Source organism: Streptomyces sp. NPDC030809, assembly GCF_055572195.1.
This window is the reverse complement of the sequence record NZ_JBVIDV010000009.1, coordinates 57,672-115,342: the sequence shown is the minus strand read 5'-3', so window position 1 is coordinate 115,342 and position 57,671 is coordinate 57,672. Positions and strand designations below refer to the sequence as shown.

At 73.3% G+C, this 57,671-nt stretch carries 42 protein-coding genes and 1 riboswitch (2 of these 43 cut by a window edge); of the genes, 10 read left to right on the top strand and 32 right to left on the bottom strand.

Translation table 11 applies throughout. The features are described 5' to 3' along the window. A protein-coding gene (locus ACZ407_RS14650; protein WP_468128414.1) for a DUF5998 family protein crosses the window boundary here: on the bottom strand, positions 1 to 124 show its start. 473 nt of this gene lie to the left of the window's left edge; only the first 124 of its 597 coding nucleotides appear in the window; it begins with the start codon at positions 122 to 124; the stop codon falls past the left edge of the window. An 85-nt stretch (positions 125 to 209) separates the two neighbouring features. Next, a complete protein-coding gene (locus tag ACZ407_RS14645) occupies positions 210 to 2,912 on the bottom strand; it encodes a bifunctional acetate--CoA ligase family protein/GNAT family N-acetyltransferase (protein WP_468128413.1) in 2,703 nt (900 codons plus the stop codon). 172 nt (positions 2,913 to 3,084) lie between these two features. On the opposite strand from ACZ407_RS14645, the gene ACZ407_RS14640 reads away from it, so the two are divergent. Then, positions 3,085 to 3,366 carry an HPr family phosphocarrier protein gene (locus ACZ407_RS14640; RefSeq protein WP_226731866.1) on the top strand — a complete coding sequence of 94 codons (282 nt, stop codon included), beginning with the start codon at positions 3,085 to 3,087 and terminating at the stop codon, positions 3,364 to 3,366. A 232-nt stretch (positions 3,367 to 3,598) separates the two neighbouring features. Here ACZ407_RS14640 and ACZ407_RS14635 read toward each other — a convergent pair whose 3' ends face one another. The 4 genes from ACZ407_RS14635 to ACZ407_RS14620 all read right to left on the bottom strand — a co-directional run bounded on the left by ACZ407_RS14635 (position 3,599) and on the right by ACZ407_RS14620 (position 8,508). After that, entirely contained in the window at positions 3,599 to 4,282 is a 684-nt protein-coding gene (locus ACZ407_RS14635) for a GntR family transcriptional regulator (RefSeq protein ID WP_468128412.1), read from the bottom strand. A 267-nt stretch (positions 4,283 to 4,549) separates the two neighbouring features. After that, positions 4,550 to 5,344 carry a M23 family metallopeptidase gene (locus ACZ407_RS14630; protein ID WP_468128411.1) on the bottom strand — a complete coding sequence of 265 codons (795 nt, stop codon included), beginning with the start codon at positions 5,342 to 5,344 and terminating at the stop codon, positions 4,550 to 4,552. Between the two features lie 12 nt (positions 5,345 to 5,356). Further along, a riboswitch (cyclic di-AMP (ydaO/yuaA leader) is annotated at positions 5,357 to 5,516 on the bottom strand. A gap of 218 nt (positions 5,517 to 5,734) precedes the next feature. Next, positions 5,735 to 7,102, bottom strand: a complete 1,368-nt coding sequence (locus ACZ407_RS14625; RefSeq protein WP_468128531.1) for a M16 family metallopeptidase — start codon at positions 7,100 to 7,102, stop codon at positions 5,735 to 5,737. 20 nt (positions 7,103 to 7,122) lie between these two features. After that, entirely contained in the window at positions 7,123 to 8,508 is a 1,386-nt protein-coding gene (locus ACZ407_RS14620; protein WP_468128410.1) for a M16 family metallopeptidase, read from the bottom strand. 177 nt (positions 8,509 to 8,685) lie between these two features. Between ACZ407_RS14620 and ACZ407_RS14615 the strand changes: the two genes are divergently transcribed. Continuing rightward, on the top strand, positions 8,686 to 11,139 hold the full coding sequence (locus tag ACZ407_RS14615) for a DNA gyrase/topoisomerase IV subunit A (protein ID WP_468128409.1): 2,454 nt from the start codon (positions 8,686 to 8,688) through the stop codon (positions 11,137 to 11,139). 120 nt (positions 11,140 to 11,259) lie between these two features. Further along, entirely contained in the window at positions 11,260 to 13,497 is a 2,238-nt protein-coding gene (locus ACZ407_RS14610; protein ID WP_468128408.1) for a restriction endonuclease, read from the top strand. On the opposite strand, the gene ACZ407_RS14605 is transcribed toward ACZ407_RS14610, so the two are convergent. Further along, the gene (locus ACZ407_RS14605) at positions 13,476 to 14,648 is read right to left on the bottom strand and encodes a CobW family GTP-binding protein (protein ID WP_468128407.1); all 1,173 of its coding nucleotides are present in this window, start codon (positions 14,646 to 14,648) and stop codon (positions 13,476 to 13,478) included. The two genes, ACZ407_RS14610 and ACZ407_RS14605, sit on opposite strands and share 22 nt — an antisense overlap. Before the next feature lie 75 nt (positions 14,649 to 14,723). On the opposite strand from ACZ407_RS14605, the gene ACZ407_RS14600 reads away from it, so the two are divergent. Then, positions 14,724 to 16,343 (top strand): ATP-binding protein, encoded by a 1,620-nt coding sequence (locus ACZ407_RS14600; RefSeq protein ID WP_468128406.1) that lies wholly within the window; start codon positions 14,724 to 14,726, stop codon positions 16,341 to 16,343. A gap of 8 nt (positions 16,344 to 16,351) precedes the next feature. After that, on the top strand, positions 16,352 to 17,035 hold the full coding sequence (locus tag ACZ407_RS14595; RefSeq protein WP_468128530.1) for a response regulator: 684 nt from the start codon (positions 16,352 to 16,354) through the stop codon (positions 17,033 to 17,035). 32 nt (positions 17,036 to 17,067) lie between these two features. Here ACZ407_RS14595 and ACZ407_RS14590 read toward each other — a convergent pair whose 3' ends face one another. The 3 genes from ACZ407_RS14590 to ACZ407_RS14580 form a co-directional block, all read right to left on the bottom strand. After that, positions 17,068 to 18,702: a solute symporter family protein gene (locus ACZ407_RS14590; RefSeq protein ID WP_468128405.1), complete on the bottom strand. Its 1,635-nt coding sequence runs from the start codon at positions 18,700 to 18,702 to the stop codon at positions 17,068 to 17,070. Next, entirely contained in the window at positions 18,699 to 19,178 is a 480-nt protein-coding gene (locus ACZ407_RS14585; RefSeq protein ID WP_468128404.1) for a DUF485 domain-containing protein, read from the bottom strand. The genes ACZ407_RS14590 and ACZ407_RS14585 overlap by 4 nt, the downstream gene beginning before the upstream one ends. Positions 19,179 to 19,329: 151 nt before the next feature. Then, positions 19,330 to 21,450 carry a DNA gyrase/topoisomerase IV subunit B gene (locus ACZ407_RS14580; RefSeq protein WP_468128403.1) on the bottom strand — a complete coding sequence of 707 codons (2,121 nt, stop codon included), beginning with the start codon at positions 21,448 to 21,450 and terminating at the stop codon, positions 19,330 to 19,332. 444 nt (positions 21,451 to 21,894) lie between these two features. Between ACZ407_RS14580 and ACZ407_RS14575 the strand changes: the two genes are divergently transcribed. Continuing rightward, the gene (locus ACZ407_RS14575; protein ID WP_399206294.1) at positions 21,895 to 22,125 is read left to right on the top strand and encodes a DUF7455 domain-containing protein; all 231 of its coding nucleotides are present in this window, start codon (positions 21,895 to 21,897) and stop codon (positions 22,123 to 22,125) included. Positions 22,126 to 22,237: 112 nt separating this feature from the next. Here the strand turns inward: ACZ407_RS14575 and ACZ407_RS14570 are convergent, their stop codons facing one another. The 7 genes from ACZ407_RS14570 to ACZ407_RS14540 all read right to left on the bottom strand — a co-directional run bounded on the left by ACZ407_RS14570 (position 22,238) and on the right by ACZ407_RS14540 (position 32,419). Continuing rightward, the gene (locus ACZ407_RS14570; protein WP_468128402.1) at positions 22,238 to 23,062 is read right to left on the bottom strand and encodes a S1 family peptidase; all 825 of its coding nucleotides are present in this window, start codon (positions 23,060 to 23,062) and stop codon (positions 22,238 to 22,240) included. 154 nt (positions 23,063 to 23,216) lie between these two features. After that, entirely contained in the window at positions 23,217 to 24,785 is a 1,569-nt protein-coding gene (locus ACZ407_RS14565) for an RNA polymerase sigma factor (protein ID WP_468128401.1), read from the bottom strand. A gap of 380 nt (positions 24,786 to 25,165) precedes the next feature. Then, the gene (locus ACZ407_RS14560) at positions 25,166 to 26,107 is read right to left on the bottom strand and encodes a FadR/GntR family transcriptional regulator (protein WP_468128400.1); all 942 of its coding nucleotides are present in this window, start codon (positions 26,105 to 26,107) and stop codon (positions 25,166 to 25,168) included. A 116-nt stretch (positions 26,108 to 26,223) separates the two neighbouring features. After that, positions 26,224 to 28,011 (bottom strand): ATP-binding cassette domain-containing protein, encoded by a 1,788-nt coding sequence (locus tag ACZ407_RS14555; protein WP_468128399.1) that lies wholly within the window; start codon positions 28,009 to 28,011, stop codon positions 26,224 to 26,226. 134 nt (positions 28,012 to 28,145) lie between these two features. Continuing rightward, positions 28,146 to 28,907: an NUDIX hydrolase gene (locus tag ACZ407_RS14550; protein WP_468128398.1), complete on the bottom strand. Its 762-nt coding sequence runs from the start codon at positions 28,905 to 28,907 to the stop codon at positions 28,146 to 28,148. 72 nt (positions 28,908 to 28,979) lie between these two features. Beyond that, positions 28,980 to 31,013 (bottom strand): glycogen debranching N-terminal domain-containing protein, encoded by a 2,034-nt coding sequence (locus tag ACZ407_RS14545; protein WP_468128397.1) that lies wholly within the window; start codon positions 31,011 to 31,013, stop codon positions 28,980 to 28,982. A 125-nt stretch (positions 31,014 to 31,138) separates the two neighbouring features. Further along, positions 31,139 to 32,419, bottom strand: a complete 1,281-nt coding sequence (locus tag ACZ407_RS14540; protein WP_468128396.1) for a DUF4192 domain-containing protein — start codon at positions 32,417 to 32,419, stop codon at positions 31,139 to 31,141. Between the two features lie 110 nt (positions 32,420 to 32,529). Between ACZ407_RS14540 and ACZ407_RS14535 the strand changes: the two genes are divergently transcribed. Together ACZ407_RS14535 and ACZ407_RS14530 are read left to right on the top strand one after the other, a co-directional pair. Then, positions 32,530 to 34,689, top strand: a complete 2,160-nt coding sequence (locus ACZ407_RS14535) for a RecQ family ATP-dependent DNA helicase (RefSeq protein ID WP_468128395.1) — start codon at positions 32,530 to 32,532, stop codon at positions 34,687 to 34,689. A gap of 214 nt (positions 34,690 to 34,903) precedes the next feature. Next, positions 34,904 to 35,533, top strand: a complete 630-nt coding sequence (locus ACZ407_RS14530; RefSeq protein WP_468128394.1) for a hypothetical protein — start codon at positions 34,904 to 34,906, stop codon at positions 35,531 to 35,533. A 54-nt stretch (positions 35,534 to 35,587) separates the two neighbouring features. On the opposite strand, the gene ACZ407_RS14525 is transcribed toward ACZ407_RS14530, so the two are convergent. From ACZ407_RS14525 to nrdR, 9 genes are all read right to left on the bottom strand, one after another. Continuing rightward, complete coding sequence (locus ACZ407_RS14525; protein WP_468128393.1) at positions 35,588 to 36,229, bottom strand: hypothetical protein; 642 nt, start codon at positions 36,227 to 36,229, stop codon at positions 35,588 to 35,590. Between the two features lie 58 nt (positions 36,230 to 36,287). Beyond that, a complete protein-coding gene (locus ACZ407_RS14520) occupies positions 36,288 to 36,989 on the bottom strand; it encodes a ribonuclease HII (protein WP_468128392.1) in 702 nt (233 codons plus the stop codon). Between the two features lie 303 nt (positions 36,990 to 37,292). Beyond that, positions 37,293 to 38,198 (bottom strand): ADP-ribosylglycohydrolase family protein, encoded by a 906-nt coding sequence (locus ACZ407_RS14515; protein WP_468128391.1) that lies wholly within the window; start codon positions 38,196 to 38,198, stop codon positions 37,293 to 37,295. 11 nt (positions 38,199 to 38,209) lie between these two features. Then, positions 38,210 to 38,869 (bottom strand): histidine phosphatase family protein, encoded by a 660-nt coding sequence (locus ACZ407_RS14510; protein WP_468128390.1) that lies wholly within the window; start codon positions 38,867 to 38,869, stop codon positions 38,210 to 38,212. Positions 38,870 to 38,955: 86 nt separating this feature from the next. Further along, a complete protein-coding gene (locus ACZ407_RS14505) occupies positions 38,956 to 39,561 on the bottom strand; it encodes a YdbC family protein (protein WP_468128389.1) in 606 nt (201 codons plus the stop codon). A gap of 33 nt (positions 39,562 to 39,594) precedes the next feature. Next, complete coding sequence (locus tag ACZ407_RS14500) at positions 39,595 to 40,416, bottom strand: arylamine N-acetyltransferase family protein (RefSeq protein WP_468128388.1); 822 nt, start codon at positions 40,414 to 40,416, stop codon at positions 39,595 to 39,597. 138 nt (positions 40,417 to 40,554) lie between these two features. Beyond that, complete coding sequence (locus tag ACZ407_RS14495) at positions 40,555 to 41,298, bottom strand: DUF2071 domain-containing protein (protein WP_468128387.1); 744 nt, start codon at positions 41,296 to 41,298, stop codon at positions 40,555 to 40,557. Positions 41,299 to 41,454: 156 nt separating this feature from the next. Further along, positions 41,455 to 44,331: a vitamin B12-dependent ribonucleotide reductase gene (locus ACZ407_RS14490; RefSeq protein WP_468128386.1), complete on the bottom strand. Its 2,877-nt coding sequence runs from the start codon at positions 44,329 to 44,331 to the stop codon at positions 41,455 to 41,457. Between the two features lie 178 nt (positions 44,332 to 44,509). Further along, positions 44,510 to 45,022, bottom strand: coding sequence for a transcriptional regulator NrdR (gene nrdR / locus ACZ407_RS14485; protein WP_468128385.1), 513 nt, complete (start codon positions 45,020 to 45,022; stop codon positions 44,510 to 44,512). A 532-nt stretch (positions 45,023 to 45,554) separates the two neighbouring features. Here nrdR and lexA point away from each other — a divergent pair. Then, entirely contained in the window at positions 45,555 to 46,346 is a 792-nt protein-coding gene (lexA, locus tag ACZ407_RS14480; protein WP_468128384.1) for a transcriptional repressor LexA, read from the top strand. Between the two features lie 137 nt (positions 46,347 to 46,483). Here the strand turns inward: lexA and ACZ407_RS14475 are convergent, their stop codons facing one another. Genes ACZ407_RS14475 through ACZ407_RS14455 form a run of 5 tightly spaced genes read right to left on the bottom strand, consistent with a single transcriptional unit; the run spans position 46,484 to position 54,761 of the window. Continuing rightward, positions 46,484 to 48,454 (bottom strand): ATP-dependent DNA helicase, encoded by a 1,971-nt coding sequence (locus ACZ407_RS14475; RefSeq protein ID WP_468128383.1) that lies wholly within the window; start codon positions 48,452 to 48,454, stop codon positions 46,484 to 46,486. Between the two features lie 37 nt (positions 48,455 to 48,491). Next, positions 48,492 to 50,336 carry an IucA/IucC family protein gene (locus tag ACZ407_RS14470; protein WP_468128382.1) on the bottom strand — a complete coding sequence of 615 codons (1,845 nt, stop codon included), beginning with the start codon at positions 50,334 to 50,336 and terminating at the stop codon, positions 48,492 to 48,494. Positions 50,337 to 50,395: 59 nt separating this feature from the next. Further along, positions 50,396 to 51,139, bottom strand: coding sequence for a GNAT family N-acetyltransferase (locus tag ACZ407_RS14465; RefSeq protein ID WP_468128381.1), 744 nt, complete (start codon positions 51,137 to 51,139; stop codon positions 50,396 to 50,398). Between the two features lie 17 nt (positions 51,140 to 51,156). Beyond that, positions 51,157 to 53,040, bottom strand: coding sequence for an IucA/IucC family protein (locus tag ACZ407_RS14460; RefSeq protein ID WP_468128380.1), 1,884 nt, complete (start codon positions 53,038 to 53,040; stop codon positions 51,157 to 51,159). A 26-nt stretch (positions 53,041 to 53,066) separates the two neighbouring features. Continuing rightward, complete coding sequence (locus ACZ407_RS14455; protein ID WP_468128529.1) at positions 53,067 to 54,761, bottom strand: diaminobutyrate--2-oxoglutarate transaminase family protein; 1,695 nt, start codon at positions 54,759 to 54,761, stop codon at positions 53,067 to 53,069. 251 nt (positions 54,762 to 55,012) lie between these two features. Here ACZ407_RS14455 and ACZ407_RS14450 point away from each other — a divergent pair, with 251 nt between their 5' ends. Beyond that, positions 55,013 to 56,239, top strand: coding sequence for a trypsin-like serine peptidase (locus tag ACZ407_RS14450; protein WP_468128379.1), 1,227 nt, complete (start codon positions 55,013 to 55,015; stop codon positions 56,237 to 56,239). 90 nt (positions 56,240 to 56,329) lie between these two features. Here the strand turns inward: ACZ407_RS14450 and hflX are convergent, their stop codons facing one another. Continuing rightward, positions 56,330 to 57,671, bottom strand: the 3' portion of a protein-coding gene (hflX, locus tag ACZ407_RS14445) for a GTPase HflX (protein WP_468128378.1). The gene runs 146 nt beyond the window's last position; the window shows 1,342 of its 1,488 coding nt (coding positions 147–1,488); its start codon lies off the right edge, out of view; it ends in the stop codon at positions 56,330 to 56,332.

Below are 57,671 nucleotides of genomic sequence, written 5' to 3'. Positions count from 1 at the left end.
GGTACGACGAGATCGGCTCACCGCCCACGGCGGCCTCCACCGCCTCGGCCACGAGGGCCGGGTAGTAGCCGCTGCGCTCGATCGCTGCGCGCAGCCCCTGGGTGGTCGTACCGGATTTCGCCATGGGGTCCATCCTAAGGCCCGTACGGGGCGCCTCGACCTGCCCGGCGGCAGGGCCCGCGGGCAGGCGGCCGCAAGGGCCGCGGCGCTCAGTAGCTGGGCAGGGTCCGGGGCCCGAGGTCGGTGCGGGCCGGGGGGCGGGAGAGGCGGACCGTGGCGCCGAGGACGGAGAGGCCTTCGGCGGCGACGACCACCGGTTCCATCGAGACCCCGGCCACCTCGGGGTGCTCGTCGACGAGGCGCGAGACCCGCAGGAGCAGCTCCTCCAGTGCGGCCGTGTCCACGGGGTCGGCCCCGCGCCAGCCGAAGAGCAGGGGGGCGGCGCGCAGCGAGCGGACCAGCTCGGCGGCGTCCCGGTCGGTGGCGGGGACGAGCCGGTGGGCGGTGTCGCCGAGCAGTTCGGAGGCCACGCCTGCGAGCCCGAAGGAGAGCACCGCGCCGACGGCGGGGTCCACCACCGACCGGACCACGGTGTCCACGCCGCGCGGGGCCATGGCCTGGACGGCGGGCAGCAGCTCGGCGGGCGTGCCGAGGGCCTCGGTGAGCTCCTCGTAGGCCCGGCGCAGCTCCTCCTCGCTGCCGAGGTCGAGCCGTACGCCGCCCAGGTCGGGGCGGTGGCGCAGGTGCGGGGCGGTGGTCTTGAGGGCGACGGGGTAGCCGAGGCGGCGGGCCGCGGCGGCGGCCTCGTCGGGGGTGGGGGCGGGCAGGGTGGGGCGGACCGCGATCCCGTAGCAGCCGAGCAGGGCGTGCGCGTCGGCCGCGTCGAGGGTGCGGACGGCGTCCCCTTCGACCCCGTCGAGGAGGGCGGCGATCCGGTCGGCGGCCGCGGCGGTGTCGATGTCCTCGTACTCGGGGACGAGCCCGCCGCCCTCGGCGTTGCGGCGCCGCCACTGCCCGTACCGGACGGCCTCGGCGAGGGCCCGGACGGCGCGCTCGGCGGCGGGGTAGGCGGGGATCCGGGTGGCGGCGGTGAGGGCGGCGGGGAGTTCGTCGAGCTCCACGTGGACCACGGCGATCGGCTTGCCGGGCACCTCGGCGGCGGCCCCGCGCAGGGCCTGGGCGAGGTCCTCGGTGAGGGTGGTCTCGCCCACGGAGGGGATGGCGGTGACGATCACCGCGTCGTTGCCGGGGTCGGCGAGGGCCGCGGCGAGCGCGGCGCGGAAGTCGGCGGGGCCGGCGGCGGTGGTGAGGTCCTGCGGGGGGTGCGGGCGCAGCCCCTCGGTGAGGCAGGCGTCGTACGAGAGGACGCCCAGGGATTCGGAGTTGCCGAGGATGGCGATGTTCGGGCCGGCGGGCAGCGGCTGTTCGGCGAGGAGCAGTCCGGCGTCGACGAGCTCGGTGACGGTGCCGACGCGGATCACGCCCGCCTGCCGGAGGAGTTCGGAGACGGTGGCGTCGGGGAGGCGGGTCTCGGGCACGGCGTGTCCGGCGGGGCCGACCCCGCCGTGGCGGCCGCCCTTGGCGACGACGACGGGCTTGACGGCGGCGGTGCGGCGGGCGAGCCGGGTGAACTTCCGCGGGTTGCCGAGGGTTTCGAGGTAGAGGAGGGCCACGTCGGTGGCCGGGTCCTCGTACCAGTACTGGAGGACGTCGTTGCCGGAGACGTCGGCCCGGTTGCCGGCGGAGATGAAGGAGGACAGGCCGGCGCCGCGCCGGACGAGGGCGGAGAGCAGGGCGATGCCGATGGCCCCGGACTGGGTGAACAGGCCGGTCCGGCCGGGTTCCGGGTTGCCGGGGGCGAGGGAGGCGTTGAGGCCGGAGGCGGTGTTGATCACGCCGAAGGCGTTGGGGCCGATGATCCGCATGCCGTGGGAGCGGGCCTGGCGGACCAGCTCGCGCTGGCGCTCCAGCCCTTCGGGGCCGCTCTCCCCGTAGCCGGCGGAGAGCACGACCAGGCCCTGGACCCCGTGTTCCCCGCAGTCGGCGACGGCCTCGGGGACCCGCTCGGCCGGTACGGCGATGACGGCGAGGTCCACGCCGCCGGGGATCTCGCCGACGGAGCGGTGGGCGGGGGCCCCGGCGAGTTCGGTGGTGCCGGGGTCGAGGGCCTTGTTCACGGCGTGGACGGGTCCGGTGAAACCGCCGGCGAGGAGGTTCGCGAGGGCGGAGCGGCCGACCCCGTCCGGGCTGCGGCTGACGCCGACGACGGCGACGGAGCGGGGGTTGAGGAGCCGCTGCACCGAGCGGGCCTCGGCGCGCTGCTCGCGGGCCCGCTGGACGGCGAGGGACTCGGCGGTGGGCTCCAGGTCGAGGGTCAGGTGGACGGATCCGTCCTCGAAGCTGCGCTTCTGCTGGTAGCCGGCATCCGTGAACACCTTGATCATCTTGGTGTTGGCGGGCAGCACCTCGGCGGCGAACCGGCGGATGCCGCGCTCCCGGGCCACCGCGCCGATGTGTTCGAGGAGGGCGGAGGCGACCCCGCGGCCCTGGTGCGCGTCCTGGACGAGGAAGGCGACCTCGGCCTCGTCGGCGGGGAACGGGGCGGGGCGGCCGTCGGGGCCGATCCGGTCGTAGCGGACGGTCGCGATGAACTCGTCGCCGACGGTGGCGGCGAGGCCGACCCGGTCCACCTGGTCGTGGTGGGTGAAGCGGCGCACGTCCCGGTCGGAGAGCCGGGGGTAGGGGGCGAAGAAGCGGTAGTACTTCGACTCGTCCGAGACCTGCTCGTAGAAGCTGACCAGGCGCCCCGCGTCCGCGGCGGTGATGGGCCTGATCCGGGCGGTGCCGCCGTCGCGCAGCACCACGTCCGCTTCCCAGTGGGCGGGGTACGAGGGGTCCGACACCGTGGTCATGGGGGCAAGCGTACGGGTCCCCCTCGCGCGGCGTGTTAGGCAAGGCGGGACAAAGCGGTGCAAGCTGGGGAAGGCCGAACGGCAGGCTTTCACGGGCCGAAGGTCGGTCCGAGCATCCGGAGCGCCGTGAGAGACTGGTCTAGACAACCGTAAGAACCTGAAGGGCATCACCATGGCAGAGCGCCGCGTCAACGTCGGCTGGGCCGAGGGCCTGCACGCTCGTCCCGCCTCGATCTTCGTCCGTGCGGCGACGGCCTCCGGGGTCCCGGTGACCATCGCGAAGTCCGGCGGCGACCCGGTCAACGCCGGTTCCATGCTCGCGGTCCTGGGTCTGGGCGCCCAGGGCGGCGAGGAGATCGTCCTCGCCTCCGAGGCCGAGGGCGCGGACGCCGCACTCGACCGCCTGGCCAAGCTGGTCGAGGAGGGTCTCGAGGAGCTCCCCGAGACCGTCTGACCCGTCTCGGATCCCCTGCACGGCGCGGCGGGGCCGCAGTCTCCCGGAACACGGGACTGCGGCCCCGCCGTTTTCGCACCCGCGGGCCGCTGCGGAATTCCCCGGGGGATGCCGAATGAATTCGGGCAGCGGAAAGCCCGGCCCGGAAGGCCGTCAGAAAGCGGGCCCGAAGGCCGGGAGCCCGGAATTCACATCCGGCGCACGCATATCCGTTCTTTTTAGCGGGCGCCTGTTAAAGGCGGGAACCGGCCGTGTTGACGCGAGGTTGCGAACCCCTCACACGTCCGCCGTCCGGGCGGCGCAGCCGGTGGACGGCCACGGCCCGGTCCACGTGCCCGGCGGCGAGCGCCCGGGCCCGGGCGGCGTCCCCCCGCGCCACCGCGTCCACGATCGCCCCGTGCTCGGCCCAGGACTCGACGGGGTGCACCGGGGCGTCCACGGTGAACATCCACGCGGTCTTGTGCCGCAGCTGGGTGAGCATCGCGATCAGGCCGGGGCTGCCGGAGGCCTGGGCGAGCGTCTCGTGGAACCAGCCGCCCAGCGACCGCAGGTCCTCGCCCTGCCCCCGCCGGGCCCGGTCCTGGCCGAGCCGCACCAGCCCCCGCAGGACCTTCAGATGGGCCTCGGTGCGCCGCTGGGCGGCCCGGGCGGCCCCGAGGGGCTCCAGCAGCATCCGGACCTCCAGGAGGTCGGCCGCCTCCTGCTCGGTGGGCTCGGCCACGCAGGCGCCCGCATGCCGGCGCGTGGTCACGAACCCCTCGGACTCCAGGGTCCGCAGCGCCTCCCGCACGGGGACCCGGGAGACCCCGTACCGGCGGGCCAGCACCTCCTCGGTCAGCCGGCTCCCCGGCTCGAAGACACCGGAGACGATGTCCTCGCGGACGGCCGTGCACACCGCGTGCGCTGGAATACGCAAAACCGGACCTCCGCTCATCCCCCGCGAAAAACGCGGTCGGCGACCTCACCTCTGCGACTCTATTGCAGCACAGCGGAATTCCCGAGGGCGGCCGGAATTCGAATCCGGCCCTTTGGCGATCCTTTGCCCGCCGCCCGCCGCTCGCCTCCCACCCACCGGGCCGCAGCCGTCGGCCGCCCGCAGCGGTCCGGGTACGCCGAAGGCCCCGGCTCGGTGGGAGCCGGGGCCTTCGGAGGGCCTGCGGGCGCGTCGCGCCGCGGCCGGAGGTCAGATGGTGACGCCGTGCGAGCGCAGGTACGCGATCGGGTCGATGTCCGAGCCGTAGTCGGCGCCGGTGCGGGCCTCGAAGTGCAGGTGCGGGCCGCTGGAGTTGCCCGTGGAGCCCGACAGGCCGATCTGCTGGCCCGGGGTGACCTGCTGGCCGACGACCACGGACAGCGAGGACATGTGGCCGTACTGGGTGTAGGAGCCGTCGTTGTGCTTGATGACGACGTTGTTGCCGTACGCCCCGCCCCAGCCGGCCTCGACCACGGTGCCCATGCCGACCGCGTGCACCGAGGTGCCGGAGGCCGCGTGGAAGTCGATGCCGGTGTGGCTGCCGGAGGACCACATGCCGCCGCCGGCCTTGTACTGGGTGCTGACGTAGGAGCCGTCGAGGGGGGCGACGAACTGCAGCAGGCGCTTGCGCTCGGCCTCGCGGGCGGCGCGCTCCTTGGCCTCGCGCTCGGCCTTCGCCTTCGCCTCGGCCTTGGCGCGGGCCTCGGCGGCGCGCTGCTTGGCCTCGGCCTCGGCCTGGGCCTTCGCGGCGGCGATCTCGGCGGCCTGCGCCTGGGCGGTGGCCTGGGCCTCGATCTGGCCGGCCATGTCCTCGGCGACCACGACGGTGTTGAGGCCGGTGTCCTCGAACTTCTCGGGGGCCGTGTCGGCGGCGAACGCCGGGCCTGCGAGCGAGCCCACGACTCCGGTGGCGGCGAGGGCGGTGACCCCGGCGATGCCGGCGGCCTTGCGGTTCATGCGGCTGGAACCACGGTGCTTGCCGGTGGGACGGCTGCCAAACGCCATGAAGGGGCTGATCCTTTCCTTCCCTCTCGCCTACCGGGTTAGCTGACGGGTTCGGAGCAGGAAGGTCTCCTACGGGCCCCCTCTGGCGAGGCGGTCCGATTCACCCCAGGGACTGATGTGGGTCCCCGGCTCCCCAGGCTCGCGCCTGACGGGGACTCGGCGATTGCTGTCCGGTGCCGCGGGTGCGGCGCTTACAGCTGACGGACAGCAAGCCCGACGCTAGGCGGATCATCATCCGATCACCAAACAGACGCGCGTTTTTGTGGCGTACGCCACGACCCATACGGGCAGCCAACCCACCTAAACGGACAAGCGGGACACAAAGGGGCCCTGACGGATTTTCCGCCAGGGCCCCTCGGCTTCAGGCCGCCTCCGGGCGGCCCGGCGGGCTCAGTTGGAGACCACCGTGACCTCGCCGATGCCCAGCGCCCGCACCGGCGCCTCGATCTGCGCGGCGTCGCCGACGAGCACGGTCACGAGCCGGTCCACCGGGAAGGCGTTGACGACCGCCGAAGTGGCCTCCACCGTCCCGGTTTCGGCCAGGCGCGCGTACAACTGCGCCTGGAAGTCGTCCGGGAGCTCCTGCTCCACCTGGTCGGCGAGGGTGCCCGCGACCGCCGCGGCGGTCTCGAACTTCAGCGGGGCCACGCCCACCAGGTTCTGCACGGCCACGTCGCGTTCGGCGTCGGTCAGGCCGCCCTCGGCCAGGGTCCGCAGCACCTTCCAGAGGTCCTCCAGCGCGGGCCCGGTGTTCGGGGTGTCCACCGAGCCGCTGATGGCGAGCATGGCCGCCCCCGTGCCCCCGGCGGTGGAGCGCAGCACCTGGCCGAAGGCCCGGACCCCGTACGTGTAGCCCTTCTCCTCGCGCAGGACCTTGTCGAGCCGCGAGGTGAGGGTGCCGCCGAGGCAGTACGTGCCGAGCACCTGGGCCGGCCACACGCGGTCGTGCCGGTCGGCGCCGATCCGGCCGATGAGCAGCTGGGTCTGGACGGCCCCCGGGCGGTCGACGATGACCACGCGGCCGGTGTCGTCGGCGGTGATCGCCGGGACCGGGCGCGGCTCCGCGGTGCCGCCCGTCCACGTGCCGAGGGTGTCCGCGAGGACCGCGTCCAGGTCGGTGCCGCTCAGGTCTCCGACGACCACCGCGGTGGCCGTGGCGGGGCGCACGTGGGCCTCGTAGAAGGCGCGGACGGCGGCGGCGTCGATCCGGGCCACCGTCTCCTCGGTGCCCTGGCGCGGCCGGGACATCCGAAGGGAGGCCGGGAACAGCTCCTTGGAGAGCTGCTTGGCCGCCATCCGCGAGGGGTTGGCCAGCTCGTGCGGGATCTCGTCGAGGCGGTTGCGCACCAGCCGGTCCACCTCGCTGTCGGCGAAGGCGGGGGCGCGCAGGGCCTCGGCGAGCAGGCCGACGGCCTTGTGCAGCCGGGAGACCGGGACCTCCAGCGAGACCCGGACGCCCGCGTGGTCGGCGTGCGCGTCGAGGGTGGCCCCGCAGCGCTCCAGCTCGGCCGCGAACTCCTCGGCGGAGTGCTTGTCGGTGCCCTCGGACAGGGCGCGGGCCATGATGGTGGCCACGCCGTCCAGGCCCTCCGGCTCCGCGTCCAGCGGGGCTGCCAGGATGACCTCCACGGCCACCACCTGCTGGCCGGGGCGGTGGCAGCGCAGCAGCGTCAGGCCATTGGCCAGGGCGCCGCGCTCCGGGGCCGGGAAGGCCCAGGGCTTCGCCTCGCCCGCCTGCGGGCGGGGGTGGAAGGTCATGGTGGCTGCGGTCGCGTCGCTCACTGGGCCGCCTTCTCGGTCTCGTCGTGCTGTTCGGTGGCCGCGTCTGCGTCCTGCTCGTCCTCGTCTTCGCCGGAGTCCGCGGACCCGCCGGTCGGCTCGTACACGAGCACTGCGCGGTTGTCGGGGCGCAGCCGGGCGGCGGCCACGGCCTGCACCTCCTCTGCGGTGATGTCGAGGACCCGCTCGACCGCGGTCAGCGCGAGCTGCGGGTCGCCGAAGAGGACGGCGTACCGGCAGAGTTCGTCGGCGCGGCCGGCGACGGTGCCCAGCCGGTCCAGCCACTCGCGCTCCAGCTGGGCCTGGGCCCGCTCCATCTCCTCGGCCGTGGGCCCCTCGGCGGCGAAGCGCGCGAGCTCCTCGTCGACCGCGGCCTCGATGCGCGGCACCTCGACCCCGCCGGAGGTCTTGACGTCCAGCCAGCCCAGCGAGGGGGCGCCGGCCAGCCGCAGCAGGCCGAAGCCGGCGGCCACGGCCGTCTGGTCGCGGCGCACCAGGCGGTTGTGCAGCCGGGAGGACTCGCCGCCGCCGAGCACGGTCAGGGCGAGGTCCGCGGCGTCGCACTCGCGGGTGCCGTCGTGGGGCAGCCGGTAGGCGGCCATCAGGGCGCGGGCGGGCACGTCCTCGGCGATCTCCTCGCGCAGCTGGCCGCCCATGATCTCGGGCAGCGAGCCGTCCCGCGGCGGCTGCTTGCCGTCGTGGGAGGGGATGGAGCCGAAGTACTTCTCGATCCAGGCGAGGGTCTGCTCGGGGTCGATGTCGCCGACGACCGACAGCACCGCGTTGTTGGGCGCGTAGTACGTGCGGAAGAAGTTCCGCGCGTCCTCCAGCGAGGCGGCGTCCAGATCGGCCATCGAGCCGATCGGGGTGTGGTGGTACGGGTGGCCCTCGGGGTAGGCGAGGGCGGTCAGGCGCTCGAAGGCGGTGCCGTACGGCACGTTGTCGTAACGCTGGCGGCGCTCGTTCTTGACGACGTCGCGCTGGTTCTCCATCGACTCCTCGTCGAGGGCGGTCAGCAGCGACCCCATGCGGTCGGCCTCCAGCCAGAGGGCGAGCTCCAGCTGGTGGGCGGGCATGGTCTCGAAGTAGTTGGTCCGCTCGAAGCTCGTCGTGCCGTTCAGGGACCCGCCCGCACCCTGGACCAGCTCGAAGTGCCCGTTGCCGGGTACGCTCGCCGAGCCCTGGAACATCAGGTGCTCGAAGAGGTGAGCCAGTCCGGTGCGCCCCTTGACCTCGTGGCGCGAACCGACGTCGTACCAGAGGCAGACCGCGGCGACCGGGGTCAGGTGGTCCTCGGAGAGCACCACGCGCAGGCCGTTGGCCAGGCGGTGCTCGGTAGCCGACAGGCCGCCGGTGGCGTCCTGAGCTGTGGCCGTGTGACCCATGGGCATGTGATCCCTTCGATCGCGATACAGGGTTTTCTGTCAGCCCTGCCACTGTATGCAAGCGTGCCGACACCCGGAGAAGTTCCCGGACCCCCCGGGTCGGGGTCGGCGTTGTCAGAGCGGCGGTCCACAATGGACCGCGTCAGACCCAGACCTTGGTAAGGAGCCGCAGCAGCGATGGCCCGCCGCAGCACGAAGACCCCGCCGCCGGAGGATTTCGAGGAGAAGATCCTCGACATCGACGTCGTCGACGAAATGCAGGGCTCCTTCCTCGAGTACGCGTACTCGGTGATCTACTCCCGCGCCCTGCCCGACGCCAGGGACGGCCTGAAGCCGGTGCACCGCCGCATCGTCTACCAGATGAACGAGATGGGCCTGCGCCCCGACCGGGGGTACGTGAAGTGCGCCCGCGTCGTCGGCGAGGTCATGGGCAAGCTGCACCCGCACGGCGACGCGTCGATCTACGACGCCCTGGTGCGCATGGCGCAGCCGTTCTCCATGCGGGTGCCGCTGGTGGACGGGCACGGCAACTTCGGTTCGCTCGGCAACGACGACCCGCCGGCCGCGATGCGGTACACCGAGTGCCGCATGGCCGATGCGACCTCGCTGATGACCGAGTCCATCGACGAGGACACCGTCGACTTCTCCCCCAACTACGACGGTCAGGAGCGGGAGCCGGTCGCGCTGCCCGCCGCGTACCCGAACCTGCTGGTCAACGGCTCCTCGGGGATCGCGGTCGGCATGGCCACCAACATGCCCCCGCACAACCTGGGCGAGGTCATCGCCGCCGCCCGCCACCTGATCCGGTACCCGCAGGCGGACCTGGAGGCGCTGATGCGCTTCGTGCCGGGTCCCGACCTGCCGACCGGCGGCCGCATCGTCGGCCTGGCGGGCATCAAGGACGCGTACGAGAACGGCCGCGGCACCTTCAAGATCCGCGCCACGGCTTCCGTGGAGAACGTGACGGCCCGCCGCAAGGGCCTGGTGGTCACGGAACTGCCGTTCACCGTGGGCCCCGAGAAGGTCATCGCCAAGATCAAGGACCTGGTCGGCTCGAAGAAGCTCCAGGGCATCGCCGACGTCAAGGACCTCACCGACCGCTCGCACGGCCTGCGCCTGGTCATCGAGATCAAGAACGGCTTCCACCCGGAGGCGGTACTCGAGCAGCTGTACAAGTTGACGCCGATGGAGGAGTCCTTCGGCATCAACAACGTCGCCCTGGTCGACGGCCAGCCGCTCACCCTCGGCCTCAAGGAACTCCTGGAGGTCTACCTCGACCACCGCTTCGAGGTGGTCCGGCGCCGCAGCGAGTTCCGCCGCACCAAGCGCCGCGACCGGCTGCACCTGGTCGAGGGCCTGCTCGTGGCCCTGCTCGACATCGACGAGGTCATCCGCCTGATCCGCTCCAGCGAGAACTCGGCCCAGGCCAAGGAGCGCCTGATCGGGCACTTCTCGCTGAGCGAGGTGCAGACCCAGTACATCCTCGACACCCCGCTGCGCCGCCTGACCAAGTTCGACCGGCTGGAGCTGGAGTCGGAGCGCGGCCGCCTCACCGGCGAGATCGACGAGCTGACCGGGATCCTGGAGTCCGACGCCGAACTGCGCAAGCTGGTCTCGGCGGAACTGGCCGCGGTCGCCAAGAAGTTCGGCACCGAGCGCCGCACCGTCCTGCTGGAGTCGGCGGGCGCCCAGACCGCCGCGGTGCCGCTGGAGGTCGCGGACGACCCCTGCCGCGTCCTGCTGTCCTCGACCGGTCTGGTGGCCCGCACCACCACCGGCGAGCCGCTGCCCGAGGGCGACGGCAAGCGCGCCCGGCACGACCTGATCGTCTCCTCGGTGCTGGCGACCGCGCGGGCCGAGGTGGGCGCGGTGACCTCGGCGGGCCGGCTGCTGCGGCTGCCGGTCATCGACCTGCCGCAGCTGCCCGACACCCACGCGGCGCCCCACCTGGCCGGCGGCGCGCCCCTCACCGAGTTCCTGTCCGGGCTGGACCCGGACGAGAAGGTGGTCTGCCTGACCACGCTCGACGAGTCCTCGCAGGGCCTGGCGCTGGGCACCGAACAGGGCGTGGTCAAGCGCGTCGTGCCGGACTACCCGGCGAACAAGGAGGAGCTGGAGGTCATCACCCTCAAGGAGGGCGACCGGATCGTCGGCGCGGTGGAGCTGCGCACCGGCGAGGAGGACCTCGTCTTCATCACCGACGACGCCCAGCTGCTGCGCTACCCGGCCGGCCAGGTCCGGCCGCAGGGCCGTCCGGCCGGCGGCATGGCCGGCATCAAGCTGTCCGAGAACGCGAAGGTCATCCACTTCTCGGCGGTGGACCCGGCCGCCGAGGCCTACGTGTTCAGCGTGGCCGGCTCGCACGGCACCCTGGACGACTCGGTGGCCACCGCCAAGCTGACCCCGTTCGACCAGTACCCGCGCAAGGGCCGGGCCACCGGCGGCGTGCGCTGCCAGCGGTTCCTGAAGGGCGAGGACCTGCTGGTGCTCGCCTGGGCCGGCGCCGGCCCCGCCCGCGCGGCCACGGCCAACGGCTCCCCGGCGGAGCTCCCGGCGCCCGACCCCCGCCGCGACGGTTCGGGCACCGCGCTGACCGCCCCGGTGGCGGCGGTCGCCGGACCCGCCCTGTAGTTCAGGCGGATCCCGTCGGATCCGCCCCGGATCAGGCCCGGTCGTCCCGGTCGGGCCTGATCCGTCGCGCCCTCAATTACAGTCGGTGGCAGGGACCGGAGACAGGGGTGGGCGCAGCGGATGAGCCGTCGATCGAGCGGGCCGGCCGGCATCTGGGCCGAGGCCCGGCGGCAGCAGGACCAGGCCGTGCTGGCGCAGCAGCGGGAGAGCGAGCGCCGGCAGCGGGAGTACGAGCGGGAGGTGGCGCGCAGTCAGCGCGAGCACCAGGCGGCGTACCGTCGGCACCGCGAGGCCGAGGCCCGGCGGCAGACCGAGGCGATCGAGGCCGAAGCGGCCCGGCTCCAGGGGATGCTGGCCGCCGGCTGCCGTGCTCCGGCCTTCCGCACGGCCACGATGCACCGCACCCCGGACCTGCCGCCCTTCGACCCCGGCGCCCTGGGCCGTCCCGTCCCGATGCCCGAACTGCGGTACTTCCAGCCGCAGACCTGGGCGCTCACCGCCGCCCGGCGCGAGCGCGCCGAGCGCGAGGCGCACGCCCGCTACACCGAGGCCTGGCAGACCGCGCAGGCCGCCGAGGCCCGGCGGCGGCAGGAACTCGCGGAGTACCGCGCAGCCTACGACCGCTGGGCGGAGGAGCAGCTGGCCGGGGTCCGCGCCCACAACGAGGGGCTGGCCGCCCAGGCGCAGGCCCTGCGCGCCGGGGACCCGGAGGCGGTGGTGGACTACTTCTCCGCCGCCCTGTACGCCTCCGCGGCCTGGCCGCAGGAGCTCCCCCGGCAGGTGGCGGCGGCGTACGACGGCCGAACCCGCGAACTCGTCCTGGCCTGGGAGCTGCCCGGGTACGCAGTGGTCCCCCAGGCGAGGTCGGTGCGGTACGTGGCGGGTTCCGACGAGCTCCGGGAGACGGCCCGTCCGGTCACGCAGCGCCGGAGCCTGTACCGCGACGTGCTCGCCCAGAGCCTGCTGCTGGTGCTCCGCGAGGTGTACGCGGCGGACGAGTTCGGGGCGCTGGACTCGGTGGTGGTCAACGGCTTCGTGGACGACCACGATCCGGTGACGGGCCGCCGGGCCCGGCTGGTGCTGGCGACCGTCACGGCCCCCCGTGCCGCCTTCGAGGGGCTGCACCTGGAGCAGGTGAGCGCGGTGGACTGCCTGGTGGAGGGCCTGCGCGGGCAGCTGTCCGCCCGTCCCGACCAGCTGTCCGCGGTACGCCCCGGCCGGATGCCGGAGGAGGTCGGCGCCGAGGTGGTCACGCACGGCGGCGCGGTCGCGGGCCGGGAGCCGCACGATGACGAGCCGGACCTGTTCGCGATGGACCCGATCGACTTCGAGCACCTGGTCGCCGAACTGTTCCGGGCGATGGGCATGGAGGCGGTGACCACCCAGCGCTCGGGGGACGGCGGGGTGGACGTGGAGGCCGTGGACCCGGCCCCGATCCGGGGCGGGCGGATCGTGGTCCAGGTCAAGCGCTACCGGAACACGGTGCCGCCGACGGCGGTACGGGACCTGTACGGGACGGTCCAGGACGCCGGGGCGAACAAGGGCGTCCTGGTCACGACCTCGTCCTTCGGCCCGGGCTCCCACCGCTTCGCGGAGGGCAAGCCGCTGGAGCTGGTCTCCGGAGCGGACCTGGTCGGCCTGCTGCACCGGCACGGGCTGCGGGGCCGCCTGGGGACGGGTCCGGGCAGCGGGACCGCAGGACGGCCGGCCGGCGCACGGCCGGCGTCCGGCGGGGGCACCCGCTCGCGGGCCGGGTCCGGGTCCCGCTCCGGCCCCGCGCGGTCCACGGCACCGGCCCCCGGCGCGGCCGGTGCCGGTGCCGCGGCCGGTGCCGACAGCCGGACCGTGCAGCTTCCGGCCCAGCGGTCCGCCCCGGAGCACAACGTGCTGGGCATGTCCTGGTCGGGCCCGGTCGTGCTCGACGTGTGCGCCCTGGTCTGCACCGGCAACCGGGCGCTCGGCGACGAGCACTTCGTCTACTTCAACAACCCGCAGACCCCGGACGGCGCGGTCCGCGCCCGCGCGCACACCGCGCCCGACAAGGCCGCCGTGGAGGTGGCCTTCGAGGCCCTGCCCGCCCCGGCCGACCGCCTGGTGCTCGTGGCCGCGGTGGACCCGGAGGCGAACCCGGCGGCCGACCTGTCCGGGTTCACCGAGGCCCGGATCCGGCTGCTGGACCCGTCCGGCGAGGAGCTCGGGGAGCTCGAGGTCTCCGACGGCCGGCCGGGCGAGACGGCCCTGGTCCTCGGGTCCTTCCGGCGACGGGCTAACGGCGACTGGGACTTCGTGGCCGGCGGCAAGGGCTACCGCGGCGGCCTGGCCGACCTGCTCGGGGACTACGGCATCGACGTGGCCTGATCCCACACCTCGTCGGGATCGGCCACCGCACCGCCGGAGCCCGGGTCCCCGGGCGCGGACCCGGACCCGGCCCCCTCCGCTTCGTCCGCGCGCGGTCCGGCGTACCGCAGGACCCCCCACATCGCCTCCGGCGCGGTGTCCTGCGGCCTCGGCTCCCGGCAGGCCGTGAGCTCGGCGAGCAGGGCGGGCCCGTCGGTGCCGGACCCGATGAGGACGAGCCGGGTCAGCCGCTCCTCGCCCCGGCCCCAGGGTTCCGGGTCGAAGCGCAGGAACCGGCCCACGGCGTGGATCCCGTACTTCTCCCCGTGGCCGGGGACCCCGAAGTACACCTGCCCCTTGATCCGGTAGAGGCCGGCGGGCCTGCGGTCGAGGAAGTCGATGAACCGCCGCGGGCTCAGGGCCTGGGCGGACTCGAACTCGACGGTCTCGTACGCGGTGTGCAGATGGCCTTCGTGCCCGGCGCGGTCCGCACCGCCCGCCGCCCGCTCGGCCTCCTCCGCCTCGGCGACCAGGTCCTCGAAGGAGAGCTGCCCGCGGGTCTCGGTCCACGGCCGCCGGTCGAACAGCAGCCCGGGGTCGATCCGGCCGTGCTCGGCCCGCACCAGCGGTGTCCCCGGACACAATCCGCGCACCACCGCCTCGATCCGGTCCAGCTCGGCGGGGGCGGCCCGGTCGGCCTTGTTGAGGACGACGAGGTCGGCGACGGTGAGGTGCCGGTCGGTCTCGGGATGCCGGGCCCGGGTCGCGTCGAACTCGGCCGCGTCCACGACCTCCACCAGGCCGCCGTACCGGACCGCCGGGTTTTCGCCCGCCACCAGCATCCGGACCAGCTCCTGCGGCTCCGCCAGCCCGCTCGCCTCGATGACGATCACGTCGATCCGGTGCACGGGCGCCGCGAGCTTCTCCAGGTACGCGTCCAGCTCGCTGCCGTCGACCGCGCAGCACAGGCAGCCGCCGCCGAGGGAGACCATCGAGTCCCCGACCTGGCCGGCCACCTTCATCGCGTCGATCTCGATGGAGCCGAAGTCGTTGACGACCACCCCGATGCGGGTGCCCCGGCTGCTGCGCAGGAGGTGGTTGAGCACGGTGGTCTTCCCGGAACCGAGGAATCCGGCGAGGACGATGACGGGGATGGGCTGCCTGCTGCTCACCCGCCCGATGGTAGCCAGCCGCCGGCCCGACTCCGGGTTCCGGAAACCGCCCGGACCGATTTACCGTTCGTACTCATGAGCGCGACACCGGGACGGGACGGCAGGCCGGGACACCTCAGGCGGATGCTGCCCCGCCGGGTGTTCTCGCAGGTCCTGCTGATGCAGCTGGCCATCGCGGCGGGCGTGGCCGTGCTGGCCACCGGCCTGTTCCTGGCCCCGCTCGGCAGCCAGCTCGACGACCAGGCCATGCGGCGGGCCCTCGCCATCGCGCAGAGCACCGCGGCCGACCCCCGGCTGGCGGCGGACGTGCTGGCGACCCGCCCGGCGCCGGACGGCCCGGTGCAGGCCGCCGCGGAACGGGTCCGCCTGGCCACGGGGGCCGAGTACGTGGTCGTCCTCGACCGCCAGGGCATCCGCCGCTCCCACCCGAGCCGCAACCGGATCGGCCGGCACGTCTCCACCGACCCCGGCGAGGCCCTGGCCGGCCGGGAGGTCATGGAGATCGACGACGGCACCCTCGGGCGCACGGCCCGCGGCAAGGTGCCGCTGCGCGACCCGAGCGGACGGATCGTCGGCGCCGTCTCGGTCGGCATCGCGTACGACAGCGTCCGCGACCGCCTCCTCGGCGCCATCCCCGGCCTGCTCGCCTACGCGGGCGGTGCACTGGCCGTGGGCGCGCTCGCCGCCTACCTGATCTCCCGGCGCATCCAGCGGCAGACCCGCGACCTGGCCTTCTCCGACATCTCGGCGCTGCTCGCCGAGCGCGAGGCGATGCTGCACTCGCTGCGCGAGGGCTTCGTCGCCCTCGACCCGGACGGCCGGATCCGGCTCGTGAACGACGAGGCCCAGCGGCTGCTGGGCCTGGGCCCGGACGCCGCGGGCCGCCCCCTCGACGAGGTCCTCGGCGGCGGACGCACCGCCGACGTGCTGGCCGGCCGGGTCACCGGCGAGGACCTGCTGGCCGTCCAGGGGCCCCGGGTGCTGGTCGCCAACCGGATGCCCACCGAGGACGGCGGCGCCGTCGCCACCCTGCGCGACCGCACCGAACTGGAGCAGCTCGGCCGCGAGCTGGACTCCACCCGCGGCCTGATCGACGCCCTGCGCGCCCAGGACCACGAGCACGCCAACCGGCTGCACACCCTGCTCGGCCTGCTGGAGCTCGGTCTCCACGAGGAGGCCGCCGCCTTCCTCACGGAGGTCGTGGGCGTGCACCGGGCCACGGCGGAGCAGGTCACCGAGAAGGTGCAGGACCCGCTGCTCGCGGCCCTGCTGGTGGGCAAGGCGACCGTCGCGGCCGAGCGCGGGGTGGCCCTGCGGCTCTCCCCGGACACCCTCCTCCCCGACCGCCTGGTCGATCCTCGCGGTCTCGTCACGATCCTCGGCAATCTGGTGGACAACGCCCTGGACGCGGCCGTCGCCTCCCGGGACCCGCAGGTCGAGGTGGCCCTCGGGACGGACGGGCGGGCCGTGGTGGTACGCGTCCGCGACAGCGGACCCGGAGTGCCCGCCGAGCAGCGCGAGCAGATCTTCACCGAGGGCTGGTCGACGAAACAGCCCCAGGCGCACGGCAAGCGCGGCCTCGGCCTCGCGCTGGTGCGCCGCCTGGCGGAGCGGCAGGGCGGCACCGCGCACGCCGGCGGAGCGGCCGACGGCGGGGCGGAATTCGCCGTCGTACTCCCGGAGGCCCTGCGGTGAGCGACCGGGTGATCGACGTCCTCGTGGTGGACGACGACAAGGGCGTCGCTCTGGTCAACGCGGCGTACGTGGCGAAGGTTCCCGGGTTCCGGGCCGTCGCACAGGTCCACTCGGCGGCCGAGGCGCTGGCCTACGTCGAACGGCACCCGGTGGACCTCGTCCTGCTGGACCACTACCTGCCCGACGGCAACGGGCTGGACCTCGTACGGCGGCTGCGCGGGCTCGGCCGGCACACCGACGTGATCATGGTGACGGCGGCCCGGGACCTCGCCACGGTGCAGTCCGCGATGCGCCTGGGAGCCCTCCAGTACCTCGTCAAACCCTTCGCCTTCGCCGGGCTCCGGACCAAGCTGGAGGCGTACGCGTCCCTGCGCCGCACCCTGGCCGCCGGCGGCGAGGCCGAACAGGCCGAGGTGGACCGGATCTTCGGCGCCCTGGCCACGGCCGCCACCCCGGTGGAACTGCCCAAGGGCCACTCCCCCACCACGGCCGAGCTGGTCCGGCAGGTGCTGATGGCCGCCGGGGGCACCCTGTCGGCCCAGGAGATCGCCGACCGGGCCGGGGTGAGCCGCCAGACCGCCCAGCGCTACCTGAAGCTGCTGGAGCGCAGCGGACGCGTCCGACTGAGCCTGCGGTACGGGGAGACGGGACGCCCCGAGCACCGGTACGCCTGGGTCGCAGCCGGCTCCTGAGCGGCCGCCGGCTCACGGGGGCCGCGGGGCCGCTACACCGCCCCGGCCCCCGTGAGCGAGCGCACCTCGGTCTCCGCGTGCCGGGCCTCGTCCGGCACCTCGCGTGAGGTGACGGTGCCCAGCCAGCCGGCGAGGAAGCCCAGCGGGATGGAGACGATGCCCGGGTTCTGCAACGGGAATACCTGGAAGTCGGCGCCGGGGAACAGGGCCTCGGGGCTGCCGGAGACCACGGGCGAGAGCAGCACCAGCAGCACGGCCGGGACCAGCCCGCCGTACACCGACCAGACCGCGCCCCGGGTGGTGAACCCGCGCCAGAACAGCGAGTACATCAGCACCGGAAGGTTCGCCGAGGCCGCGACCGCGAAGGCGAGGCCCACGAGGAAGGCCACGTTGAGGTCCTGGGCGAGGAGCCCGAGCCCGATCGCGGCGGCACCGATGCCCACCGCGGCCGCCCGCGCCACGGCCACCTCGCTGCGCTGCCGGGCGTGCTTGCGCCGCAGCGAGGCGTACAGGTCGTGGGCGACGGAGGCGGAGGAGGCGAGGGTGATGCCGGCGACCACCGCGAGGATCGTGGCGAAGGCGATGGCGGCGACCACCGAGAACAGCACGGTCCCGCCGGTGGTGTCACTGCCGCCGCCCAGGAACAGGGCGAGCAGCGGGACGGCGGTGTTCCCCGCCGCGTTGGAGGCGCGCACCTCTTCGGGGCCGACCAGGGCGGCGGCACCGAACCCGAGCACGATGGTCATCAGGTAGAAGCCGCCGATGAGGCCGATCGCCCAGACCACCGAGCGGCGGGCCGCCCGCGCGGTCGGCACGGTGTAGAAGCGGGACAGGATGTGCGGCAGCCCGGCCGTGCCGAGCACCAGCGCGATGCCGAGGCTGAGGAAGTCGAAGCGCGCGGTCCAGTCCCCGCCGTACTTCAGCCCCGGGCCGAGGAACCGGTCCCCGTGCCCGCTGCGCTCGGCGGCGGACAGCAGCAGCCGGTTGAAGTCCCCGTGGAAGCGCACGAGGACGAGCACGGTCAGCGCGACCGCCCCGCCCATGAGCAGCACCGCCTTGACGATCTGGATCCAGGTGGTGGCCCGCATGCCCCCGAAGGCCACGTAGACGACCATCAGCGCGCCCACCGCGACCACCGTCCAGGCGCGCGCCGCCCCGCCGCCCCCGCCGAGCAGCAGGGTCACCAGGCTGCCCGCGCCGACCATCTGGGCCACGAGGTAGAGCACCGAGACGGTCACGGAGGAGATGCCGGCGGCGATCCGCACGGGCCGCTCGCTCATCCGCGCGGCCACCACGTCGGCCAGGGTGAAGCGGCCGCAGTTGCGGACCAGTTCGGCCACGAGGAAGAGCACGACGAGCCAGGCCACGAGGAAGCCGACGGAGTAGAGCAGGCCGTCGTAGCCGAAGAGGGCGATCAGGCCGGAGATCCCCAGGAAGGAGGCTGCGGACATGTAGTCGCCCGCGATGGCGAAACCGTTCTCCATGGGCGAGAAGAGCCGGCCGCCGGCGTAGAACTCCTCGGCCGAGCCCCGCCGGTTGCGGCTCACCCACGTGGTGATCGCCAGGGTGACCGCGACGAAGCTGCTGAACAGGACCAGGGCGAGGGTCTGGTGACCGGGCGCCGCCCCGGCCGTGAGCCCGCCCGCCGCCAGGGCCGGCCCGTTCACCGGCCGCCCTCCCGGCCGCGCTCCTGCTCGAAGACCGTCCAGCGCAGGTCGAGTGCGGCCCGGTCCCGCCGCAGCCGGGCGTGCCGGGCGTAGGCCCAGGTCAGCAGGAAGGTGGAGAGGAACTGCCCGAGCCCGGCGATCAGGGCCACGTTCACCGCCCCGAGCACCGGGCGTGCCATCAGCCCGGGCGCGGCCACGGCGGTGAGCACGTACGCGAGGTACCAGGCGAGGAAGGCGAGCGTGGCGGGGACGACGAAGCGGCGGTAGCGGCTGCGCACCTCCTGGAAGGCGGCGCTGCGCTGGACCTCGAGGTAGACCCCGGCCGCGCCGGTCTCCGCCCGGTCCGCGCGGTCGGCGCCGACGGTGCGGGCCGGGCCGGCCGGCTCCCCGCCCTCCCCCCAGCCCGAGGCGAGCGCGTCGTACCAGGGGTCGTCCAGCCGGATCGTTCCGGCATCACGCCCTTCGTGCTTGTCCACCGAACACTCCTTGCCCGCTGACGCATAGGCTGCGTGCCCACAAGGATGTGCGGAGGGGCGGTTTCCGGACTGGTGTCTTGGTGCTCTTCACCCCATCAGGTGACGGGGTGAAGAGCGCCGTGCGTCCGCGGGCCCGCCGGCCCGGCCGCGGTCAGGCGTCGATGCGCGAGCGGTCCAGGGTGGCCGCGGAACCGGTGATGAACTCCTTGCGCGGGGCCACCTCGTTGCCCATCAGCAGGTCGAAGACCTGCTCCGCCGAGTCCAGGTCGCCGATGTTGATCCGGCGCAGGGTGCGGTGGCGCGGGTCCATGGTGGTCTCCGCGAGCTGGTCGGCGTCCATCTCGCCGAGGCCCTTGTAGCGCTGGATGGAGTCCTTGTAGCGGATCCCCTTGCGCTGGTACTCCAGCAGCGTCTGGCGCAGCTCGTTGTCGGAGTACGTGTACACGTACTTGTCCTGGCCCTTCTTGGGCTGGACGAGCTCGATCCGGTGCAGCGGGGGCACTGCGGCGAAGACCCGGCCGGCCTCGACCATCGGCCGCATGTACCGCTGGAACAGCGTCAGCAGCAGGCAGCGGATGTGCGCACCGTCCACGTCGGCGTCGACGAGCAGGACGATCTTGCCGTACCGCGCCGCGTCGAGGTCGAAGGTGCGGCCCGAGCCGGCCCCTATGACCTGGATGATCGCCCCGCACTCGGCGTTCTTGAGCATGTCCGAGACCGACGACTTCTGGACGTTGAGGATCTTGCCGCGGATCGGCAGGAGGGCCTGGAACTCCGAGTTGCGGGCCAGCTTCGCGGTGCCGAGCGCGGAGTCGCCCTCGACGATGAACAGCTCGCTGCGGTCCACGTCGTCGCTGCGGCAGTCGGCCAGCTTCGCGGGCAGCGAGGAGGACTCCAGCGCGGTCTTGCGGCGCTGCGCCTCCTTGTGCTGACGGGCCGCGATCCGGGTCCGGGCGGCCGCGACGATCTTCTCCATCACGGCGCGGGCCTGCTGCTTGTCGTCGCGCTTGGTGGAGGTCAGGAAGGCCTTGAGCTCACGGGCCACCACCGCGGCGACGATCCGGGTGGCCGCCGAGGTGCCCAGCACCTCCTTGGTCTGGCCCTCGAACTGCGGCTCGGCGAGCCGGACGGTCACGACGGCGGTCAGGCCCTCCATCGCGTCGTCCTTGACCACGTCGTCCTCGGCCACGCGGAGCAGCTTGGCCGAGCGGAGCACCTCGTTCACCGTCTTGGTGACCGAGCGCTCGAAGCCGGTCACGTGGGTGCCGCCCTTGGGGGTGGCGATGATGTTCACGAAGGACTTGACCGTGCTGTCGTAGCCGGTGCCCCAGCGCAGCGCGATGTCCACGCCGAGCTCGCGGGTGACCTCGGTGGGGGTCATGTGCCCGCGCTCGTCGAGGACCGGGACGGTCTCCTTGAAGGTGCCCTGGCCGGTCAGGCGCAGCACGTCGCAGACCGGCTTGTCCTGCGTGAGGTACTCGCAGAACTCGCTGATGCCGCCGTCGTAGCGGAACGTCTCCTCGGTCTTGCCGGCGCCGTCGATGGCCCGCTCGTCGCGGACGACGATGGTCAGGCCGGGGACGAGGAAGGCGGTCTGGCGGGCCCGCTGGTAGAGCGTCTCCAGCGAGAGCCGGGCGTCCTTGAGGAAGATCTGCCGGTCGGCCCAGTACCGCACCCGGGTGCCGGTGCGGGTCTTGGGCACGCGCTTGCCCTTGACCAGGCCGTTCGCCGGGTCGAAGGGGGCGTCGGGGCCCGACTCGGTGAAGATCCCCGGGACGCCCCGGCGGAAGCTGATCGCGTGGGTGGCGCCGTTGCGGTCCACCTCCACGTCGAGGCGGGCGGAGAGCGCGTTGACGACGGAGGCGCCGACGCCGTGCAGGCCACCGGAGGCCGCGTACGAGCCCCCGCCGAACTTTCCGCCGGCGTGCAGCTTGGTCATGACGACCTCGACGCCGGACAGGCCGGTCTTGGGCTCGACGTCGACCGGGATGCCGCGGCCGTTGTCCCGCACCTCGACCGAGTTGTCCTCGTGGAGGACGACCTCGATGTGGTCGCAGAACCCGCCCAGGGCCTCGTCCACGGAATTGTCGATGATCTCCCAGAGGCAGTGCATCAGGCCGCGGCTGTCCGTGGACCCGATGTACATGCCGGGCCGCTTGCGGACCGCCTCGAGCCCCTCGAGGACGAGCAGGTGCCGCGCGGTGTAGTTGGAGCCGTCCCGGTCTGCTCCGGTCAGCAGCGCGCTGGAAGGCACGGACGTGTCGGCGGTCACGCAGTTCGCTCCTCGCTGAATTTCTTTTCTGGCCCGGTCGGGCGCAGGGGTGGGTCGGCCACCGCTCAGAGGGTACCGAGGCCTGGTAGAGCCGTTGCAACGCCACCCTTGCGGCTTCTTCAGCCTAGTCCAGAACCGTACGGATGTTCGATCCCTCGATGGAGTGAAGCAAACATCACGTTCCCTTCGAGGCATGAACCATTTAGGGTTCGGGCACGTCCTCATGAACAACCGGCACCCGCCGGGAGGCCTGCGGACTGCGACCGACAACGACAACAACGCGAAACCGTAAAGCAACGCAATACGGCTCCTTCGCCGCCAACCGGCAACAGCCGGCCAGCTCGGAAGGAAAAGTTTCGAGGAAAAGCCGCGAGCGGGAACGTTTTCGGCCTGGTTGGATGTTGACCCTGGTACGACAGCTCGTCGAGCTAGAGAAGAGGCGACGTGACTACTGTTCTGACCCCCGCGACCCCGCTGACGGCCGCTGACCGATGCGACCGCTGCGGCGCCCAGGCATATCTGCGCGTCGTTCTGCTGAGCGGTGGCGAACTGCTCTTCTGCGCCCACCACGGGCGCAAGTTCGAGCCGGAACTCAAGAAGATCGCCGCGGAAATACAGGATGAGACCGAGCGGCTCACCGCCGTTCCGGCCAGCGCCGACACCGAGGAGCGCTGACGGGCCTCCATCCCGACGAGCCAGGACCGGTCCAGGACCGGTCGACGGGCGGCACCCCTGCGAACCAGGGGTGCCGCCCGTCCTCATGTCCGCCCTTGCCCCCCGCTCCGGGTCAGCCCGTCACGAGTCCCGTGAGCGGTGCGATCCGGGTGTAGACCCCCGGGCTGTCGGCGCGTCCGCAGCCGCGGCCCCAGGAGACCAGCCCGATCAGCTTGCCGCGGGCCACCAGAGGCCCTCCGCTGTCCCCCTGGCAGGCGTCCCGGCCGCCCCGGCTGTCTCCCGCACAGACCATCGCCTCGGGCACGTAGCGGCCGTCCGGGCCCCCCGGATAGGCCTCCAGGCAGGCCCGGTCGTCGAACACCGTCACCGGCGCGGACCGCAGCTCCGTCACGTAGTCCCCGTAGCCGCTCGTGTCCCCCCAGCCGTATACGGCCGCCTCCGTCCCCGGCGCGTACGCCTCGTCCCCCGGACCCGCCATCGGAAGTACGTAGCGTGCCGGAACGGCTTCGTCGAGTGTCAGTACGGCGAGATCACCGGCATTCGTCATACGGTCGTACGCAGGATTCACCCGGGCCTCCCGCAGCCCCACCTCGCGCCCCTGCGCCCCGAGCAGCTCGGTACGGCCCACGACCACCCGGAGGTCGTGCAGCGCCTCCACGGGGCCGCCCAGCACCTGCCGGGCCAGGCAGTGGGCCGCCGTGAGGACCTTGGTGGGGGCGACCACCACTCCCCCGCAGAACTGGCCCGCCCGCGTACCCCCGAACCGGTCACGGCTGGCCAGGGCCACCACCCACGGGCTGTCGGACGCCCGGACCGGCCGGCCGCCGATCACCACGCTGTCCGCGGCCGCCGGGGCCGCCGGGGCCAGCGGCGCCACGGCCGCGCCCGCCGCCAGGGACAGCGCTCCCGCCAGGGTGCGGGCAAAGGGACGACGCATGGGGCCTCCTGACTCAGTGTGTGCATGACCCCACCCAGGGTGGTACGAGCCGCCATGCGCCGCACCCGCGCACGGCGAAGGCCCGGTGTCCCGCACGGGGGGACACCGGGCCTTCGGAGCACGGGGAGGGTTCCGGGGGAACTCCTCGCGCCGATCAGTCGAGGTAGTCGCGCAGCACCTGGGAGCGCGAGGGGTGGCGCAGCTTCGACATGGTCTTGGACTCGATCTGGCGGATCCGCTCGCGCGTGACCCCGTAGACCTTGCCGATCTCGTCGAGGGTCTTGGGCTGGCCGTCGGTGAGGCCGAAGCGCATGGACACCACGCCCGCCTCCCGCTCGGACAGGGTGTCGAGCACCGAGTGCAGCTGCTCCTGGAGGAGGGTGAAGGAGACCGCGTCGGCCGGGACCACGGCCTCGGAGTCCTCGATGAGGTCGCCGAACTCGCTGTCGCCGTCCTCGCCGAGCGGGGTGTGCAGGGAGATCGGCTCGCGGCCGTACTTCTGGACCTCGATGACCTTCTCCGGGGTCATGTCGAGTTCCTTGGCCAGCTCCTCCGGGGTGGGCTCGCGGCCCAGGTCCTGGAGCATCTGGCGCTGCACGCGGGCGAGCTTGTTGATCACTTCGACCATGTGCACCGGGATGCGGATGGTGCGGGCCTGGTCGGCCATGGCCCGGGTGATGGCCTGGCGGATCCACCAGGTGGCGTACGTGGAGAACTTGTAGCCCTTGGTGTAGTCGAACTTCTCCACCGCGCGGATCAGGCCGAGGTTGCCCTCCTGGATCAGGTCCAGGAAGAGCATGCCGCGGCCGGTGTAGCGCTTGGCCAGCGAGACCACGAGGCGGAGGTTGGCCTCCAGCAGGTGGTTCTTGGCCCGGCGGCCGTCCTCGGCGATGATCTCCAGCTCGCGCTTGAGCTTCGGCGCCAGCTTGTCGGCGTTGGCCAGCTTGTCCTCGGCGAAGAGACCGGCCTCGATCCGCTTGGCGAGCTCGACCTCCTGCTCGGCGTTGAGGAGCGGCACCTTGCCGATCTGCTTGAGGTAGTCCTTGACCGGGTCGGCGGTGGCGCCGGCCACCGCCACCTGCTGCGCAGGGGCGTCGTCCTCGTCCTCGTCGGAGAGCACGAAGCCCTTGGCCTCGCCGCCCTCCTCCTCTTCGCCCTCGCCGGGCTTGCCCGCACCGGGGCCCTCTTCGAGCGGCTCTTCCTCGCCCGGCTCGTCGCCGTCCTTCTTGGCCGAGGTCTTCTTGGCGGCCGTCTTCTTCGCGGCGGTCTTCTTGGCGGGCGCGGCCTTCTTGGCCGCCGCCTTCTTGGCCACGGCCTTCTTGGCGGGCGCGGCCTCGGTCTCCTCCACGGGCGCGTCCGGCTCGGCCGCCCCCGCGGCCGGGACCTCGGCCGCCGCGGTCTTCACGGCCGCCGGCTTCGCCGCCACGGTCTTCGTTGCCGTGCGCTTGACGGGGGCCTTAGCTGCGACGCTCTTGCGGGTGCGCTTCGGCGACTCCGCGGCACTGACCATCAGCGTCACACCCTCTTCCTCGAGGATCTGGTTGAGGCTGCGAAGAACATTCTTCCACTGGGTCGGAGGAATCTGGTCAGCCTCGAAGGCCCGACGCACGTCATCGCCGGCGATCTGCCCCTCGGCCTTGCCCCGCTCGATGAGTGCCATCACAGACTCGGACTCGGCGATCTCCGACGGGAGCGTACGGGATGTGCTGGCCGACACGAACAACCTCTCGGAACGATGGGAACGGCTTCCGACCCCGGGCTGGTGCTGGACCGGAGCCGACGACCACCGGCCGGGAGGGCCGGCGGCGCGGGCAGGGGCCGGGGAGCTGCACAGCACCCGCAACGGCTGCTGTGTTCCCTCCGTCGGCCATCACCACTTAAGTCATCGCGTGACCTCGCGGAGCGTTACGCCCAATCTTCGTGGCCCGAGTCACATCCGCTCCGGATCGGGGGCCGTACGAGGGCCGCGGCGCGCCGTGCGCGCCCCTCCCGCACCCCGCCCGCAGCTGCGCCGCCGGACCCCCCGCGAGGTCCGGCGGCGGGCCGTCCGTGCGCACCGCGCCGCCGCGGGCGGCGCGCCCGGGCCGGGGCCTCCCCGGCCCGTCAGTGCTCGCGCGGCGCCGGGACGACCCGCTCCACCTCCGGATGAACCGTCAGCAGCTGGCGCATGGCGTTCTCGGCGCCCTGGGAGTCGTTGGCGGCGAGGGCCTCGACGATCCGGCCGTGGTGGGCCACGGAGGTCTCGCTCGGGCGGTCACAGGCGGTGGTGGAGCTGCCGGAGACCTGGAGCGCGGCGCAGACGATGCCGGACAGGTGCTCCAGCATGCGGTTGCCGGCGACCTGGATCAGCAGGGCGTGGAACTCGTTGTCGGCGCGGGAGAACGTGATCCCGTCGCCCTGGGCCAGGGCGTGGCCCATGATCTCGACCATGTCGGAGAGCCGCTGCTGGACGTCGGCGCGGCCGTGGCCGGCGGCGAGCCGGGCGGCGAGGGGCTCGATGGTCCAGCGGAGCTCGGTCAGCTCGCGCCGCTGGTCCTCGCGCTGCGGTCCGAAGGCGCGCCACTCGATGATGTCGGGGTCGAGCAGGTTCCAGTCGCTGACCGGGCGGACCCGGGTGCCGACGTTCGGGCGGGCGCTGACGAGGCCCTTTGCCTCCAGGACCCGCAGGGATTCGCGTACGACCGTGCGGGAGACCTCGAACCGCTGGCCGATCTCCTCGGGGACCAGCGGGCGGTCCGCACCGAGGTCGCCGGAGACGATCATCTGACCGAGCTGCTGGACGAGTTGGCCGTGCAGGCCACGGCCGCGGCTGCCGGCCGCGCGGCGGCCGACCCGGGCCAGGTCCACGTCGCCTCCGTCCCAGTGGGGCGGTCCGACGCGGTCCGTTCCGGCTGCTTCCGCGTAGGGGTAGCGGTCGAGTTCGCCCGGGCCGGCGAGGCCGGAGTCGGCATGGCGGGCGGCGGTCATCATGGTGTGCGCAAGGGTACTCACGAATCCTTTGTCGGCCGTGCTTCCGCACCCCTTGAGGTCTTTGGTGAAAAGCACACGAAAGGGTGATCGGTGCCACCTGCGCAATTGACGCCTTATCGTAAAGAAGCGGGCACATCCAGGGGAGTTGCGGTCTCGCAGGGTTGATCCGAACAAGTTCCGCCGCCGACTGATCACCAACGGACGCGACTGCGAAGACCTGTGAACCCATACGCACACAACAGGACGGCGAGGGACAACGCCAGGGCGGTTCCCACGGGTTGGGCCAGCACCCGGAAGGCCCCCAGTACGAGCCGGTCCGCCTCCGGCGGCCAGTGCGCCCAGGCCAGCCGGCGCAGCCGTGCGGCCACTCCGGAGGTGTCGTACGCGGACGGGCCCGCAAACGCCTTGCGCACCAGGGGGACCATCAGCACAGGGACCGCGACCACCGCCGCCAGTCCGGCGGTTGCGGAACGGAAGACCCCGGAGGCGAGCACCCCGGCCCACGCGCATCCGACCAGCAGCCCGGCCCAACTCGCCGCCGGGGACAGCAGCTCCCGGGGCACCCGGACCAGATCGGCGGCGAAGACCACGCGCAGCGCGGCCGCGTCGGCGAGGACGGCCAGGCCTCCGATGAACAGGGCGAGGGCGGCGCCGACCAGCAGTTTGGCCGTGAGCAGCCCGAGCCGCCGGGGGACGGTCCCGCGGTCGGCGGCGAGCGCGGGGTAGCGGTACTCCTCGCCGAAGGCCAGCGCACCGAGCAGCCCCGCCCCGAGCGCGGCGGGCGGCAGCGGCAGGTACTCCGGCCAGGCCGCCAGCAGCCGCGGCTGCGCCAGTCCTCCGGAGCGGGCCACCAGTAGGGCGAGCAGCACGGACAGGACCACGGAGGCCGCGGTCACCACGGCCGCGGTGCGCGTTCCGGCGAGCCGGCGCAGCTCGTACCGGAAGGGCCGCAGCGGCCCGCCGACCCGGCGCACCGCGGAGACCGGTCCGGCGCTCCCGGACGGCCGCGGCAGCGCCCCGGCCCGGTGCGCCCGCCGGCCGGTCCGGGGGCCCGCGGCCAGCGCCGCGGTTCCGGGCTCGGCGGCCGGCCGGGGGACGGACACGGGGCCGGAGTCCCCGGTCTCGTCCGCAAGCTGGTGGACGAGGACCCCGTTGAGGAAGGCGGTCTCCCCGATCTCCGCGCAGCTGCTGCCGTACACGGAGAGCCGGTTGCCGCCCTCCTCGACCACCTCCACGGACCGCTGGGCGGCCCGGGCCTCGCGGCCGAGCAGGGCCGCCAGCCGCGGCGCGTGCGGAGTGCGCACGGCCACCCGCGGGCGCAGCCGGGTACGCGCGAAGTCCGCGGCCTCCTGGTCCGCGACGAGCCGCCCCTTGTCGATGCACACGACGCGGTCGGCGTTGCGGGCGGCCTCCTTGGCATCGTCCGTGGTGAAGAGCACGGCGCCGCCGAGTTCGGCATGGCTGCGCAGCAGCCCGTGCAGCCAGCTCTGCTCCCGGGCCGAGAGCCCTGCCGCGGGCTCGTCGAGCAGCAGGGTGCAGGGATCCGCGAGCAGCGCGGCGGCCAGTCCCAGCCGCCGGTCCATGCCTGCGGACAAGGTGCCGAGCCGCTGGTCGCGCAGCCCGGCCATGCCGACCACGTCGAGCATCTCGTCGGCCCGGGAGGCCGGCACGCCGACTGCGGCGCACAGCATCCGCAGCTGGCCGCGCACGGTCCGGGCCGGATGCCCGGGCACGTCGCCCAGCAGGACGCCGACCTCCCGGGAAGGGTGGGCGATCCGGTGCAGCGGGCGGCCGCGGAAGTACGTGACACCGCGGCCCGCCTCCAGCTCCAGCATCAGCCGGAGGGCGGTGGTCTTGCCCGAACCCGGATCACCGAGCAGGGCGGTCACCCTCCCGGGCCGTGCCTCGAACGTGAGGTCGTCCACGGCGGGCGGGAGGTCTCTGCGGGGGGCACTGGTCAGTCCGATGGCCTGGAGCATCGCTTCTCTCGCGGGGGTGAGACCGCTCTGCGGCGCGGCGAATACCACAGGAAGATAACGCGATATGTCCGATTTTTGGCGTAACTTGGCCCGCTGCCGCGCCGGATGTCAGCCCATCAGACCGCGGCCGGCGGTCAGACCTCGGGCCGCAGCATCGGCGGGTTGAGCAGGGTGGCCCCGCCCGCCCGGAAGAGCTGGGCCGGCCGGCCGCCCTGCCGGGTGGTGGTACCGCCCGCCGGGACCAGGAAGCCCGGGGTCCCGGTCACCTTGCGGTGGAAGTTGCGCGGGTCGAGCGCCACCCCCCACACCGCCTCGTACACCCGGCGCAGCTCGCCCACGGTGAACTCGGGCGGGCAGAAGGCGGTGGCGAGCGAGGAGTACTCGATCTTCGAGCGGGCCCGCTCGACCCCGTCCGCGAGGATGCGCGCGTGGTCGAAGGCCAGGGCCGCGGAGCCCTCGGCGTCCCGGTCGAACCCGCCCTCGGCGTCGAGGAGTTCGTCCACCGGCGCCCATCGGGCACTGTTGGCGTCACCGCCCGCCCGGGGGGCCGGGAGGTCGGGGGCGAGGACGAGGTGGGCCACGCTGACGACCCGCATCCGCGGGTCCCGCTTGGGATCTCCGTAGGTCGCGAGCTGTTCGAGGTGCGCCCCGTTTCCGACTCCGGGCTCGGCGGGGTCGTGGGCGCACAGCCCCGTCTCCTCGGCGAGCTCCCGTGCGGCGGCGGCCGTAAGGTCCTCCTCGCCGCGGACGAAGCCGCCCGGCAGCGCCCAGCGCCCCTGGAACGGCTGCTCGCCCCGGCGGACCACCAGCGCGCAGAGCGCGTGGCGCCGCACGGTGAGCACGACCAGGTCGACGGTGACAGCAAAGGGCGGGAAGGCCGACGGGTCGTAGGGCATGACGCGATCATAGTCGTCTGCCTGACGATAAACAGTCCTTTGGTGATCCTCTTCAAAAGGCACCGTGTGCTCCTAGACACCCAGCTGCAGCGCATCTGCGGCCTCCTCGACCATTCCGAGGCCGAGCCGGCTGACGCGCACCGCGAACGGTTCTCCGGCCACCCGCAGCCCCGAGAGCCGGACCTCGCCCAGGGGGGCGCCGGCGAACGGGGACAGGGTGACCGTCCCGGCGGCCGCGTCCGGCCGGATCCCCGCCAGCGCGGCGACCACGTGGATGCCCGCGGCAGCCGCCACCGCGGCCGGCCGGCAGGCCGCCGGATGCGGCAGCGGAGCGCTGCCCGCCGTGCGCTGGGCGGCCCCGTACATCTCGGGAAGCCGGTGGCCGAAGAGCTCCGCGGCGTCCAGGAAGCCGTGCAGCAGGGTCCCGGCCTCCTTCTCGAAGCCGGCCGCGGCCAGTCCGACCACGGCCACGGCCGTCTCGTGCACCCGCACCGCCCCGGACCGGTGCCCGAAGGGGTTGTGCCCGGCCTCCTTGGCCCCCAGGCTGCGCAGGCCCCAGCCGCAGTCCATGGCGGGGGCGCCGACGAGCCGGGCGAGGTGCTCGGTGCGCACGCCGTCGAGGAGGCCTTCGGCGGCCCGGCCGCCGCCCAGCAGTCCGGTGTCCAGGAGGTGGGCGGCGGCCCCGCTCAGGTGGGCTGCGGGCCGGCCGTCGGGATGGAGGGCCGCTGCGGGCCGACCCCCCGAGGGGTCGTCGATCCAGAAGGCCTCCCGGAAGCGCTTGCGCTGTGCCGCCGCCCACTCCCGCAGCTCCGCGGCTCCCGGCCGGCCGCATTCCTCCAGCAGTTCGGCTCCGAGCAGGGCCGCGCGGTGGGCATGGGCCTGGGTCTCGCAGCGGCGCGGACCGTCAGGCGGATCGGCGAGCAGCTCCTCGTCCGAGGCCTTGCGCAGCCAGCCGAGGCACCGCTCGGCGGCGGGCAGCAGCGCGGCCACCTCCTTCTCCGGCATCCCCCACCGCCTGGCCTCGGCCAGCACCACCGGGAAGGCGAGGGTGGCCTCGGTGCCGGTGCAGCCCGGCGGCAACCGGTGCCCGCCGCCGCGCAGCGGGCCGGGGATCATCCCGGCGTCCGCGCCCCGGCCCCCGGTCTGGGTCCGGGCCAGGGTCCGCAGGGTGGCTGCGGCCAGGCCGGTGCCGAGGGGCAGGGCCATCCGCGCCGCCCAGAGGGACTCGGCCGGGGCGAGGCCGCAGCGCCAGGGCACCCCGGCCGCGGCGAAGGCGCCCGCCGGCTCCTCCGGATCGCGCAGGAGCAGGGCCCGCAGGTCGTCGAGGCTCGTGCGGAAGAGGGCCTCGACGCGGGGGTCGTCCCCTTCGGCCGTGGCGGCCGCCAGGATCCCGGAGGGCGGGCCGAACGGAAGGCGCGGGGCCCGCTCCTGGGCCGTGCGCAGCTCGATGGTCCGGGCCTCGCCGGGGGCCAGGTCGAGCTCCCAGCGCAGCAGGCCCACGGCGGCGAGGACGTCGTCGGGTGCGGGCTCCGCGGTGGTGACGGACTGGGCGCCGGCGGTGCTCCAGCGCAGTCCGCCGGCGTGCACCGCGGCCGGCAGGTCCGGTCCGGTGCAGCCGGAGGCGACGGCGCCGAGTTCGGCGAGGTCGGTGCCGAGGGAGATCTCGACGGGGAGCCGCAGCCGGCGGGCCGCGTGGCTGCGCAGGGTGATCCGCTCGGTGCCGTCGGCCTGGCGGACCCGGTCCACGGTGATGTCGGGATCGGGGCCGGGGTCGGCTCCGGTGCGCACGGTGGCGGTGAAGGCCGCCCGGTCGGCGCCGAGGCTGCGGCCCTGCACGGCGACCGGGTCACGGCCGGCGATCCGCAGCAGGCAGCGGGAGAGGAGTCTGCGGCCGGCGCGGTAGATGCCGTCGAGCCCGCGCCCCGTGAGCTGCCCGTGCTCCGGGGAGATGGCAAGGCAGGGGGCCGCGACGCAGATGACCGCGGCGTGCACGGGCGGGAGTTCGGCGACGGGCCGCCGGGGCGGGCCGCCGCGGGGGGCGGGGGCGTGGCCGCCGGCCTGCGGCTCGGAGGGGGGTCTGCGGGCGGGGGGAACGGGGTGGGGCATGCGTCGCCTTGTCTGCGCTCCGGACGGTTCGGCTGGGCGGCGGCGCGGCACTGCGCCCTGCACCACAGAGCTGAACGCGCGGGCGGTGGGCCGGGTCACGGGCCAGGCGCGGGCCCGGCGCCGGGTCATTCCGCACCCCCGGTGGTGCGGTGGTGCGGACGGCGTGCGGGCCGGGGCCTGCGGCCGCCCGGTGCGCCGGTCCGGGGCCTGGTCCGGGGACCGGTGGGGGCCGCGCCGCTGCGGGGGCGCACCCGGACTTCGGGCTCGGCCTGCGGTTCCCGGCGGCTGCGTTCCTGGCGCAGGCACTGCCGCAGGGTCTCCGGGTCGATCTGGGCGTTGCAGGCGTGGTGCAGCAGCTCGGCGAAGCTGTACTCGGGGTCGATCCGCAGGGCGAGGGAGAGGGCGACGCGGGCGTACGGCTCGTCGCCGGTGGACCAGGCGACCCAGCCGGCCAGGCTCAGCGGAGCCGCCGCGTGCTCCTCGTAGCCCGCGACGCAGCGCCGGGCGAGGGCGCGCCACAGGCGCAGCGCGGGGTGGGCCTCCGGGCCTTCCATCCACTCGGCCGCGACGTCGCGGGTTTCGCGGTCCTGGAGGCCCAGGATGATCGTGGCCGCCTCGGCTTCGTCGATCAGCGCGTCGTCCCAGTCGTCGGCGGCCGGCCCGCAGTCGCCCGGCGGTGCCTCCGCGAGCCGCCGCAGCACCGTGCGGACCACGGCGACGGTCTCTTCGCGGACCTGCGCCTTCGTCGTGCCCTCCAGCATGCGGGGCAGCAGCCGGGCGGTGGCCCGGTCGAGGGCCTGCCCCTGCGCGGCGGCGGTCGGTCCCCGCAGGGGTGCGAGCCTCGCTTCCAGCTCCCGCTGGGTGCCGCGCATGCGGATGCCCGCGAAGGTGGCGGCCGCGGCCATCACCGTGGTGCCGGGAAGGGCCAGGGGGGTGCCCTCCGGCGGGCAGCAGCGCCGGTCGGGGCAGCAGTAGCTCCACTGGCGGCCGGCCGAGATGCAGATCGCTTCGAGGACGGGCACCTCCAGTGCGCCGCAGGCGATCCGCACCTTCTGCGCCAGGGGCCGCAGCGCGGCCATGACCTGCTGCCCGGTCTCGCCCGGGCCGGGCTCCCGGCAGAGGAACAGGATGATGCCGTCGGGGCGGCCCTCGCGGCGCACGCTGCCGTCGACGAGGCAGTCCGCCACCTGTGCGGCGAGGTCCTCCCACTCCCCCGGTCCCCGGGGAATGCCGACGCGCAGCCGGCCGCCGAAGCGGCCGCTCGCGCCGTAGACGGAAACGAGCACCAGCGAGTTGTCCGGATGGAACCCCACCACGTACGGCAGGGCGTCCGCGAGCTCGCCGGGGCTGCGCAGGGTGATCTGGTCTGCGGGGACGGGCCCTGTGAATGCGTTGTGTCGAGTCATGGCCCGACGGTCCCGCGGATCCGAATTCCGCGAAAGGCCTGTGGATAAAGTTATCCACAGGTCAGCGGGCGCATTCGCGCGATGTCGGAGGCATCGGGTTGCATGGGGGCATGAACGCAGACCTCAGGGCCTCGGCCGACTCCGTACTCGCCCGCCTCGTCGGGGACACCACGGGCACTGCGCGGCTGCGCGAGGACCAGTGGCGTGCGATCGAGGCCCTCGTCGCGGACAAGCGGCGGGCGCTCGTCGTGCAGCGCACGGGATGGGGCAAGTCGGCGGTGTACTTCGTGGCGACCTCGCTGCTGCGCGCGGCCGGCAGCGGGCCCACCGTGATCGTCTCCCCGCTCCTCGCGCTGATGCGCAACCAGGTGGATGCGGCCGCCCGGGCCGGGATCCGTGCCCGGACCATCAACTCGTCCAACCCGGAGGAGTGGGAGTCGATCCAGGGCGAGGTGGCGGCGGGCGAGGTCGACGTGCTGCTGGTGAGTCCCGAACGGCTGAACAACCCCGAGTTCCGCGATCAGGTGCTCCCGAAGCTGGCGGCGGCGACCGGCCTGCTCGTGGTCGACGAGGCGCACTGCATTTCGGACTGGGGCCACGACTTCCGCCCCGACTACCGGCGGCTGCGCACGATGCTCGCCGATCTGCCGCCGGGGGTACCGGTCCTCGCGACGACGGCGACGGCCAACGCCCGGGTCACCGCGGACGTGGCGGAGCAGCTGGGCACGGGCGCCGGGACGGACGCCCTGGTCCTGCGGGGCCCGCTGGACCGGGAGAGCCTGAGCCTGTCGGTGCTGCGGCTGCCGGATGCCGCGCACCGGCTGGCGTGGCTCGCCGACCACCTCGACGAGCTGCCGGGCTCCGGCATCGTGTACACCCTCACGGTGGCCGCCGCCGAGGAGGTGACGGCGTACCTGCGGCACCGGGGGCACGTGGTCGCGTCGTACACGGGCAAGACGGAGAATGCGGACCGGGAGCAGGCGGAGGAGGACCTCCAGGCCAACAGGGTCAAGGCGCTGATCGCCACGTCCGCCCTGGGCATGGGCTTCGACAAGCCGGACCTGGGCTTCGTGGTGCACCTGGGCTCGCCCTCCTCCCCCATCGCGTACTACCAGCAGGTCGGCCGGGCGGGCCGCGGGGTGGAGCACGCCGAGGTGCTGCTGCTGCCGGGCAAGGAGGACGAGGCGATCTGGCAGTACTTCGCCTCGGTCGCCTTCCCTCCGGAGGAGCTGGTCCGCAGGACCCTGGACGTGCTGGCCGGGGCGGGGCGGCCGATGTCGCTGCCGGCCCTCGAACCGCTCGTGGACCTGCGGCGCACCCGCCTGGAGTCGATGCTCAAGGTGCTGGACGTCGACGGGGCGGTGCACCGGGTCAAGGGCGGCTGGACGGCCACCGGCGAGCCGTGGGTGTACGACGCGGAGCGCTACGCCTGGGTGGCCCGGCAGCGGGCGGCGGAGCAGCAGGCCATGCGGGAGTACGCGGCGGGCACCGGCTGCCGGATGGAGTTCCTGCGCCGGCAGCTGGACGACGAGGGCGCGAGCCCCTGCGGACGCTGCGACAACTGCGCCGGCGCCCGGTACACGGCGGAGGTGGCGGAGGGTTCACTGGCCACGGCCCGCGGGGAGCTGGGCCGGCCGGGCGTGGAGCTCGAGCCGCGCCGGATGTGGCCGACCGGTCTGGCCGCGGTCGGGGTGGACCTCAAGGGCCGGATCCCCGCGGGCGAACAGGCCTCCACCGGGCGGGCGCTGGGCCGCCTGTCGGACATCGGCTGGGGCAACCGCCTGCGTCCGCTGCTGTCCGCACAGACTTCCGACCAGCCGGTTCCGGACGATGTTGCCAAGGCGGTGGTGGACGTGCTCGCCGACTGGGCGCGCGGGCCGGGCGGTTGGGCCTCGGGGGCGGCGGACGCCCCGGAGCGGCCGGTGGGCGTGGTCACGGTGGCTTCGCAGACCCGGCCGGTGCTGATCGGGTCGCTCGCGGCGCGGATCGCGGAGGTCGGCCGGATGCCGCTGCTGGGCGGGCTCGTGTACGGGGCGGAGGTGCCCGGATACGGGCTGCCGTCGTCGAACAGCGCCCAGCGGGTACGGGCGCTGCACGAGGTGCTGGCGGTCCCTCGGGAACTCGCGGCGGCGCTCGAGCGGAATCCGGGGCCGGTCCTCCTGGTCGACGACCGCTCGGAGAGTGGCTGGACCCTTGCCGTGGCAGCACGGCTGCTTCGCCGCGCAGGCGCAAAGGAGGTGTTTCCGCTGGTCCTTGCGGTTCAGCCGTAGCCCGATGAGTCGGCCGCGGCGCAGCGGGGCAAGGATATGAACGGCATACCGGCCGAATCCGGTCGGTCGAGCCAATTGCTCGTTGCCGCACGCTGACGGGCCACGCAAGAATTGGGGTGCTCCCGCACGGCTCGTCGGCACTGTCACACGGCCGCGCCGTGGCGCGCCGTCACTCAGCCGTGCCCGCATCGGGCGTGCAGCCGAAGGGAGGACCGTGGCCTTCGGATTCGCTCCGCCCTCAGCCGGCTCGATATCCGGGTCCGCCAGCACCGCCGCCCGCCACGGAAGGCTGCTGGAGCCTTCGGAATGGGCCGCTGCCGGGATCCCGCTCCTCCGCAATCCGCGCGAGGTGGTCAGCGGCCTCCACGCCCGGCACGAGCCGGGGCTGTCGACCGCCGTGATCGCCGTGCTCGGCCCGGAGGAACGCCTCGTCGCCAGTGCCTCCTTCACCCAGCGGACCGCGTCCACGGACGGCTGGGAGTACCGCAACGCACTGCTGTCCCGGCTGCGCCGGGTCATCCCGCACGACCTGCGCCGGCGCACCCCGGCACGGACCGCGGTGCTGCTGTACTGCCGCGACGGGGACGAGCGGTGGACCGAGGAGGACGGCGCCTGGATGTGGGGACTGCGCGACGCCTGCACCCTGCACGGGCTGCGCTGCGGTGCGTACATCACGCTCACCCGGGGCGGCTGGCAGGTCCTGGGCGAGGGCCGCGGAGGCCGTCACCCCGGACTGGGTTCGGGTCCGGTGCGCCTGGGCGACACCGGACTTGACGCTGCGTCACTCACCCCTCGTACCGGCGGCGGTGCCGTGGAGGCGCTGCGCCGTACGGCGGCCCGCTGAGACGGCGCCGGGCCGGGCGGTCCCGCCACTGGGAGGCGGCGGGACCACAGAGCGTCAGACCGTCGTGCCCAGTACGGAGTTGATCTGCTGCGGGTCACCGCACACGATCAGCAGCGCGGCGGCCCGGCCGAGGGCGGCCGGCAGGGCGCGGGCGATGTCCTCGGGCGCACCGCCGTTGGCGGCGAACACGACGACCGGACGGGCGGTGGCGCGCCCGGCCTGCCCGGCGTCCGCGTAGAACACGTCGTCCCCGGCCGCGTGCTGAGCCCAGTAGGACTCCTCGCCGAAGGACAGCTCGTGGGCGGCCCACGGGTGCGGGTCGCCGGTGGTCAGGACCAGGACGTCACCGGGCGCACGCCCGGCGTCCAGCAGCAGGTCGACGGCTTCCTCGGCCGCATCCAGCGCACCTTCGGCCGAGGCCGGGATCAGCTGGATCTGCGGCACGGCGGCCGAGACCGAGGGGGTGGAGGCCACGGGCTGCTGCGGCACGCGCGGAGCCGGCGGGGTGGGCCTGGGGGCGGCGCCCGCGCGGTTCACCGCTGCGGGGGAAGGACCGGGGCGACCGGGCCGCGGGACGGCGGCGGGACGCGGACCAGGAACGGGGCGAGGGGTCTGTGCGACCCGGCCGGGGGCCGGAGTGACGCGGGGACCCTGGGCACTCTCGTGAATCTGAGGCTCCTCGGGGATGAGAGGCATGAGTGTTGTCTATCAAACGCCGGTACGAGTCCTACCAGCGGGTGGTACATGCGTGCGATCAGAAATCGAAGCCGAGTTGGCCTCCGTTTTCCAGTTCCAGCAATTCCTCGCTCCTGCGGACCTTCTTGAGGTGCTGCCACCGGGGCAGACCGTCGAGGTAGGCCCAGGAGAGCCGGTGGTACGGGGTGGGCCCCCGTTCCTCCAGCGCCGCGCGGTGCACCGGCGAGGGATAGCCGGCGTTGGCCGCGAAGGCGAAGTCTTCGATACCGGGGCCGAGTTCGGCCATCATCCGGTCGCGCCGCACCTTGGCGATCACCGAGGCCGCAGCCACGGCGATGCAGGAGCGGTCGCCCTTGATCACCGTGCGCACCTGCCAGGGCGCGCCGAGGTAGTCGTGCTTGCCGTCGAGGATCACCGCGTCGGGCCGCACCGGAAGGGCTTCCAGGGCGCGGACTGCGGCGAGCCGCAGGGCGGCGGTCATGCCGAGCTCGTCGATCTCCTCGGGCGAGGCCTCTCCGAGGGCGTAGGCGGTGACCCACTTCTCCAGGACCTCGGCCAGGGCGTCGCGCCGCTTGGGGGTGAGCAGCTTGGAGTCGGTGAGCCCTTCGGGGGGACGCCGCAGGCCGGTGATCGCCGCGCACACGGTGACGGGACCGGCCCACGCTCCCCGTCCGACCTCGTCGACCCCGGCGATGATCTTGGCGCCGGTGGTTGCGCGGAGGGAGCGCTCGACGGTGTGAGTGGGTGCTTCGTAGGGCATGGCGCCAGCAAGGTTACGCCGCTCCGGGCCGCCCGCGACACCCCGGGCGGCACCCCTCTCGCGGACTGGGCGGTACCGGATCGCCCGGAGTGTCACACTCCGCTCCGGCGCACGACACGCGTTCGCACCAGCACACCGAAAACGATCCCAGACGGGCGCCCGAAAGAGGCCTGTCTCGGCCAAAGGAGCACAAAAGCGCGACGCACGGGCCACCCGGACATCGCGTATGCGAAGCTCCCGCGATCAGCAGGCCACTCGGTCGCCTACTGCCGCGGAACCTCCGATTTCCTCACAGTCCCCGGTTCAGACGGCGTCCGGCACCCAGTCCGGCAGCTCCTCCGTCTGCTCCAGCCACTCGGCCGGCACGGTCTGCACCCCGCGCCCGCCGAGCACCCCGCCGACGATCGCGCAGGTCGTGTCCACGTCCCCGCCGACCTGTGCGGTGGTCCAGAAGGCCCCCTCGAAGTCGCCGAGGCTGCGCGCCGCCGACCACAGGGCGAAGGGCACCGTGTCGTGCGCGCTGGTCCGCCGTCCGCAGCCCAGCACCGCCGCCACGGTCGTCGCGTCGCTGTAGTCGAGCATGTCGCGGGCCCGGCGCAGTCCGGCTCCGACCGCACTGCGCGGCACGAGTCCGATCACGCCGTCCAGCAGGGCCTCCGGAGCGGGCGGTCCGGCCGGGTCCGCGGCCAGCGCGGCGGCTGCGGCCACCGCCATCGCCCCGCACACGGCCTCGCGGTGCTGGTGCGTCGGGTAGGCCGAGATCTCGGCCTGGTGCGTGGCCTGCTCGGGATCGTCCGCGTACCAGGCACCGAGCGGGGCGATGCGCATCGCGGCGCCGTTGCCCCAGGATCCCTGGCCGTTGAACAGCGCGGCGGACAGCTCGCGCCAGTCCTCGCCCTCCCGGATCAGGCGGAGCATCCGGTTCACGGCGGGGCCGTAGCCGCGGTCGAAGTCGTGGTGCTCGGCGAAGGAGCCGGCCAGGGCGTCCTGGTCGATCCGGCCGTGCCCGGCGAGCACGGCCAGCACGGAGCAGGCCATCTCGGTGTCGTCGGTCCACTGCCAGGGGCCGGCGGGCAGCTCCCGCCGCTTGAGCAGGGGGTAGTTGGCGGGGACGAAGAACTGGGAGCCCAGGGCGTCACCCACCGCCAGGCCGCGCAGGCTGGCCAGGGCGCGTGCGTAGCGCCGGTCGGGAGAGGAGTCAGGGGTCATCGCGGGCAACTCTAGCCGTCCAGGTCGTAGGGCCGGGGTGTGGTCCACTGCTCGAAGGGCCGGTCGAGCCGGTAGCGCCCGTCCTCTCCCAGGAGCAGCATCCGGAAGTCCCCGTTCCCGGGGTTCGACAGGCACTCGAACTCGGCCACCGACCAGTGGAACCAGCGCATGCAGAACAGCCGCATGGTCAGGCCGTGCGTGACCAGCAGGACGTTGGGCGGATGGTCCGGCGCCTCGAAACTGCGGTAGAGGCTCTCCAGGAAGGCTCCCACCCGGTCGTAGACGTCCGCCCCGGACTCACCCTGCGCGAAGCGGTAGAAGAAGTGCCCGTACGCGTCCCGGTAGGCCTTCTGCAGCCGTACGTCCTCCCGGTCCTGCCAGTTCCCCCAGTCCTGCTCGCGCAGCCGGGGCTCCTCGCGGACCCGCACCCGGGAGGGCTCCAGCCGCAGTTCCCGGAAGGTCTCCAGCGTGCGGCGGTACGGGGAGACGTACGCGCTGATCCGCTCCTCGCCGAACAGCGCGCGCAGGCCCTCGCCCGCGGTCGCGGCCTGGGCGCGCCCGGACCCGGTGAGCCTCAGGGCGTGGTCGGGCTCCCGCTCGTACACCGTGTCGTCGACGTTGCCCTCCGATTCCCCGTGCCGGAGGAGGACGATGCGCCTGGGTCTGGCCATGGTCCGACCCTAGAACGCCGCGCGCCCGTGCGAACGGAACCCGGGCGGTCGGCGGGGGTGGCGGCGGTCCGACCCGGGCATCCCGGTCAGACCGTCCAGGCGCGTTCGAGGTCGATGACGTCGCCGGTGAGCGCCTCGATGTCGGCCTCGGTCTGGGCCCGCAGGGACAGCCGCTCGATGCGCTCCTCGCGGTACTTGCCGTGCTCCGCCTCCGAGTCCCACATCGAAAGGATCATGAATTCCCGCCCGGGCGCCTCGCCGAACAGCCCGCGCAGCATCCCGGGGGACCCCGCCATCGCCGGGTTCCACACCTTCTCCTGCATCAGCGCGAAGTGGTCGAGCCGGCCCTCGCGGACGCGGCAGTGCGCGACCCGCAGCACGTCCGCATCGGCGAACTGCGGCTGGAAGCCGGTCTTCACGTCGAAGCGGTGGTCGAACAGGGTGACGCGGCCATGGGTGAACGTGCCGTGCTGGGCCGCCGCCAGGCGGTCGTGGGAGCGCGCCATGAAGGAGTCGTAGAACGACCGGCTCTCCCAGAAGGCGAAGACGTGCGCGACCCCCTGCCGGCTCCTGCTCCAGCCGCCGCCCTGCCCCCGGAAACCCGGCTCGCCCGGCAGCCCTGCCCATTTCCGCTGTCCGCGCTCGAACCCCCGGCGGTCCACCACCGTGCAGCGAATCCACTTGACCAGCACCGCGCCATCGTACGGGGATCGGCGCGGCCGCGGTCAGAGTCCGGGCCAGTAGGTGCGAAGCAGTTGCACCGCGTCCGCCTCCGGCAGCCGGATCCCGAACTCCCGGTCGAGCAGCCCGATCACATCATCGGATGCCACGGTGTCGCGCTCGGCCCGCCACCCGGGCAGGAACCGGACCAGTTCGCCGTCCACCAGCGCGGTGCGCTGCTCCGCCGCCGAGCGCATGGCCACGGCCCGCCCGGTGAAGAACGACCGCGGGTGGGTGGCGCTGTAGTGGTTCATGAGCTCGAAGTCGACCGGGTGAAGGCGCTGCGGTGCGAAGGCGTAGAGGTCCCGCCAGCCCTCCTCGTCCCGCAGCGAGCGCAGCACGAGGACCCCCTCGTCCTCCCGGGCGACGGCGTAGGCCCACTCCCCCTGCCGCACCTCGGTACCGGGCTCCAGGGGCACGGGCTCCAGCGGCCCCTGGGCGCCGAAGCCGGCGTCCGCCAGCCAGGGCAGCCCGTCCACGGTGACCACGAGGACGGCGTGGGTCACCGGCAGCAGGCTGTCCCCGCGGGTGCGGTTGCGGGCGCCCCGGCCCGCCACCTCGAAGCCGATGCGCTCCAGGGCGGCGGCGAGCAGGGAGTTCTGCTCGTAGCAGTAGCCGCCGCGGGGCTGCCGTACGAGCTTGTCCTCCAGGCTCTTGACGTCGAGCGGGATGCGCCGTCCCAGGGCGACGTCGAGGTTCTCGAAGGGGATGGACCGGGTGTGACGGCGGTGTACTTCCTTCAACGTCTCCAGGTCAGGCCGGAGTTCCCCGGAATAGCCGATCCTCGCGAGATAGGCGTCGAGATCGAGCGCGTCACCGTTCCACATGTGTCCCCCGTACGGTTTCCAGGAGGCGGGGTCTGCCGCCCGCCCGGCCACATCATGCCCCGGCCGCGACCCGGACGCCCCCGAGTAAGTCCCGGCCCGGCCCGGCAAAGCCCCGGTCAGGACCCGGTCAGGACCCGGTCAGGACCCGGCGGGCAGCAGCCGCGGGGCCAGCGGCTCCCAGCGCACGGGCACACCGCGCATCAGCAGGGCGCTGTCGAGCTGCGCGCTGCCGGGCGGGAAGCGCTCGGGGTCCTCGAAGAAGGACGAGGAGGCCGAGTCCAGCACCGCCGCCTCCACGCGCCAGGCGTCGGTCCGCAGCCTCATGCCGTCGAGACGGCGGCCCGAGCGGTCGGGCGAGTACCCGGCGGAGCCCTGCCGGAAGAACTCCGAGGCCTCCTCCAGGCTGCCGAACAGCTCGCTGCCGTGCAGCTCCGGGACCGGCCGGGCGGTCACGCGCACGCGCGTCGAGCCGTCCCGCGTCTCGTAGCCGACCCGCAGCTCGCCCTCGGTCTCCGCCACCTCGAACACGGCGGAGCCGTGCGCCCCGGGGAACACCCGGCCGCCCGCCAGCACGTTCAGGCGGGAGCCGCTGTCGCGCCGCGGGATGTAGACCCCGGTCCCCTCACCGTCCTCGGCGTCCTCGTCGTCCCAGGTCACAGCAATGCGGTGGGCGGCGTTCTCGCTGCGCACCCCGGTGCCCGCGGGCGCCCAGACGGGCCGGGTGCTCCCCAACCTGAGCAGGCAGATCCCCGCCACGGCCCAGCCGTTGACGAGCTGCGGCCGGAGCCCGGCCGGCAGCAGCGCGGCGGCTGCGGCCGGGTCCACGCGGTAGTTCACCAGGAGCCGGCGCTCGATCACGCTCGACAGACGTGGACTGATCATGGCGCGTTCTCCCCTGTGCACACCGGTGGTCCGCACTCATGTAAGCACGGCGAAGGGGACCGGCCCGAGGCCGGTCCCCTTCGTGAGCTGCTGGTCAGCCACCTGCGCGGGCCACGCCGGACATCAGGTCCGACGCGGACGCGATCCCGCCCGCGGTCAGCTGCAGCCGCTGGTGGAGCCGCAGCCCTCGCAGATGTAGCAGGAGCCGGCGCGCTGCATCTTCGTCCCGCAGGAGAAGCAGAGCGGGGCGTCGGCGCTCACGCCGAGCTGCATCTCGACCAGTTCGGCGTTGGTGTGCGCCTGCTTCGGGGCGGGCACCTGCACCTGCACGGGCGCGGGGGCGGCCGCGATCGGGGCCGACTGGGCCAGGCTCTCGGTGTCCAGCTCCTCTTCGATCGGCTCGTACGAACCGGTGTCGAGGTGGCGCTGCCGCTCCTCGGCGGTGTGGATGCCGAGCGCGGACCGGGTCTCGAAGGGCAGGAAGTCGAGCGCCAGGCGGCGGAAGATGTAGTCGACGATCGACTGCGCCATCCGCACGTCCGGGTCGTCCGTCATGCCGGCCGGCTCGAAGCGCATGTTGGTGAACTTCGAGACGTACGTCTCCAGCGGGACCCCGTACTGCAGGCCGACCGAGACGGCGATGGAGAAGGCGTCCATCATGCCCGCGAGGGTCGAGCCCTGCTTGGACATCTTCAGGAAGACCTCGCCCAGACCGTCGTCCGGGTAGGAGTTCGCGGTCATGTAGCCCTCGGCGCCGCCGACCGTGAAGGAGGTGGTGATGCCCGGGCGGCCCTTGGGGAGGCGCTTGCGGACCGGGCGGTACTCGACGACCTTCTCGACCGCGGTACGGATGGTCTCCTCCGCCTTGGCGGTGACCTCGGCCTTCTCGTCCTCCTTCTTCTTCGCGGAGAGCGGCTGGCCGACCTTGCAGTTGTCGCGGTAGATCGCGAGCGCCTTGACGCCGAGCTTCCAGGCCTCGAAGTAGATCTCCTCGACCTCCTCGACGGTCGCCGACTCCGGCATGTTGACCGTCTTGGAGATGGCGCCGGAGATCCACGGCTGGATGGCGGCCATCATGCGGACGTGGCCCATCGGGGAGATGGAGCGCTCGCCCATGGCGCAGTCGAAGACCTCGTAGTGCTCGGCCTTCAGCCCGGGGGCGTCGATCACGTTGCCGTGCTCGGCGATGTGGGCGACGATCGCCTCGACCTGCTCCTCCTGGTAGCCCAGGCGGCGCAGGGCCTGCGGGACGGTGCCGTTGACGATCTGCATCGAGCCGCCGCCGACGAGCTTCTTGAACTTGACCAGGGCCAGGTCCGGCTCGACACCGGTGGTGTCACAGGACATCGCGAGGCCGATGGTGCCGGTCGGCGCCAGCACGGAGGCCTGCGCGTTGCGGAAGCCGTTCTTCGCGCCGAGGCGCAGGACGTCCTGCCAGGCCTCGGTGGCCGCGGCCCAGATCGGGGTGTCGAGGTCGTCACCGCGCGCCGCCAGCGCGTTCGCGTCGGCGTGCTGCTTCATGACGCGCTGGTGCGGCTCGGCGTTGCGGGCGTAGCCGTCGTACGGGCCGACGACCGCGGCGAGCTCGGCGGAGCGCTTGTACGCGGTGCCGGTCATCAGCGAGGTGATCGAGGCGGCGAGCGTGCGGCCGCCGTTCGAGTCGTACGCGTGGCCGGTCGCCATCAGCAGGGCGCCGAGGTTGGCGTAGCCGATGCCGAGCTGGCGGAAGGCGCGGGTGTTCTCGCCGATCTTCTGGGTGGGGAAGTCCGCGAAGCAGATGGAGATGTCCATCGCGGTGATGACGAGCTCGACGACCTTGGCGAAGCGCTCGGAGTCGAAGGACTGGTTGCCCTTGCCGTCGTCCTTGAGGAACTTCATGAGGTTGAGCGAGGCGAGGTTGCAGGACGTGTTGTCCAGGTGCATGTACTCGCTGCACGGGTTCGACGCGGTGATGCGGCCGGACTCGGGGCAGGTGTGCCAGTGGTTGATCACACCGTCGTACTGGATGCCCGGGTCGGCGCAGGCCCACGCGGCCTCGGCCATCTTGCGGAAGAGCGCCTTGGCGTCGACCTTCTCGATGACCTCGCCGGTCATGCGGGCGCGCAGGCCGAACTCGGTGCCGTTCTCGACGGCCGTCATGAACTCGTCGTTCACGCGGACGGAGTTGTTGGCGTTCTGGTACTGGACGGACGTGATGTCGTCCCCGCCCAGGTCCATGTCGAAGCCCGCGTCGCGCAGGGCGCGGATCTTCTCCTCTTCCTTCACCTTGGTCTCGATGAAGTCCTCGACGTCCGGGTGGTCCACGTCGAGGACGACCATCTTGGCCGCGCGGCGGGTGGCGCCGCCCGACTTGATCGTTCCTGCGGACGCGTCGGCGCCGCGCATGAAGGAGACCGGGCCGGAGGCGTTGCCGCCGGAGGAGAGGAGCTCCTTGGAGGAGCGGATGCGGGAGAGGTTCAGGCCGGCGCCGGAGCCGCCCTTGAAGATCATGCCCTCTTCCTTGTACCAGTCGAGGATCGACTCCATGGAGTCGTCGACGGCCAGGATGAAGCAGGCGGAGACCTGCTGGGGCTGGGGGGTGCCGACGTTGAACCAGACCGGCGAGTTGAAGCTGAAGATCTGGTGGAGCAGGGCGTAGGTCAGCTCGTGCTCGAAGATCTCGGCGTCCGCGGGGGAGGCGAAGTAGCCGTGGTCCTCGCCGGCCTTCGTGTAGGTCTTCACGATCCGGTCGATCAGCTGCTTCAGACCGGTCTCGCGCTGCGGGGTGCCGACCGCGCCGCGGAAGTACTTGCTGGTGACGATGTTGACCGCGTTCACCGACCAGAAGTCGGGGAACTCGACGCCGCGCTGCTCGAAGTTCACCGAGCCGTCGCGCCAGTTGGTCATGACGACGTCACGGCGCTCCCAGACCACCTCGTCGTACGGGTGCACGCCGGGGGTGGTGTGGATGCGCTCGATGCGCAGGCCCTTGCCCGCAGCCTTGGACCCCTTGGCGCGGGAACCACGTGCCGGACCGCTCGCCGTCTCTGTCATGCCGTCCTCCCATATACGGGCAAAAACGCCCTGATGTGCCCGCGAATTCCGTGGCACGGTGTGTGTCTGATCTGGCTTGTGACCCGCGGGGCAGAGCCCTGCGGGCAGGTCTGTCTTCCCGGCTTCCCGCCGGGTGGTGGGGGGCTCCTCCTGCCCGGCCGCGCTGCGGCCGGCCGGATCAGTCGGAGGCGGGCGCGGGCACGGGGACCTGGGCGGTCGCGCCGGGCTCGCACCCGTCGAGGGCGGGCCGCTGCTCACGAAGCTCCGTGATCGCGGCCTCGAAGTCTTCGAGGGTGTCGAACGCCTTGTAGACGGACGCGAAGCGCAGGTACGCGACGAGGTCGAGCTCCTGCAGCGGACCGAGTATGGCCAGGCCCACGTCGTGGGTGGTGAGCTCGGCGCTTCCGGTGGACCGCACCGCCTCCTCGACCCGCTGGCCGAGCTTGGCGAGGGCGTCCTCGGTGACCGGCCGGCCCTGGCAGGCCTTGCGCACGCCGGAGATGACCTTGGTGCGGCTGAAGGGCTCGGTCACTCCGCTTCGCTTGATCACCATCAGCGACGCGGTCTCCACCGTGGTGAAACGGCGGGAGCAGTCCGGGCACTGGCGGCGTCTGCGGATCGACGTGCCGTCGTCCGTCGTACGGCTGTCGACGACGCGGCTGTCGGGGTGCCTGCAGAAGGGGCAGTGCATGGCTCCGGACCCTCCCTCATGGCACGACTGACTTGCTTCGGAACCATCCCGGCAGTTCACTGCCAGGGCTCTCGAAGCAGCCACCAGCATATGCGATGTCGTGGGTCCCGGCAGACCGGGGAACACAACTTCTGGGTAGCCGCGGCCATCCAACCACTAGATCTTGGGTTGGAGTGGATTGACACACCCCAGCGTGTCGCGCGGCGTACTGGCCGGATACAGGGGGTCCTCCTGCCAGGCTGGGACCCGTCCGCGCCGGACCGGAAGCCCGCCGGGAGCCCGTCGGACGCCTGCGCGGCACCCCGGGCCGGAGCCGTGTCCGCCCGCCGCGATCCGCGCGGGAAGGGTACCGTAAGTAATGGTTCCGGCACCGAACCTGCGTTCGGACCGGCGGCCTCGGCGGCCGCCATACACCTCACACCGTGATCACGGTCGGTGAAATCCGCTTTTTCACTCGAACGTGTGTTTGGCGCAACCTTTCGAAAGCTACTACCGTTGTCCAGCCAGGGAGAACAAGTCGAGAGGGGCCGACGTGACCACCACCGCAGACAGTGCCACCATCACTGCCCAGAACCGCTCCCAGGGCCGACTCGAGCCGGTACACGCCATGAGCGAGGCACCCATGATCCCGGAGGCCGAGGGCGTACGGCCCGCACGCTCCCTGCCCGGGCGCCCGCCCGGCATCCGCGCGGACAGTTCGGGGCTCACGGACCGGCAGCGGCGGGTGATCGAGGTCATCCGGGACTCCGTGCAGCGGCGTGGCTACCCACCGTCCATGCGCGAGATCGGCCAGGCCGTGGGCCTGTCCAGCACCTCCTCGGTGGCCCACCAGCTGATGGCCCTGGAGCGCAAGGGATTCCTGCGGCGCGACCCGCACCGCCCCCGTGCGTACGAGGTGCGCGGCTCGGACCAGCCCAGCTCGCAGCCCACCGACACCACCGGCAAGCCGGCCGCCTCGTACGTGCCGCTGGTCGGCCGGATCGCCGCCGGCGGGCCGATCCTGGCGGAGGAGTCCGTCGAGGACGTGTTCCCGCTGCCCCGCCAGCTGGTCGGTGACGGAGAGCTCTTCGTGCTGAAGGTCGTCGGCGACTCCATGATCGAAGCAGCCATCTGCGACGGCGACTGGGTCACGGTCCGCCGCCAGCCGGTCGCAGAGAACGGCGACATCGTGGCCGCGATGCTCGACGGCGAGGCCACCGTGAAGCGCTTCAAGCGCGAGGACGGCCACGTCTGGCTCCTCCCGCACAACGCCGCCTACCAGCCGATCCCCGGCGACGAGGCGACCATCCTCGGCAAGGTCGTGGCCGTGCTGCGACGGGTCTGAGCCCCGTCACCCAAGACCGGACCCCGGGACCCACTGCGCCGGTCCCGGGGTCCTGCTCTGTCCGTATCCCCTGAGGTCGTACTGCCTGGGTCCGCACTCCCCAGGCCTGCCGCGTCGGCCGCCTGCCCGGGTCGGCCCTAGCGGCCGTCCGCCTTCGCCGCGGTGTCGATCGCGGCGAGGGACTTCCGGACCTGGTTCCGGTCCGTCGTGTACCAGAAGTCGGGCAGGGAGGACCGCAGGAAGCCGCCGTAGCGGGCCGTGGCCAGCCGCGGGTCCAGCACCGCGACCACACCCCGGTCCCCCGCGGCCCGGACCAGCCGGCCCGCCCCCTGGGCCATCAGCAGTGCCGCGTGGGTGGCCGCCACGGCCATGAAACCGTTGCCCCCGGCCTCCTCCACCGCCTTCTGCCGGGCGCTCATCAGCGGATCGTCCGGACGCGGGAACGGGATCCGGTCCATGACCACCAGCTGGCAGCTGGGCCCCGGCACGTCCACGCCCTGCCACAGCGAGAGCGTGCCGAAGAGGCAGGTCTTCGGGTCGGCGGCGAAGGCCTTGATCAGTTCTCCGAGCGTCTCCTCCCCCTGCAGCAGGATGGGAGCGTCCAGCCTGCTGCGGAGCTCCTCGGCGGCAGCCTTGGCCCCGCGCATCGAAGAGAACAGGCCGAGGGTCCGGCCGCCGGCCGCCTCGATCAGCTCCGCGAGCTCGTCCAGCATGTCCCCGCGCGAACCCTCCCGGCCGGGCGTGGCCAGGTGCTTCGCGACGTAGAGGATGCCCTGCTTCGGATAGTCGAACGGGGAGCCCACGTCCAGGCCCCGCCACACCGGCAGGTCCTCCCCCGTCACGCCCTCCGGGGCCAGGCCCAGGGAGGCGCCCACCCCGTTGAAGTCCCCGCCGAGCTTGAGGGTGGCCGAGGTCAGCACCACGGAACGCTCGGAGAAGAGCTTCTCTCGCAGCAGGCCGGACACGGACATGGGGGCGACGCGCAGGGTGGCTCCGAAGCGGTCGTGCCGCTCGTACCAGACCACGTCGTACTCGGACCCCTGGGTGATCCGCTCCGCGACGGCGTGGATGCTCTCGACGGAGGCGAGGGCCTGCTTGCGCACGGCGTCCTCGTCCTGGACGGACTTGTCCCGGGTCGCGCCCAGGGCCGAGATCACGTTCCGCGCGGCGTCGCGCAGGGCGAGCAGGGCGTAGCCGAGGTCCTCGGGGATCACCTCGAGCCGGCCGGGGAGGGCCAGCTCCATCAGCCGCTCGAACCCCTCGGCGGCGGTCTGGAGCTCGTCGGCGGTCTTCTCGTTGACGAGCTTCGCCGCTCGCTTCACCGCACGGTTGACCTGCCCGGGAGTGAGCTCGCCGGTGGCCACGCCGGTGACCCGGGACACCAGCTCGTGCGCCTCGTCGACGATCAGCACCTCGTGCTGCGGGAGCACGGGCGCCCCCTCGATCGCGTCGATGGCGAGCAGGGCGTGGTTGGTGACCACGACATCGGCCAGTTTCGCCCGCTCGCGGGCGGCCTCGGCGAAGCACTCGGCCCCGTACGGGCACTTCGTCGCGCCCAGGCACTCCCGCGAGGAGACGGAGACCTGGGCCCAGGCACGGTCGGACACGCCCGGGGTGAGGTCGTCGCGGTCGCCCGTCTCGGTCTCGTCGGCCCAGTCCCGCATGCGCAGCAGGTCCTTGCCGAGCTTGCTGGTCGGGGCGGCGGCCTCGAACTGGTCGAAGAGTCCCTCCTCCTCGTCCTGGGGCGCTCCCTCGTGCAGCCGGTGCAGGCACAGGTAGTTCGACCTGCCCTTGAGCATGGCGAACTGCGGGCGGCGGCGCAGCTGCGGGTGCAGCGCCTCCACCGTGCGGGGCAGATCGCGCTCGACCAGCTGCCGCTGGAGGGCGAGCGTGGCGGTGGCCACGACCACCCGCTCGCCGTGCGCCAGGGCCGGCACCAGGTAGCCGAGGGACTTACCGGTGCCGGTGCCGGCCTGGATGAGGCGGTGGGAGTTGTCGTCGATGGCTTCGGCGACCGCTTCGGCCATGGCCACCTGGCCGGGCCGCTCCGTACCGCCGACGGCGGAGACGGCGGCGTGCAGCAGGTCGGGGAGGGAGGGCTTCGTCATAGCACCGTCAACCCTACGCGGCCCCGCTGACAACGACTCACGGCCGGTGCAGGGGGTTGGGTACGGTTCCGGCCACGACGGCGTGCGGGCGCTCGGGCCGGTCGCGGTAACCATCCGTGTACAGCCGGTTCCGGTTCAGGCACAGGCGGCCGATCCGGGGGGCGAGCAGGTCGAAGAGCTCGAAGCGCTCCTTGAGCTCGGGGAAGCGGGCCTGGTAGCGGAGGATCTCCTCGCGGACGAGGGACCAGAAGGCGTGCTCGGGGAACCCGAGGCGGTCCTCGCAGATCGCGGAGAGGTAGCGGAAGACCCCCACGAACAGGCCGGAGTGGATGAACTGCGGCAGGAAGCCTGCGGGCTCGGTCAGCAGCACCTCCCGGACCTCGTCGGGCATCGCCGCCCGTTCGGGCAGGGGCTCCTCGCTGACGTTGACGTCGTCGACGAAGTCCTTGACCGCCAGCCGGACCGGCACGTCGTGCTCGTCGAAGACGACGATGGCGTTCTCCCCGTGCGGGGAGAAGACCGTGCCGTAGCGGTAGAGGAAGTGGAGCAGCGGCGGCAGCAGGGCGGCGAAGAGCCGCTGCAGCCAGACCGCGGGGGCCAGGCCGGAGCGGGCGACCAGCTCCTCGGTGAAGGCCCGCCCCCGGGGATCGGTGTGGAGCAGCGAGGCGAGGGTCCGGGCCCGCTCCCCCGGGGCCAGCAGCCCGGTCAGCGGCTCGCGCCAGATCGCGCCGAGCAGCTCCTTGTACTGGTACGGGACCTCGGGCAGCTCCTCGTACACCGGGTGCGCGACGGTCACCGAGGCCACCTCCCCGAGGAGGATCACCCCGCATTCCTCGCGCAGGAAGGGGTCGGCGTCCCGGACGGAGTGCACCCAGGCGGTGACGGCGGGGGCGGCGCGGGCCAGCCGGGTGGGCAGGCCGCGCCAGACGAGCGTGTTGAAGACGGACAGCGGCAGCTTGACGCTGTGCCGCTCGGGCCGGGAGAGGTTCAGGAAGGTGCGGATCGACTGCTGCGGGAGGCGTACGTCGGGATCGGCGGGCAGCGGCACCAGCGCGTCGGAGGCCAGGGAGGACGCGAAGAGGGGCAGGACCACCTCGTCCCACTGCCAGGGGTGCACGGGGAGGTAGAGGTAGGCGGTCGGGTCGAGGCCCCGTTCGCGCAGGGTGCGGTCGAAGGCGGCGCGGGTGACGGGGTCCAGCTCGCGGGCGTACAGGCGGCCGGCCTCCTCCAGCCCGGCCGTGCCGCGGTAGCCGGCGATGGAGGTGTGGGCGGCGAGCCAGGGCAGCCGGCGCGGGCTGCGGGCCTCGGGGGCCCAGGCGGCGGCGTCGGCGCCGGAGAAGCCGAGCCGGCCCTTGTTGAGGACCAGCCAGGGGTGGCCCGTCTGGTGGCCTTCCAGTGCGGCGTAGTCCAGGTCGGCGAGCACGTCCGCGGTGAGGGCGGTGTGGTCGAGGCGGGCGTCGGCGCTGAGGGTGGCGCCGAGCTCGCGGACGAGGTGGCCGAGGGTGGCCCCGTCGAGGCCGAGCATCCGCCGGGCCAGGACGACGAACCGGAAGGGGTCGGTGAAGGCGGCGGAAGCGGCCGAGGCGTCCCCGGCCGGGGTGTGGGTGAGGGTGCCGGGGTCCACCTGCCAGCTGTCGTACGAGCGGCGGCGGGCCCGGAAGCCGAGGACGGACCCGTCGTCGAGGGGCAGGGTCCAGGCGTCGGTGCCGGAGGGGTCGGCCCGGGGCTGCAGGATGTCCTCGTAGGCGAACTCGCCGATCATCTTGGCGAGGAGGCGGCGGCCGGCGGACTGCCAGGCGGGGCCGTTCAGTTCGGGCGGGGTCTGCGGGGCGGGCGGCTCGGCGGGCACGGCGGAGTCGGGGCTGGCTGGAAAATTCGGCACGGGACTCCTCGGGTGGGAACTCGGCTGCGGAGAGCGGCGTTGAGCAGGTACGGAGAGCGTCAGAGAAGGGTGCGCAGGGCCCGCTCACGGATCATCAGGGCAGCGCGCTTCTCGGGGAGGTCGATCTCCGCCGACAAGCGGAAACCAGAGCTCAGGAAGGCTGATACGGAGGGGGTGTTGCGGATGTCCGGTTCGGCGACGACGCGCGTGCAGCGGGGACGGTTGTCGAGCACGAGGTCGGCCACGGCACGGAGCAGCAGTGTTCCGAGGCCGCGTCCGCGGTCCGTGGAGCCTCCGATCAGCAGGTGGATACCCGTGTCGTGGGGGCGCGCCGGGTAGTGCCGGGAGAGCGGGTCGAGGTCGGCCCGGTAGATCTCCCAATAGCTCATCGGCGTGCCGTCGAGGACTCCCAGGCAGGGGATGCTCCGGCCGTCTCCTTCGAGCTGCTCCCGCAGGTGCGCCTCGGTCACGGCGGCCGGTCCGGAGAGCTCCCAGAAGGCTGCCACGGCGGGGTCGTTCATCCAACCGGTGAGGAGTTCCAGGTCCCGGTCGATGCGGACGGGGGCGAGCTGGAAGACGCCTGCGGGGGTGGCGACCGCGTTCCATCCGGCCGGGGAGTCCAGCAGGTCGGCCTCGGCGAGGAAGGGCAGGCTCTCGGGGCTGCCCGGGCGCAGGGCTGCCGGGTCGGGTTCGGCCGCGAGGAGGGAGAGGAGCTCTCCCGGGAGCCGCAGGTCGAGGGTGTCCTCGCAGGAGTATCCGGTGTACGGGGCGCCGGTTTCGGGTCCCGCGTCGATGGGGGGCATGTGGGCTCTTCTCAACGTCAGTCGTGGAGGGGGTTGGTGAGCGTGGCGTAGACGGACTGGGTGTCGACGGGGCCGACGAGTTCGTCCAGGCCGTGGAGCCGGGTGAGGAGGTTCGCCTTGCAGCGCAGGGTGGGCGATTCGAGCAGCAGGGCGGGGAGGGGGCCGAGGCCGGAGACCTTGCCGAGGAAGCGGCGGAAGGCGGCGAGCAGCAGGCGTTCGTCCGCGAGGCGCTGGGAGCCGAAGGCGCCGATGAGGCCGAGGACGTTGTTGATGCCGAGGTAGTAGGCGAAGCGCTCGTCGGTGACGGTGTCGGAGACGAAGGTGTCGCTGGCGGAGCCGATGCCGGGGAGCCGGCGGTCGAGTTCCTCGCGGTGGGACTCGCGGAAGTAGTAGCCCTGGTTGTCGCGGTAGCGGCCGCCGGCGGGCCATCCGGCCCGGTCGAGGAGGACCAGGGTGTTCTGCTGGTGCGCTTCGAGGGCGATGCCGGCGAGGGCGTCGAGGGCGAGCACGGGCAGGACGACCTGGTCGAGGTAGCGCAGGAACCACTCGGTGGCCACGGCGGAGGCGGGGCGGCCGGTGGTGGCGACGAGGCGGGCGACGGTGTCGGCGAGCCGGGAGGTCACCGTGTCGCGTCCGGGCCACGGGCGCGGGGCGGTGAGGGCTGCGATGCACACGGCGTCGTCGGCGGGACCGAAGGGGTTGTGCCGGAGCAGGGCGTCGAGTCCGGGTACGGGCTCCCCGTCGCGGGTGTCGACGGCGACCCAGGCGGGGTCGCGGACGATGTCGAAGCCGGGGTGGGCGGCCTGCCACTGGTCGGCGAGGCCGGAGCGCAGCAGCCGGTGCACCTCGACCCCGCGGTGGAGCTCCTTGCGGAGGTTCTCGCGGCGGGAGTTGGTGATGGGGAGGCCGAGGGACAGCTTGAGCATGGCGGGGGCGCCGGGGCGGTGCACGGTGCGGACGGAGGAGGTGGGGTGCCAGGGGTCCCCGTGGGGGCCGAGGTCGTGGAGCAGGCCGGCGTCGAGCAGGGCGGCTACGGCGGGGCGGTGCAGGAGGTCGCGGGCCTGCCAGGGGTGCAGCGGAAGGGGGGTGGTGCCCTCGGGAACGGCGAGTCCCGGGGCGAGCCGGGCGAGGAGCTGGGCGGCGGGGACGGTGCGGCCGCTCTCGGTCCAGGCGGAGTCGGTGGCGAGGACGGAGGGGTGGACGGCCGTCCAGTGGAGGGGGAAGGAGCCGTGCAACTCGGGTGAGTAGAGGCGGGCTTCGGCCTCGGAGAGTCCCTCGCGGCTCTTCGGGGTGGGGTGCAGGGGGTGACCGAGCAGAAGGGACTGTTCAGCGGTGAGGAAGGGATCCGAGCCGGCCGGGTCGTCGGGGTGGCGGCGCCGGTCGGCGATGAACACGGCGGTGCGGCGGACCGAGTCGGCGACCCTGCCGACCAGGTCGGCGCCGCCCCGGGCACCGCCTTCGCGGACGAGGAGCCCGGCGAGGGTGACGGCGTCGAGCGCCGGGGCTTCGGGCGGGGCGCATTCGAGGCGGGGCGGGGCGAATCGGTGCCACCCGGCGGCGGACCAGTAGCGGACCGGGGTGAGGAGCGCGGTTCCGGAGGCAGCGAGCGGGATGCGCAGCGTCGTGCTCTCGGGGCGGGGCAGGTCGTTCTCGCGGACCCAGCAGCGGAGCAGGTTCTCGACGGCGGCCGCTTCGGCGGCGATCGCCGGGTCCCGGTGGTCGAGGAGGTCGGGCAGTTCCTCGGCGGTGCCCGGGGCGGCAGCGGGGGCCGGCGGGCGGAGGCGGGGGATGCCGTCCTTCTGGCGGGGGACGGTCGCCGGGGGCGCGGCGTCGGGCTGGGCCTGCGGGGTCTGGGAGTGGCCTTCGGCGGGGGGCGGTTCGGGTGCGGGGCTGGAGTTCACGGGGGCTTCCTCGAGGAGTGTCCGGTTCAGTGCACGGTGTGGTCGCCGGGTCGCGCGTGGTGCCGGAGGCGCTCGGCGGCGGCGATGGCATCGGCCAGCCGGTCGAGCACGGCCGCGGCCTGTTCGTCGGTGATGGTCAGCGGGGGCAGCAGCCGGACCACGCTGGAGTGCCGTCCGCCGAGCTCGACGATGAGCCCTCGCCGCAGGCATTCCTCCTGCACGAGGGCGGCCAGCACCGGATCGGCGGGCGCCGGCCTGCGGGCACCGGCCGCCGGGGGCTGGGGTGCTGCGGCTGCCGCGGGCGCGGACGGGCCCAGGGCCCCGGTCCTGGGCCCGGTCCTGTCCCCGGTCCCATCGCCCACCCCGACGCCGATCCCGGCCCCGGATCCAGGTCCGCGTCCGGCGCCGGCTGTCCCCGACGGTCCGGGCATGGCCAGGGCCTCGGGTGCTGCCGGCGGGGGCGCCGCTGACGTGGCCGACTGAAGCTCCCACGCGTGCTCCAGCCCGGGCCCCGACCCCGGCACCGAGCCGAGCCCCGACCCCGGCACGTCCCCTGATCCGGCGGACCTCGGGGAGGGGGTGTGCGGGAGGGGTGGGGCTCCCTCCGGGGTGACCAGCTCCAGGCCGATCATCAGGCCGCGGCCTCGGACGTCGCCGAGGCACGGGTGCGCGGCGGCGAGGGTGCGGAGGGAGGAGAGCATGCGGGCGCCGAGGGCGCCGGCGCGGTCGGCGAGGCCGTTGCTGCGCACGTAGGCCAGGGTGGCGGTGCCGGCGGCCATGGCGAGCTGGTTGCCGCGGAAGGTGCCGGCGTGGGCGCCGGGCTGCCAGGTGTCCAGGTCCTCGTGGTAGACGACGACCGCGAGCGGCAGGCTGCCGCCGATGGCCTTGGACAGGACCATCACGTCGGGGACCACACCGGCGTGGTCGACCCCCCAGAAGGCTCCGGTGCGGCCCACGCCCGTCTGGACCTCGTCGGCGATGAGGGGGATGCCGCGTTCGCGGGTGAGCGCGCGGATCCGGCGCAGCCAGGCGTCCGGGGCGGGATGCACCCCGCCCTCGCCCTGCACGGGTTCGATGATCATTCCGGCGGGGGTGGGCACCCCGCCCTTGGGGTCGTCGAGCAGGCTCTCCGTCCAGCGGGCGGCGAGTTCGGCGCCCTCGGCCCCGCCCACCCCGTACGGGCAGCGGTAGTCCTGCGGGTAGGGGAGCCGGGTGACGCGGACCTCCCCGGCCCCGCCAGAGGCGTCGAGGGCTCCGGCGGTCATGCCGTGGTAGGCGCCGGTGAAGGCCATCAGGCCGGAGCGGCCGGTGGCGGTGCGGACGAGTTTCAGGGCCGCTTCGACGGCGTCGGTGCCGGCCGGGCCGCAGAACTGCACCCGTCCGTGCTCGGCCAGCGACGCGGGGAGGGAGGCGAACAGCTCGGTGGTGAAGGCGTCCTTGACGGGGGTGGCCAGGTCGAGGACGTGCAACGGGGCGCCGGAATCGATGACTTTGCGGATCGCCTCCAGCACCACCGGGTGGTTGTGGCCGAGGGCCAGGGTGCCCGCCCCGGAGAGGCAGTCGAGATAGCGGCGGCCGTCGGCTCCTTCGATGGTCAGACCGCGGGCGCGCACCGGCACGATCGGGAGGGAGCGGGCGTAGGTGCGGGCCGACGACTCGCGCAGGGACTGGCGGCGCAGGATGGCCTCGGGTCCCCCGGCCCCGTCCGCCGCCGCGCCCACCCGTGTTGCTGCAGCTGCCTGTTCGGTCAAGCCCACTACTCTCGGTCCTCCCGCATGGATTGCTCATCGAACAAGGACGCTGCCCGCGCGTTCCCCCGTACGTACCAACGACGCGGGCGGCGGGGGATCACGGGTGGGTCCGAAGATCCTTGCGGGCGGGGAACCGCGCCCCCGCTCTGCACCGTCACCAACCTCAGCGGCATAGTGGGGGGTTGCACTCCACGCCTCGAAGCACCAGGGGGATACACGACATGCGACCGATCCGACCGGCCTCCGCCGCCCCGAGCGGGCGAAGCTCCCGTCGCGGTTCCCGGACTCTGGCGGCCACCGGCCTGTGTGCGGTCCTCGCGATGACCGCAGCGGCCTGCGGACCCGGCGGCGACGAGGCGGCCGGCGGGAAGCCGACCGCCGCGGCGAGCGATCCGGCCCCCGGCCCCGGCGGGATCAAGATCCCGGAGCAGCTGCGCGACAAGCTGCGCGAGCACGGCATCGACCTGGACAAGTGGAAGGGCGGGGCCTGGAAGAACTGGAAGAAGGACGACTGGCTGCGCGAGGCCGAGGACTTCATCAACCCGATCATCGAGGACCTGTGGGACCCGGACCGGATGCGCCGGGCGAAGAAGCCCGAGCAGCCGGTCGCCGACCCCGACCTGGGCAAGGACCAGGGCGTCACCGACCCCACCCCGGTGCCGGTGCGGGCCCGTCCTGTGGCCTCGCCGTACCACCAGAGCGTCCCCGAGGCCGGGAAGGTCTTCTTCGACGGCCCCGAGGGCTCGATGGTCTGCTCGGCGACCGTGGTCAAGGACCCGGCCCACCCGGGCAAGTCCAACATGGTCTGGACGGCGGGCCACTGCGTGCACGCGGGGCAGAAGGGCGGCTGGTACCGCAACATCGCCTTCGTGCCCTCGTACAACGACGCGGGCCGCTCCGCCTCCGACCTCAAGGAGGCGACCCGCGAGCAGGTCGCCCCGTACGGGGTCTGGTGGAGCGACTGGGCGCAGACCTCCGACCAGTGGATCGCCGAGGGTGGTCCGACCGGCGGGGCAGGTGCCCCGTACGACTTCGCGGTGCTGCACGTGACCCCGGAGAAGGAGAGCGGCAAGTCCCTGGAGGAGACCGTCGGCGCGGCGCTGCCGGTGGAGTTCCAGGCCCCGGCGGTGCCGAAGATCGCGCAGATCACGGCCACCGGCTACCCGGCGGCGGCGCCGTTCGACGGCCAGCGGGCGTTCCAGTGCGCGGACCGGCCGGGCCGGCTCTCGCTGGACGAGCAGGCTCCGGTGATGTACCGGATCGGCTGCACGATGACCGGCGGTTCCTCGGGCGGCGGCTGGGTGGCCACCGGGCGTGACGGCAAGCCGGCCCTGGTGTCGAACACCTCGATCGGCCCGGTCACGGCGGGCTGGCTCGCCGGGCCCCGGCTGGGCCCGGAGGCGAAGGCGGTCTTCGCCGGAGTGAGCGGCAAGTTCGCGGGCCGCTAGGTCGTGGACGCGACGAGGGCCCCGGTCCCCCTTCGGCAGGGGGCCGGGGCCCTCGTCGTGTGTGCTGCCGCCGGGTGTCCGGCGGCGGGGTCAGTGCTTCGCCGGCACGTACGGTGCCAGGTCCGCGGCCAGGTCCTCGTTGACCCGCGCCCTGAGCAGGGTGCCCTCCGGGGTGTGCTCCTCGGAGAGCATCTCGCCCTCGGCGTGCACCCGGGCGACCAGCCCGCCGTGCGTGTAGGGCACGAGCACCTCGACCTCGACCGAGGGCCGGGGCAGCTCGGCGTCGATGAGTGCGAGGAGCTCCTCCATGCCCATGCCGGTGCGGGCCGAGACGGCGATGGAGTGCCGCTCGATGCGCAGCAGGCGCTGGAGGACCAGCGGGTCCGCCGCATCGGCCTTGTTGATCACCACGATCTCGGGCACGTCCACGGCGCCGACCTCGCGGATGACCTCGCGGACCGCCGCCAGCTGCTCCTCCGGCGCCGGGTGCGCCCCGTCGACCACGTGGAGGATCAGGTCGGAGTCGCCGACCTCCTCCATGGTGGAGCGGAAGGCCTCGACGAGGTGGTGCGGCAGGTGCCGGACGAAGCCGACGGTGTCGGCCAGGGTGTAGACCCGGCCGGTCGGCGTCTCGGCCCGGCGTACGGTCGGGTCGAGGGTGGCGAACAGCGCGTTCTCCACCAGCACGCCCGCGCCGGTGAGGCGGTTGAGCAGCGAGGACTTGCCCGCGTTGGTGTAGCCGGCGATCGCGACGGACGGGATCTTGTTCCGCCGCCGTTCCTGCCGCTTGATGTCGCGGCCGGTCTTCATCTCCGCGATCTCCCGGCGCATCTTCGCCATCTTCTCGCGGATCCGTCGCCGGTCCGTTTCGATCTTGGTCTCACCGGGGCCTCGGGTGGCCATGCCGCCACCGCCGCCGCCACCCATCTGGCGGGACAGCGACTGACCCCAGCCGCGCAGCCGCGGCAGCATGTACTGCATCTGCGCGAGTGCGACCTGCGCCTTGCCCTCTCGGGACTTGGCGTGCTGGGCGAAGATGTCGAGGATCAGGGCGGTCCGGTCGACGACCTTGACCTTGACGACGTCTTCGAGGGCGATGAGCTGGCCGGGGCTGAGCTCGCCGTCGCAGACGACGGTGTCGGCACCGGTTTCGATGACGATGTCGCGCAGCTCGCGGGCCTTGCCCGAGCCGATGAAGGTGGCCGGGTCCGGCTTGTCGCGGCGCTGGATGACACCGTCGAGCACGAGGGCGCCCGCCGTCTCGGCGAGTGCGGCGAGCTCCGCGAGGGAGTTCTCCGCGTCGCTCACCGTGCCGGAGGTCCAGACACCGACGAGCACCACGCGCTCCAGTCGCAGCTGGCGGTACTCGACCTCGGTGACGTCTTCGAGCTCGGTGGAGAGGCCCGCCACGCGGCGCAGGGCCGCGCGCTCG

What these genes read in the sequence shown, in the direction of transcription:
- ACZ407_RS14450 (WP_468128379.1), top strand. Translation starts at nt 55,013, where the DNA reads ATGCGACCGATCCGACCGGCCTCCGCCGCCCCGAGCGGGCGAAGCTCC.
- ACZ407_RS14645 (WP_468128413.1), bottom strand. Translation starts at nt 2,912, where the DNA reads ATGACCACGGTGTCGGACCCCTCGTACCCCGCCCACTGGGAAGCGGAC.
- ACZ407_RS14495 (WP_468128387.1), bottom strand. Translation starts at nt 41,298, where the DNA reads ATGATCAGTCCACGTCTGTCGAGCGTGATCGAGCGCCGGCTCCTGGTG.
- ACZ407_RS14475 (WP_468128383.1), bottom strand. Translation starts at nt 48,454, where the DNA reads ATGACGAAGCCCTCCCTCCCCGACCTGCTGCACGCCGCCGTCTCCGCC.
- ACZ407_RS14555 (WP_468128399.1), bottom strand. Translation starts at nt 28,011, where the DNA reads ATGCTCCAGGCCATCGGACTGACCAGTGCCCCCCGCAGAGACCTCCCG.
- ACZ407_RS14545 (WP_468128397.1), bottom strand. Translation starts at nt 31,013, where the DNA reads ATGCCCCACCCCGTTCCCCCCGCCCGCAGACCCCCCTCCGAGCCGCAG.
- ACZ407_RS14535 (WP_468128395.1), top strand. Translation starts at nt 32,530, where the DNA reads ATGAACGCAGACCTCAGGGCCTCGGCCGACTCCGTACTCGCCCGCCTC.
- ACZ407_RS14540 (WP_468128396.1), bottom strand. Translation starts at nt 32,419, where the DNA reads ATGACTCGACACAACGCATTCACAGGGCCCGTCCCCGCAGACCAGATC.
- ACZ407_RS14640 (WP_226731866.1), top strand. Translation starts at nt 3,085, where the DNA reads ATGGCAGAGCGCCGCGTCAACGTCGGCTGGGCCGAGGGCCTGCACGCT.
- ACZ407_RS14600 (WP_468128406.1), top strand. Translation starts at nt 14,724, where the DNA reads ATGAGCGCGACACCGGGACGGGACGGCAGGCCGGGACACCTCAGGCGG.
- ACZ407_RS14625 (WP_468128531.1), bottom strand. Translation starts at nt 7,102, where the DNA reads ATGACCTTCCACCCCCGCCCGCAGGCGGGCGAGGCGAAGCCCTGGGCC.
- ACZ407_RS14610 (WP_468128408.1), top strand. Translation starts at nt 11,260, where the DNA reads ATGAGCCGTCGATCGAGCGGGCCGGCCGGCATCTGGGCCGAGGCCCGG.
- ACZ407_RS14630 (WP_468128411.1), bottom strand. Translation starts at nt 5,344, where the DNA reads ATGGCGTTTGGCAGCCGTCCCACCGGCAAGCACCGTGGTTCCAGCCGC.
- ACZ407_RS14510 (WP_468128390.1), bottom strand. Translation starts at nt 38,869, where the DNA reads ATGGCCAGACCCAGGCGCATCGTCCTCCTCCGGCACGGGGAATCGGAG.
- ACZ407_RS14620 (WP_468128410.1), bottom strand. Translation starts at nt 8,508, where the DNA reads ATGGGTCACACGGCCACAGCTCAGGACGCCACCGGCGGCCTGTCGGCT.
- nrdR (WP_468128385.1), bottom strand. Translation starts at nt 45,022, where the DNA reads ATGCACTGCCCCTTCTGCAGGCACCCCGACAGCCGCGTCGTCGACAGC.
- ACZ407_RS14615 (WP_468128409.1), top strand. Translation starts at nt 8,686, where the DNA reads ATGGCCCGCCGCAGCACGAAGACCCCGCCGCCGGAGGATTTCGAGGAG.
- ACZ407_RS14525 (WP_468128393.1), bottom strand. Translation starts at nt 36,229, where the DNA reads ATGCCTCTCATCCCCGAGGAGCCTCAGATTCACGAGAGTGCCCAGGGT.
- ACZ407_RS14500 (WP_468128388.1), bottom strand. Translation starts at nt 40,416, where the DNA reads ATGTGGAACGGTGACGCGCTCGATCTCGACGCCTATCTCGCGAGGATC.
- ACZ407_RS14570 (WP_468128402.1), bottom strand. Translation starts at nt 23,062, where the DNA reads ATGCGTCGTCCCTTTGCCCGCACCCTGGCGGGAGCGCTGTCCCTGGCG.
- ACZ407_RS14520 (WP_468128392.1), bottom strand. Translation starts at nt 36,989, where the DNA reads ATGCCCTACGAAGCACCCACTCACACCGTCGAGCGCTCCCTCCGCGCA.
- ACZ407_RS14490 (WP_468128386.1), bottom strand. Translation starts at nt 44,331, where the DNA reads ATGACAGAGACGGCGAGCGGTCCGGCACGTGGTTCCCGCGCCAAGGGG.
- ACZ407_RS14550 (WP_468128398.1), bottom strand. Translation starts at nt 28,907, where the DNA reads ATGCCCTACGACCCGTCGGCCTTCCCGCCCTTTGCTGTCACCGTCGAC.
- ACZ407_RS14465 (WP_468128381.1), bottom strand. Translation starts at nt 51,139, where the DNA reads ATGCCCCCCATCGACGCGGGACCCGAAACCGGCGCCCCGTACACCGGA.
- ACZ407_RS14515 (WP_468128391.1), bottom strand. Translation starts at nt 38,198, where the DNA reads ATGACCCCTGACTCCTCTCCCGACCGGCGCTACGCACGCGCCCTGGCC.